The organism is Marinobacter sp. M1C, from assembly GCF_023314135.1.
Lineage (GTDB): Bacteria > Pseudomonadota > Gammaproteobacteria > Pseudomonadales > Oleiphilaceae > Marinobacter.
On record NZ_CP092289.1, the window covers coordinates 3,394,247 to 3,451,763 of the forward strand.

The following is a 57,517-nucleotide window of genomic DNA, read 5'->3' on the forward strand; positions in this document are numbered from 1 at the left end:
GAGGCACTAAGGCCTCCCAAGGACACACAATTATTTTCTATCAGGCAGAAGCAGTGGTGGTTGCCTTCTTGGCCGGGGTTTTAGTAGCAGTCGGCTTTCTGGTGTTAACCTTGTGCTTGGTAGACTGCGCTACGCTGGTCACATCATCAGCGGCGTCAGATACTGCGTCAGCGACCGTATCGGTGCCTTCAACCGCTTCTTTCTCAATTTTTGACAAGATATCGGCAGCAAAACTACCCATACGTAAATTCAGGCTGCGAAGCTGTTCAAACAGCTTTTCACTGTAACCGTAGTAGTGCTCGCGTAATGATTTAACAGTGTATTCGCGAGCGCCAGATTCCAATTTCTCGGCATAATCGAAAGGCTTGGCAGACAGCTTTTTCTGTTGCGCTTCTGCAGCATTAATACCTTTCTGGACAATTTCCTGAATCTGTTGCTGATATGTCTTGAGTTTACCCATTTTGAATCTCCTGATTGCTAATGATCGCTTTGATTGAAGAAGGGTTCACCAAGCGAGTTTGTCGACTAAAGTCCGTCGAACTTCGATCTCAAGATCTACAATACGGTGAAAAATTAGAGTGTTCATACTAGATCGCGAAAAAACCGGAAAAGAAAAACAGTTTATAAATCTGGATCGCGTTGAATCTAACACTACAGGCCGACTAAAAGCCCTGGCACGGAAAGGATCGGGAGCATACAAAGTGCGAAAGCAATCAAACGCCAATGAAGATTGCCATGCAGGGCCATGCCGCCCTTGAGGCCTATGGTCAGCATCAGCAAAAGGCTGAGAATATCGTAAACGGCTTTTGGGATCGTCAGGTCAGAGCGCAGGGCTCCCGCGATCAATCCAAGCAAGAAGAACATCACGATGGTGTCGGGCATGAATCAAACGTTCCGGTGAATCGGCATAGGGGAGATAGAATAACTGATCGATCCTGTGCCACACCAACCGGCAAACGCGGCCGCGCCCTGTTTGGAAACGGAGGTTTTATAGACACCGAAAATGCTGTCATCACTATTGCTGGCGGAATTTGTGTCGATAATTTTTACAGCCATTGAATTAACGAATTCGCAAGCTATTGGAAAACATATAGCAAGACATTATGGCGCCGTTATTGCTTAGGCTATTTGCGGGTCCAAATATGAATTGCGAGAGGTAAAAACAATGAACTATTTCGAACGAATCATTTCCGTTGCATCTATTTTTGCAATCACGTCGTTTGCCCATGGCGCGGCCATCACGACGCAACTGGAGGATTTTACTAACGGTGGCGGTTTTTTTGGTGAGGTAACGTTTGAGGACAACGGCACTGATACGGTCACGATTTCTGCGAACATTGCAGCCCCGATCAACGCAGGCCTCACCCAAGGCGATGTTCTGGCGCTCTGGTTCGACTTTGCGAACTTTGGTGCGCTTACAGGGTCGACAGCAACGTTCGGTGACGAAAACCCGTCTGGCATAGTGAATGGCTATTTTTTCAGCGAGAACGCAGTCAGTTCGAGCCTCGGGGGTAACGTAAACCTGAATGGGGGGTCGCCCACCCAGACCAATTGGGACTTTGCGGTACTAACTGGAACCAATGGTAGCGCGAATGGTTTTATACAGACTCTAAGCTTTGATCTGACGATTGTCGGTCTGGACCAGACCCAGTTCTCGAACCAGAGAGTGGGCATGCGCGTGCAAAGTATTGAAGGCGGAGCCTTTGATGGAGTGGGCTCATCAAAGCTGGTTGGCACAGGTACATCGGTGACAGTCCCTGAACCTGGAACGATTGCCTTGTTGGGCCTGGGTCTATTTGGGCTTGGAGTACAGCGGCGCAAGCATCAGATTTAAACCAGAGCGATTGATTCGCGTGCAAGGGAAAATGCGGCATGACCATTGCGCCAACATTTGGACAGCGCGACCGGTCGATTTCATGTTTCACAAACACGTTTGCGAACGCCTTGGTGGCTCAGGCACCTGGGTTTTCTAGGTGCCTGACTCTTTTGCTTTCTCGAAAGCCTCGGGATAACGCCGTTTTATTTTCGCCAGCCGGTATATGGTAATGAAGTTAACGACCAGTACCATAGCTTCCGCCAGCGTACCGCCCACCGAACCGATGGCAATATTGTTCAGCATCCAGGCAACCGCGGCGGCGGCCAGCATCAGCCGCATGGGAATACCCCTGAGCATGAACATGCCCAGGGTGCCGAAAATAGCCGCCGCAATGGCGAAAAAATCTACCGGGCTGCGCCAGGTCAGTAACGCAGCCACTAGATTTACAGCCAATACCACCAGCATCACCTGCCAGCTGCCCATATAGCGCCGCGCCAGCATAATGCGGCCGATCACCAGAAAGCTCAGGATCGCCGCCGTCCAACTACCAAACAGCGCAAACTGCAACGCAAAGGCCACATTCGCCGCAATCAACAGCATCATCAGCCGGTCATCGTGCTTGCTGGTAAAGCCAACAATGCAGAAGCCCAGCGCAATAAAGCTGACAATCTGGCCCGCCAGGGCTGTGTAACTCATTTCCTCGAACATCGTCAAAGTCTACGGCACAGGCACTATCGAGAAAAGCCAGCCAGATAGTCGACACAGATTTATTTTCCGGAGCACAGACTCAGTCCCGATTTCCCGTATTGCTGCACCGAATACCCATATACTAGTGTCACGTCTTTCAGTCCACCACTGCCAGCATGATTACTTATTTCAGAAAACATAATGACAGATAGAGCTGCACGCCCTCCCCCGGGGAACTGGCACGCATTAAAAGTTGGGCGATACGACTGATCTACTCCCGGCACGCTTTCTGGGGGCTGGGTATTGCGTCTTTTCTTGAATCCATTCTCATACCCATTCCGCTGGAGGTGGACGGATTCTGGTTCATTATAAGTGTCGGGGTTATTCCGATTCCGTTTCAAATTGCCATTCTCGCAGCTGGGGCCACGAGTTATTCCTTCTTCCTGTTTATGCTCGCGTCTGCTTTGTCCCGGGCAGTGAGATACTATGGTCTGGGAATGCTGGTTCTTATTGCCGGCAATCACGCGCAAGCCATCTTCGAGCGTCACAAAGTGTCTGCTGTCATAGTGGTTACAGCAGTGGTGCTTGTGATCTGGGCCGCCGTTTTATTGGGCGGGTGACAAAAATTCTGTCCCGGTTTTTCTGAGGAATACATGACACTGTTTGAAATCGTCGCCATCCTACTAAGCCTCTCCGCATTGTTCAGTTACATCAATGCTCGGTTTATCGGTTTACCAACGAGTATTGCCATAATGGCATTTTCGCTGGCGTTTTCGTTGGCTCTGGTCGGTATCAACCACCTGGGCGGCCAAGATCTGACCCACTGGGCAGAGCAGCTGATTGCGCAGGTTGACCTGGGTGAAACGTTGCTGAACGGCTTATTGAGTTTTTTGTTGTTTGCCGGTGCCCTGCACGTAAATCTTGACGATCTGGCCGACCAGAAATGGCTGGTGGCGCTGCTGGCGACTCTGGGTGTCGTGGTCACCACATTTTTAGTGGGATGTGCCATGTGGGTGGTGCTGGGTTGGCTCACTATTCCATTGCCGTTTATCTACTGTCTGCTCTTCGGCGCCGTGGTGGCGCCCACCGACCCTGTGGCGGTGTTGGCCATTCTTAAATCGGTGGACACACCGAAAGCCTTGTCCACCAAAATTGCGGGTGAGTCCCTATTCAATGATGGCGTTGCGGTGGTCATGTTTATCGCCATTCTAGGCATTGCACAGGGAGACAGAGAGGCTACATTTCAGGGCATTGGCCTGCTGTTTCTGGAGGAAGTGGTGGGTGGATTGGTGTTGGGCTTTATACTGGGATGGGCGGGGTATTACCTACTACGCCGGCTCGACAATTATCAGGTCGAAATTCTCGTAACCATTGCCCTGGTAGCAGGCGGCTACGCGCTCGCCAGCAGGTTGCATATGTCCGGCCCGTTAGCGGTGGTGGTCGCGGGACTGATGATCGGCAACCATGGTCGACGATATGCAATGTCCAAAAAAACCGAGCAGCAACTGGATACGTTCTGGGAATTGATCGATGAAGTGTTGAACGCGGTCCTGTTTTTGCTGATTGGTCTTGAAGTCCTGATTGTCACGTTTGAATTACCGGTGCTGTTGGCCGGACTTGCAGCGATTCCGCTGGTGCTTCTGGCGCGACTGGTGGCGGTGGGTGTTCCCGTGATGGCGTTAAAACCGTTCCAGGAACATACCTCCAGCTCCATTCTGGCGTTAACGTGGGGTGGCCTGAAGGGCGGCATCTCCGTTGCATTGGCATTGGCGCTACCCGCAGGGCCGGAGCGGGATCTGATTCTACCGATGGCCTACGTGGTGGTGGTGTTTTCCATTCTATTTCAAGGCTTGACGGTGAAGCGGTTTTTGGGGCGCGCGGTGGCTGAATAACCGGCCGTCCGTGCTGAAGTGACACTGTTGGTTTTTGACGGGCGATTGTCAGTTAATAGCGTAGTAAATCCTTAAATAAATCTGTTCCAATTTTTCTATTTTCCTGAAATCCTTACCAAGGACGCCAGAAAAGGCGAACAGCACTTCTGCCCCGGTTTTGTGGTCAGAGTGTTCGCTAGCGAACAGACCCCACACAGGTCACTTGCTCATCACACGAAGATAAAAATCGGGCGGATGTCGCGCCACCGACAGGAGAATGAAACGTGGTCAAATTTACGCTCAATAAACGATCGGTGGCGGTCGACGTTCCAGGCGATACCCCGCTGCTATGGGTTCTGCGCGACGAACTTGGCATGACTGGGACAAAGTTTGGCTGCGGCATTGCACAGTGTGGCGCTTGCACCGTTCACGTTTACGGCCAGGCTCGTCGATCCTGTGTTACACCGATTTCGTCGATTGAGGGTGCCGACGTCGTAACAATTGAAGGTTTGGCAGCCTCCGCCGGTATGGCCCAGGGCGAACTTCACCCGGTTCAGGCTGCCTGGATTGAAGCGCAGGCGCCCCAGTGTGGCTACTGTCAGTCTGGTCAGATCATGCAAGCGGCCGCGTTGCTTGCCGAAAGCCCGGAGCCGACAGACGAAGAAATCTCTGCAGGTATGGCGGGGAATCTGTGTCGCTGCATGGCGTACATCCGGATTCGCAAGGCGATCAAACTTGCCGCAGCACCCCAGAACGAAGGGAACACACAATGACCCAGCACTCGAATTTTTCAATGACGCGCCGCTGGTTCCTTGCCCTCGCAGGCGCCGGTGTTACCACCGGGGTTCTAAGCACTCTGGCCTTCGCACGCGCCCCGGTAGGGCAAGCCATGGGCGAAGGGTTCCAGCCGACGGTGTGGTATGCGATTGCAGCCGATGGCAAAATCACTATGCACATCCATATGGCGGAGATGGGTCAGCACGTTGGTACGGCGCTGTCCCGGATCATCGCTGAGGAACTTGAAGCAGACTGGGACGACGTCGAGTTTGTCCACGTGGATACGGACCCCAAGTGGGGTTACATGATCACGGGTGGCTCTTGGTCGGTGAACCACAACTTTTTTGCCTTCAGCCGCGCCGGCGCTGCCGGACGCATGGCCCTGATCGAAGCGGGAGCCCGTGAAATGGGCGTGCCTGCCGCGGAATGCATCGCACGCAAAAGTAAGGTAATCCACGGTAAACAATCGATCAGCTACGGTGAGCTTGTGGCCCGCGGCTCCGTCGACCGCCAGTTTAGCAAAGAAGAGCTAAAAGCGATCGAGCTGAAACCCGCGTATGAACGGCGACTTTTGAACCGCGACACCGTCGCACGTGACGTGCCGGCAAAGGTCGACGGCAGCGCGATCTACGGCATCGATCGCACCATCGACGGCATGGTGTATGCCCGTCCGGTGATGCCGCCCGTCCGCTTTGGTAGCAGGGTCACAAACTGGGACGACACCGCCGCGAAAGCCGTTCCGGGATACATTCAGACGGTTGAAATCAACGATCCTACCAACACCTGCCAAGGCTGGCTGGTCGTAGTAGCGGAAAGCTGGACCGCCGCTTCGAAGGCTGTCGATTTGCTCAACGTCACTTGGGAAGGCGGCTCGGGCAAAGACACGAACGAGGCAGACCTGCTGGCCGAAGGCGAACGATTGGTAAACGACAACACCGCCGGGTCACTCTTCGTGCTCGAGGGCGAGCCCGATGCCGTGCTCGACACTGCCGAGAAAGTGCACGAGGGGCTTTACCAGACCCATACCGTGCTTCACATGCAGCTCGAACCCGGCAACGCGCTTGTCTGGCAGGATGGTGACACGTGGCGCGTGCACGCAGGGAATCAATGGCAGTCACTGACATTACCCCTTGTCGCTAAAGCATTGGAGATCGACCCGGCGAACCTCGTATTCGAGACGTCTTACCTCGGAGGCGGGTTCGGGCGACGTCTTTTTTGTGACTTCGTGGTCCCCGCGGCGCTGACGGCAAAAGCCATCGGCCGTCCGGTCAAAATGGTCATGGCCCGTCCCGACGACGCACAGTTCGACTGCCCTCGCTCTCCAACTGTGCAAAAAATCAGATCAGTCACGGATGAAAGCGGAGCGATGCGGGCTTACGACCACGCTTGTGCTGCAGGTTGGTCCACTGCACCGATCGCGCCCGCCTTCCTGGCTGACGGCATAAACGGAGGCAAGGTCGACCCATTCTCAATCAGCGGTGCGGATCACTGGTATACGGCCGAGACCATACGTGTTCGCACAGTGAAGAACGAGAAAGTGCACGAAACCTTTCTGCCTGGCAACCTACGCTCGGTCGCCCCGGGTTATACGCTTTGGGCTGTTGAAACGCACATGGACGAGGTCGCCAACAAACTTGGACAGGACCCGGCGGCTTTCCGGCGTTCTTTGCTGAATGCCTCAGGCCGCAACGCCGGTGAAGCTCCGCACGCCGTTGGCGGTGCTGCGCGTCTGCGCGAAGTGCTCGATCGTGTGGTTGAAAAGTCGGGATGGGCCAAGCGGGAGGACCTTCCAGAGGGTACCGGCATGGGCATCGCTATTACCGCCGGCCAAGAACGTGCAATGCCCACCTGGATCGCCACCGTCGCGCAAGTTCGCGTTGACCGCGACACCGGCGAGGTAACGTTGCAGCATCTCTGGGCCAGTATTGATGCGGGCACGTTGGCGCATCCGGATGGAGCGCTTGCCCAGGCAGAGGGTGCACTTCTGTGGGGGGCTTCTATGGCAATTCACGAAGGCACTGAAATCGAAAACGGCCTGCCACGCGATCAAAATCTTGATACCTACACACCGATGCGCATGCATCAGGTTCCCGAACTCCATATCGACTTCGTGACGAACGACTACATGCCGGTCGGCCTTGGCGAGCCGGGCGTCATCGGCGTGGCGCCTGCCATTGGCAATGCAATATTTCATGCAACGGGAGCCCGCTTACGGTCTATCCCGATGCGTCCGCAAGACGTTCTCAAAGCGTTGGAGTCCTGACATGCGCGTGACAAGCCTGATAATCGCGGCCGTCGTTCTGGCCACACCGGTCGCGGCAGAGGAATTACGCGGTCCCGGTGAGTTCGAAAACATTGAAGACCCGTCTGAACGCTCGCAAGCTTTGTTCAATGAAATGGCGAAGGTCATCACCCACCCCCGCTGCATGAACTGCCATCCCGTCGGAAATCTTCCGATGCAGGGTGATGAGATGCGGCCTCACAACCCACCCGTTGTGCGTTGGAATGAGGCTGGCTTTGGCCCTCCAGGGCTGCACTGCTCATCCTGCCACGGTGCTGAGAACGTCGATTTTGTCGGCGGCGAAGGGAGCATTCCTGGCCATCAGCCGTGGCATCTGCCTCCTGTCAGCATGGGTTGGATTGGGCTCAGCGTCGGCGAGATCTGCACTCAGCTGAAGGATCCGGAACGCAACGGTAACCGGACGCTTGCAGAGATCCAGGAACACAATGCCTCCGACGGCCTTGTTGGTTGGGCGTGGAACCCGGGTAAAGGACGCACCCCAGCTCCCGGCACGCAGGAAATTTTTGGCGAATTGACAAAATTTTGGATCGCAACTGGAGCCGCCTGTCCGAAGTGAATGTCGGCGGCAACCTTGTTGTGTTCCAGTTATTCCTTGAAGTGATCCTTCAGGAAGTTTGCCGCCTCAGTTATTGCCGCCGTCGTCGCAGGCGTCTGCGCGTAGGCGTTGAGCATCACAAAATCATGCGTCGTGAAATTGTAACGCGTGCTCTGCGTCTTCACTCCGGCCAACGTCAACTTAGACGCAAAGGCCTCACCCTCATCGCGCAACACGTCGTTGGCGTCGGTGATGACAAGCGCTGGCGGCAGGCCTGCAAGTTCTTCCGCACCGTAGTTCAGCGGCGAAACCGAGGGATCGCCGATGTCAGTATCCTCTTCCAGGTAGGCCTCCCAGAACCACGCCATGCTGGCTTTGGTGAGCCAAGGCCCCTCTGCGAACAACTCGTACGAGTGACTAGTCAGGTCTGCGGTGGTGACCGGGTAGAACAGGACCATTGAGTCGAGCGCCAGACCATCGACTTTGGCGCGCACGGCGCTTACGGCTACCATCTGACCGCCGACCGAGTCGCCTGCGATGGCCAGTTGATTGGCATCAATGCCGAACTCGGCGGCGTTCTCTGAAACGTACTTCAACACGGCATAGACCTCATCCAGCTGAACGGGATGCTTCTGCTCGGGTGCGGGGCTGTATTCCACAAAAACCATCGCGGCATTCGCCTGTGCCGCCAGATCACGCATCAATCTTTCATGGGTGGCAAAGTTGCCGAGCACCCAACCGCCGCCGTGGAAATAAACAACGCCCGGCAGTGACTTGCCTTTATTGCCCGCAGGGCGGACGGTATAGACCTTCACCTCACCGGTGGGACCAACCTTGAGGATCATCTCCTTCACGTCCGCGTCGGGCATGGTGGTGTTGCCCTTGGCCTGGGTATCGATCAAGACCTGACGCGCCTTCTCATAGGGCAGCTGGTTAATTGGCGTCGACCCTTTCAGGCTATCGATGAACTGCTGTGTGGTCTGCTCCAGCACGACAGCAGGAAGATCGGCATTCGGTGCCGTAGTGCCCTGCGAGAAAGCGAAAGTTGGCATGGCAGCAATGACTACGCTGGTTGTGAGGGTGCGAAGGATGGTCATATAAGCCTCTTTTCAATATGAAGTTAACATTTAACGCTCGGGCCCATATCAGATTAATAGGGCGATGCGTCCAGCCAAACTTCGTGTGCTTGAGCAGATGTTATGCCCCTCGACAACAAAGCTGTTAAGGACAAAGGCAACTATGATCTGACCTACGTTTGTCTGTCTGTTCGTTAGCGCACGCACCGTGCCATCCTATGAGGTCGACTGCGAAACTCCATGCTGAAGGAAAAAGGGGATGATTGTTTGCCAGAGATGACTCCTACTCTTCGTAGACCATCTCGCGCACCATGCCGCCATCCACCACGATGTTTGGTCCGGTGATAAACCCCGCTTGGGGAGACATCAGATAATGCACCATTGCCGCGATGTCGTCGGGTTTACCGGCCCGGCCTTGGTGGCAGCACATCCAGTCGTTTCTGCCATTCCGCCAACGTCAGCCCCGCTTCAGCAGATACGCCACAGTGCCTCTGCCTATGCCATGGGTTCCACCGGTCATCAGGGCAACATTGCGATCATCAAACATCGACCAGACTCCTTCAGAAACATGAACGGAATGCAGTGGCAGGGAAAACAGCTGACAGGAAGCGTCGCAGGAGAATACGTGGGTACTGCGGGAGAGAAAGTCTAAATTACGCGTAATCGGGATAAAGCAGAAGTCTAGGAGTTAGATACCGTCTTGAAGCGCAGGTTGTTGCATCGGTATCCGAATGGCGTGCTGGAACAGACTACCCCGTAAATGAATGTCGTTATTTACCTTTTAAAAGCGGCCTTGAAGTTTCTGCTTCAAGGTGCCCGAGATTATCAAAGACCTTAAACGCCACGCCTTTGCTGTCCGTGATCGAAGCTAAACGACGTTCGTCATGATCTGCGTACCAACCAGAGGAGTTCTGGGCCCAAACTCCTTTTCCCCCGCACAATAGCAGGGTTCACAGCAACTCATAACGCTGCCAGTACAGGCCGGAACACGCAATGCGAAAGGCCAGCCCAGAAGCGGCGGTTATGCCTGGCCTGGTTATACTTTTAATCTCAGGAAATAAATCTGTCCCGGTTTTCCAGGTACTGGGCAAACGATTGACTGACTCTATCGATCCGATAATTTCTCAGCGTTGGCGTTTTCTTGACTCATTCAAGCCAATCGCCAATGATCATATTCGTGGCAAATAAAAAATTTCGACCGTCAACCAGGAACTACGGGCGCACGGGCGGCGCTTTACGTCTGCATGATGCGCCTTGCTTGTCTAAGCGACACACGTAGCTCCGGGGAAAGTACGACGGCTTGAGGCCGCTTACTGTGTGCGTGCTGGCGCGGTCAAGCGCGAGCAGCAACCGCAACTCGACGACGCTGGCATACGGTAGCAAGGCAGTCGTCAATTATAAAAGGAAGCTTAGTATGAGCGAAGAAATCAAAATCGGAGGCAAGTGCCCCTTCGCCGGTAATACGGTGGGCGGCGCTGCAGGTTCCGAGCCGACCCTGCCGAACTGGTGGCCCAACCGTCTGCAGGTTGAACTGCTTCACGAGAACCCGCGCGAAGCCAATCCCCAGGGCAAGGACTTCAACTACGCCGACGCCTTCAACAAGCTGGATCTGGCCGAGCTAAAGAAGGATATCAAAAAACTGTTGACGTCGTCGGTGGACTGGTGGCCGTCCGATTACGGCAACTATGGCCCGCAGATGATCCGCATGGCCTGGCATTCCGCCGGTACGTATCGCATCGCGGACGGCCGTGGCGGTGCCGGCGAAGCCATGCAGCGTTTCGCGCCGATCAACAGCTGGTGGGACAACGGCAACGTCGACAAGTCCCGTCGTCTGCTTTGGCCCATCAAGCAGACGTATGGTGAGTCCATCTCCTGGGCGGATCTGATCGTGCTCACGGGCAACTGCTCGCTGGAAATCATGGGGTTCCCGACTTTCGGCTTTGCCGGCGGTCGCATTGACGCATGGGAGCCGGACACCTTGACCTATTGGGGCCCGGAGGGTTGGTTCGGCAAGAAACCGGAGGATGCCCCGCACGGCCCGCTGGAAGGTCATCCGGACCAGATGGTCAACCGTGACCTGCGCTGGACCGGTGAAGCCGGCGACGAGGATTACGATCTGGAAGCGCCGCTGGCCGCTTCAAATCAGGCCCTGATCTACGTCGATCCAGAAGGATCGGCCAAGAAGGGTATTCCGGAAGATTCGGCAGTCGATATCCGCATCACGTTTGGCCGCATGGCCATGAATGACGAAGAAACCGTAGCCCTTATCGCCGGTGGCCATGCCTTCGGCAAATCGCACGGCATGACGCCGCCGGATCAGATCGGTGCCGCGCCGGAAGGGGCGCCCATGGAAGCGCAGGGCCTGGGTTGGCACAATCCGCGTGGCAAGGGCAAAGCCGAAGATACGATGACTAATGGTATCGAGGGCTCCTGGACCCCGAACCCAACGGTCTGGGATAACGATTATCTCGAATCGTTGTTCAAGTTCGAGTGGGAACAAACCCGCAGCCCGGCAGGCTCCTTGCAGTGGACGCCGGTGAACACTGACGCCCCGCGTACGCCCGACGCGCATCTGAAGGGCGTCGATCACCCGTTGATGATGATGACCTCCGACATCGCGCTGAAGGTCGACCCGTCTTATCGCAAGATTTGCGAGAAGTTCCTCGAGGACTTCGATTACTTCACTGACGCGTTCTCGCGTGCATGGTACAAGCTCACGCACCGTGACATGGGCCCGAAGTCGCGTTATCTCGGCCCGGAAGTACCCAAGGAAAATCTGATCTGGCAGGACCCGATCCCGGTTGTGGATTTCGATCTGGTCGACGACAACGATATTGCCTCATTGAAGGACAGGATTCTGGACACTGGCCTGAGCGTCTCCGAGCTGATCGGTGTGGCCTGGGGCGCCGCCTCAACATTCCGCACCTCCGACAAGCGCGGTGGTGCCGACGGCGCCCGCATCCGCCTTGCACCCCAGAAGGACTGGCCGGTTAACAACCCGGGGGAAGTGGATAAGGTCGTCAACACGCTGGAAGGCATCAAGCGCGACTTCGACGCTGCCCAGTCGGGCAACAAGAAGGTCGCGCTAGCCGATCTGATCGTGCTCGCCGGCTGCGCCGGTGTCGAGAAGTCGGCAAAGGACGCCGGTATCAACGTGACGGTGCCCTTCACACCGGGTCGTAACGACGCAACGGTTGAACAGACCGATGAGCAGACCTTTCGCTGGCTAGAGCCGGTCTCAGACGGTTTCCGTAATTTCCATCGACACGACGTCAACTACAACGTCTCGCCGGAGCGGATCTTCCTTGATCGTGCTGCCTTGCTGGGTCTGAGCGCGCCGGAGTGGGCGGCTCTCACCGGTGGTCTGCGCGTGCTGGACATCAACTCGGACGGTCATTACAAGCAACACGGCGTGTTCACGCACAAGCCGGGTGTGCTAACCAACGACTTCTTCGTGAACTTGACAAGCCCGGAGTTTGAGTGGAAAAAAGTCGACGAGGAAGGCATGGAATTCACGCTGGATGATCGCAAGAGCGGCGACACGAAATTCAAGGCCACACGCTGTGACCTGATCTTCGGTGCCAACGCGCAGTTGCGTCAGCTGGCCGAGTTCTACGCGCAGAAAGGCGGCCACGAGAAGCTGGTCAAAGACTTTGTTGCTGCCTGGAACAAAGTGATGATGCACGACCGCTTCGACGTCGCTGGCTGATAGACGGCAACCGGTCCGGAGGTCCCGTCGGGCTCCGGACCGGTTTGCTTCGCTTTTACAATAGGTATCTTGTTTACGTATAAAATCCGTATCACCTCGACGAATTTGGCACCGCCCGTCCGCTTGTTGCTGTTGATCGCAGATGAAATCATTCCGGAGACCCACCGCACGAAATACAAAACCGTTGCCACCTTTTCATTGCTCGGCGACTTTGTGGTGCTGCATGTGTCTGGTGCAATGTGCCACTGGAAAATAAAACGCGGTAGCGCTATAAAGCGTATGGGCCTGCCCGATTAAGACATAAAATCAGGGCAGATTTTCGGGAATAGTTTGAGCCCCGCGAGCAGAGCACTTTGAACGGCCTTGGCCGGAGTGTAGGATTTTGAAGCATTGGCTGGAGCCTGAGTTATGAGGGAAGCGAAGGAGAGCCCGAATCACTTTAGGGATGAAATCATTCCCTATTGTATTCAAAACACAGACCTCCATTCGCCTCTTAATTCTGCAAATTCACAAGAAGGTGTCAAGCCAGCGCGGCCCGCACTTTCTTGCCCAGATGGCCCATGTCTACCCGACCAAGTACCTGGGGGCGAAGCTCGTTCATCACCCGCCCCATGTCCTGCATTCCCTGAGCATCGGTTGAGCTGACGGCCGCACGGACCAAGCCGTCCAGGTCGTCCTCAGTCAGGGCGGCGGGCATGAATTCCTCAATAACCACCATTTCGTCCCGCTCGATGTCGCCCAGCTCCTTGCGGCCGGCATCGTCGTATTGACTGGCAGAATCGCGACGCTGCTTGAGCATTTTGTCCAGCACCTTCAGAACGTCCTCGTCATTCACCTCGCGGCGCTCATCAATCTCGATCTGTTTAACCGCAGCCTGAACCAACCGCAGGGTGCCAAGCCGAAACTTTTCCCTATTTCGCATCGCGTCTTTTACCGCATTGCTCAGTTGTTCTTTGAGTGATAATTCCGCCATTGTTGAACTCCTATTTCATAAATTAAGGGGGTTAGGTTCACATTAAACGAAGAAATAGGTGTGTTTGTCATCACCATATTAGAGGCTGCAAAGACGTCGACAAATCAAAACCCAACGGCCGTCGAAAGCCCTCAATACAAACGATCGATATAAGACTCGTGGGGCTTCGCCGTGCGGTTATCGTCGTGCGCCCATTCGCGCGGAGGCAGATCCGGAACTGGCGGCAAATCGCGACTATAATCGAATTGCTCCAGCAGGTTGCTGATGCAGTTCAGCCGTGCATGGCGCTTGACGTCGGCATCCACCATCCGCCACGGCGCGTAAGGTAAATCCGTATAGCGCAGCATCTCGTCTTTGGCATTTGAGTACTCGGCCCACAGCTCGCGCGACTTGAGATCCATCGGGGAGATCTTCCAGCGCTTGGTAGGGTCGGCGGCACGGGCCTGGAAGCGCTGTTCCTGAACTTCCTCGCTGACCGAGAACCAGTACTTCAGCAGGATAATGCCTTCCTCGACAAGCATGTGCTCGAATTCGGGGCAGGTGTGCATGAACAGCTCGACCTCCTCGGCCGAAGCGAACCCCATCACCCGTTCAACGCCGGCCCGGTTGTACCAGGAGCGGTCAAACAGCACCATCTCTCCCGACGCAGGCAGGTGAGACACGTATCGCTGAAAGTACCACTGACTGCGCTCGCGATCGGACGGTTTGCCAAGTGCGACCGTACGCACAATACGAGGATTCGTCTTCTCGGTAATGCGTTTGATGGTTCCGCCTTTGCCAGCGGCGTCGCGGCCCTCGAATAAAACCACAATGCGCAGGCCTTCGTCGGTAATGGTGCGCTGGAGCTTGGCCAGCTCCTCCTCTAATCGTGCCAGTTCCTTCTCGTAGATTTCCTTCCTCAATATACCGTGTTTATCGTAAGCATCGTCGCTGAAGCGGCGACTCGGCGACAATAGTTGCATTCGGCCTCTCCAGATTGACTGCCTGGCTTTATAAGCCGTGAATTTACTTACATTACAGAAGTGTTACAAGATAATAAACGTCATCGAAATCTTGCCAGATCGATGGTGAGGGCGTTCCAAAAAGGCCGAATTGGACTGCAGAAATTCTACCACCGCCTCTTCGGAAATAATGGTCTTCATGGCAATCCCTCAAAAACGTTACGTCATTTGTAGCATGCAAGTACCCGATTCGCACCCTGTGCCACATTACCAAATAAGAGGCTGAAAGGACGTCGACAAATCAAAACCCAACGGCTGCCCCCTCGATCACTGCCTACAATTTCTGGAATAAGAGATTAAACGCTTCAGCAGAGCAACTCCATGTCCCACCCGTTTTAAGACCTCAAACAGGACTTTCTGCTACTGGCTCAATTTATCCTCGTCTTCTCCCGTCTCGACTTAATAGCTCCGCCGCAGGCATACCGAAGTATTCCCCCTGCGAGAAATCAATGCCCAGCTCCACCACGCGTTCCTGCACCGCTTCGCTGTGCACGAATTCTGCCACTGTTTTGATCCCCATGCTTCGAGCAAATTGCACAATCCCCTTGGTCACAAGAAACGCCGTGTGGTCTTGGGCCAGATAGCGAATCAGGCTACCGTCTATCTTGATAAAATCCACGTTCATCTTGAGCAAATGGGAAAAATTGGAATAGCCGGTGCCGAAGTCGTCAATGGCGATTCGGCACCCAAAGGACTTTACTTTCTCGATAAAGCTCAAGACGTCGCCGTAATTGCGGATGCCATCAGATTCGAGAATCTCAAAGATCACCCGCTCACCAATATTGCTCGCCCGCAGATGCTCCAGAATCAGAGCGAGGGTTTCCGGGTCAGTAATATCCACGTAGGACAGGTTGATGGAAAACTCCTGAGGCTGCGTGGCAAAAGCGGCGAACGCCTTTTCTACCATGATTCGGGTGATGTGCCGGTTAAGCCGGAGTTTATTGGCCACTTCGATGAACTGCCCGGCGGCGATCACACCATGCTCGGAATCTTCCATCCTCACCAGGCACTCATACTTGGTGACTGTGCCCTGCTGGTTGTCGTGAATCGGCTGAAAATACGGCCGCAATGCGTTGGTTTCGATCGCCGTCTTGAGGCGCCGTGCCCAGTAAATGTTTTTCTCGTAGCTTTTTTCAACTTCCTGGCTCTGATCATAAAACAGGTACTTACGCATCTGCTCCCGCGCCTGCAAAACAGCAATAGTTGCCTGGTTAAGCAAACGGTCCGGTGCTGCATCGGCATTACCCTCTTTGTGGAAGGCAATGCCCGCGCTGGTATTCAGACATAACGCCTGCTGCTGCCAGATAACCCTCTGCGCACACAGAAATTCGGTCAGCTCACCGGCGAAAGTGCGCACCCGGGACTCAGCAACATCAGGACCGAGGAGTGCAAACTCATCACTGGACAGGCGATAAAGTTCGGGTGAAAGCCCAAAAGGGTGCGAGTGGGTCTGAATAAACGAGCGCACCTGCTTGCGCATGGCCAACAGCACAGCATCGCCACATTCATTGCCAAACAGGCTGTTAATTTCCTTGAAACGATCCAGGTTCAGGAGGATGAGGCAGCCACCTTGCCGGTCTTGCAGATCTCGCAACAGGCGCACACGATTGGGAAGGCCGGTCAGAACGTCTGTGTAGGAGGCCTGCAATTCACGCATGAGCTGCATAATCCGATACAGCAGGTAAAAGCTCAGAATCAGCAAAACCGAGCCCGTGATCAACAGTATCCGGTAATTGGTGTCGCGCATGGGCGCAAGCACCCGGTCAATTTCATCGTTTGGCACGCCAGCCCCATAAACCATACCCGCCGGTGTTGTGGCGTAATACAGCTCATAGAGTCGCCCGCCTACGTCCAGCTTACGTGTGCGCAGACGTTTCTGAGGGGTCTGGACATCACTTGATGCGGGTAACGCATCCGGATTATTTCCCGAAAGATTCGCTGCCAGAACGGCATCTATAATTTCCTGCTCCTGAACCGGATCTTCGTTTTGACTGAGACTGGACAGGTTTCGGTTGTTGCGGTCATTAAGAAAAGAAAAGCTGTTTTGCGTGACCTCCATACGGCTGACCAGATCTACAACCTGACCTGAAGCCCAGTCAATGGTCGCGACACCAATCCACTCACCCGCAGCATTGACCACCGGCTGGGCAAGGGTGAGAACAGCCCGCTCAGTTGCCATGTCAAAGTACACCGGTGACCAGTAAACGGTCGAGCCCGACGCGGGACCGCGGGGGCTGTCCGCCCCGAGGGTCAGATCATACCAGCGGGTTTGCCTGAAATCGGTTGATTGTGACTGCACTCTGAGGCCGCCACTTCCGGCTTTTACCAGATAAGGCGCGTAGCGTTCATCGGCTGGCGCTACAATCCCCGGCTGATACCACAGACCCGCACCAGAGACATCGGCCTCGCTCTGAAGAAGGCTCTGCAGCGTTTTTTCAAGCTGAACCTGCAGTTGGCGCTGAGCGTTTGGCGAATCCGCCTGTTCCCGCGATAAGTTATAGAATGTCTCGCCGATGGTCGCCAGAGTGGCCACCTGCCGTTCCAGCGCAATCTGGTGGGCGTCAATGCGGACCAGTCCCGTAAAGAATACATCGCGGATCTGATCCCGGCGCAACTCATACATCGCCTGCTGGGAGTAACTCAGGTTCAGGTGAGATAACAGGAACATACCAACAGCGAAAAGCGCGATCAGCAGAAGTAGCAGCCCCATGATAGAGTGCATGGCGTAACTGCTTCTCCAGAAGCCCAGATGTGACCGTGTACATCTGAACAAAACTGGCCGTAGCAGCTGTTTAAATGGCATTGGCTGACATCAGATTGCCGAGAGCAATTTTAGCCCCCGCGTGGCCCAGCTCAACCGCAGTTCTGAACCACTTCTTGGCCGCGTTTTTGTCCTGAGCAACGCCGAGCCCCTGAACGTAAATCTCGCCCAGCAGGTTAGCGGCCTGACCGGATTCAGGCGCGGCCTTCAGTGCCCAGCTAAAAGCTGACTCGTGATTACCCAGCGCGCTCTCAATCTGCGCCATGCTCGCCTGCGCACCCAAAACGCCATCGTCGGCCAGGCCGCGACAGGCTTTCAGGGCACTGCTGAAGTTACGAATTCGGGTGAGCAGGTAGCAATCGTTAAGCTGGGGGGAGACGGCAGCTTTGGGAGTTACCACAACTTTCCGAGCGTCGTCTGCGGCGTAGGTTCTCGTACTGTCGACATGCCGTTCCAGTTCAGCCCGTTCAGCATCGCGTACTTCCCGACCATCGTTCACGGGCTCACCAGCAGACTGCCGTGCAGGTTTTGGCGACTGCTGCATGGCTTCGAGCCGCGCTTCATAAGCCGCCACATCCTGCGAACAGGAAAAGTTATAACCACGACGATACAACGTCAGGCCGGTTTTGGTGATCTCATCCGAATTGTAACGCCGGGCGGTAACGGCACAGCGGAGTTCGCGCTCCTGTCTCACTTGCCCGAGCAGGGCCGTGCGGGCCGGATCATCCGCGTATTGCTGCAGATACTCCGTCAGCGGATCAATGTAGGGTTGATCAAAAAGCGGTTGGATTTCCTGGTCAAGACTGGCAGTGGAACTCCTTTGACCGATTTTGCTCAGCGCGTCACCGGTACGGCTCAGAAAGTCACTGTTCTTTAAACTGCTGCAACCTGCGGTTAGCACCGCACACATCATGATTAAAAAAAATCGATACATCGAGTTCACCAAAAAATCCAAAAAATTTCAGAAGACCAACCCACTCTCATTAACATTAATTCACCCGCTGCCCGATGTCCGCGATGAATTTGTAACGTAATGAAACCAGAACGCCAAACTAGCGAAAAATTCAAGCACCCGTCATCAACACGGCTGGAACCCTCCGGCGTAATGCAAAAAAACCCCTCAGCATCGTTCGATGCGGTGAACAATTCTGTCTGGTTGAATGAATTTCTCCTTTCAGATCCTGATACCGGGCACGCGTCTTGTGCCGTTTATTGTTTGGACATTACAACCGGGAAACTTGGACTTTAATTGTGCCCCCGACACCCTAATTTAAAATACTATGTCGATTATACATTCCCCAGGACACCCCAATGAACGCTATTCTCAAGAAGTTCCTATTCGTTTCAAGTATCTATCTGCTAGCACCGACCGCTGGCGCTTTCAGTCTGAATGACCCTTTGTCCAGCGGAGCACAAGCACTTTTCTCAGCAACGGAAGTCAGTGGTGAAGCCCAGCCATTGCTAGGGCAGCTCAAGGGTCAACTTGGCGTCACCGACGCTCAGGCAATGGGTGGTACCGGTGCATTGTTGCAGCTGGTGCAAAATCAGCTAGGCACCGGCGCTATGAGCTCTCTCAACAGCGAAGCTCCAGGCCTATCCAGCCTGTTGGGGGGAGGCAGCAGTCTGAGCAAAAGTCTGCTCTCCAATATTTCGTCCATGAGCGGAGTGCAGTCGACCTTCTCAGCGCTGGGCATGAACAGCGCCATGATCCAGCAATTTGTACCGATTGTGATGGGTTTCCTTGGCGAGCAGGGGGTTAGCTCATCATTGCTTGGCCAGTTACAAAACCTTTGGGCGCCTGCCGGCTGAGCAGACAGTATTAATTTCGATTTATTCGCGATTTTTTAAACAGCACAAAGCCATTTTAGTGACTAAACTACACTGGAATAAATGGTTATCAGGAGTTCCGTATGCAAGCACAGGGTTGCTATGCCTATCCGCACCGGCTACTCCACTGGTCAGTGGCTGGCGTGGTGTTGCTCTCTTTAGCCAGCGGCTTAACGATTGGCTTTCTGGATTTTGACGGCGCCGTCGATCTACTAGGCCAAACGCTAACCAATGTGCTCTACGGCGGCCATAAAACGCTGGGTGTGTTGATATTACTGCTGATGATACTGCGTGTTATTACCCGCCTGGCTTTTGCAGTGCCAGACCATGTACCGCCCTTGAATGCCTTAGATAGAGTCGTCAGTACAAGCGTCCAAAGCTTGCTCTATTTAGCACTGATTGCCATGCCGCTAATCGGCTGGGCAGGCACAGCCAGCGGCGATTTCCCGGTTGAATTTTTCCTCTGGCAGTTGCCCGGGTTTATTGGCAAGGACGAACAGCTCTCTGAACAGCTCTTTATGCTGCATGAATGGCTGAGCTGGATCATTTTAGCGTTGTTGGTGCTGCATGTATCTGGTGCGATGTTCCATTGGAAAATCAAACGCGATAACGTTATGAAGCGTATGAGTCTGTTTGATTAACGGACGGGTCTAGCGCAGCCACACATAAGGCGAGTGGTTTGGCCAGTTCCTGACGTGTTTGATGATGCGCTTTAAGCTTTTGCGCCCAGAGAATAAAGCTTTTACGCAGGTACTGGTTACGAAAATCACGGCTATTGGTGATAGCGGTGAAAGGTGTATAAGCCATTGTATTTCTCTTCGGAAAAATAGGTTAATTTGTGTCCGATATCTTAGATTTAGTTAGTTTACTCATCAATAAGTCACAGTACTTATCAGCGAGCTTTTCGGGACTATAATTATTAATTTTTGTAAATCATTCCGAGACAGAAAAGACGCACCCTCACGTATCCGAAGCCTCCCAGATCTCGTCGATGCGAATCATCACAGAAGCTCACGCTGAAGCGCTTGTTACTATGCCCATTGCCACATCGCCCGAGCACAACGTCTCCGAAGTTGAGATAGAGCAGGCAATCCGCTCAGGCATCGAGCGTTACTTTGACGACTGCCGGGCGCGGGTACCGGCGTTTATTGACCGGCATTTCCATTATCCCGGTGCCCTGGCAACCAACCGAATGGCGCTGGGATGGGACATGCTGCGGGCACCCATCAACCTACTCTGGGCGCCGGTGTACGCCTTGGTATGCCTAGTGAAGATTCTAGTTCCCAAACGAACAGGCCTGATGTGGCTGCACGGTTTGGCAAATCGTGTACCTGCCGGTTTTACCACCCGAGTACAACAGCACATCTCGCACCTTATTCTGGCGGACCTGTTGAACAATGGTCAGAAGGACTCACGTCTGGAGGGATATCTGATTGAGGCACTGGAGGCTGCCTATGAACGCCATAGCTGCAAGCCAATCGAGCACCAGCGATTTAGCACCCTGATTGAACCGCTGGTCGCGGACGCTCTCAGTCAGTACCGGATGACCCGGACGGCGTCTGCCGATATCACCAACAGTATTTCATGCACAGTGTTGGGCGCGTTCGCATTCCAGAAGTTTACCCCGGGCGGCATTGGGCTCGGAGTAGTGCTCGCATCCATGCTCGCAGAGACCCTGGCCGCCCAAGACTTTATCCTTGGTGGAACCCTCGGCAGTTGGTACTACAGCTGGTTTCCACCAGAGCCTTCGCTGGCGACGACGGCCAGCGTTATGATCGCTGTCATGGGCTCATTGGCGGCGTTTGCAGCTTTTTCCGGCGTTATATTCGACCCGGTTCAGGCGGCGGTCGGTTTGCATCGTCGGCGCTTGCACAAACTAATGGATCACCTGCAGCGGGACGTTACCATCAGCTCCCAAAGCAGCTTTCGCCCGAAAGACCAGTTTGTGGCGCGAATTCTGGACATGTTCGACATGATAAAATCTGGTTTACTTTAGTTAACGGAGTTTCTGCATCATGACCATGAAGGTGTGAACTGCAGAGGCATCTTTAAATTCTCGCGCTCCGCGCGCACAATTGAAAGGCAACTCACTTCCAGGCGAACACGCAAACGATGTCATTAAACGTAAAAACCCGGATTCTCTTCTACTCCAAGCGCCTGAGCGTTTACTTGGTGCGTTACCCAGAGGGCCACAAGGTGGTGCCCCACGTAGACATGCTATCCGAAGGCCAGCTGTACAAGCTCAATTGCGTACTGGTTAAGCCCAAAGCCGGCGGTGAGTTCATCTGCGAAAAAAACGTATTCAATCTGTTTGGGAGAGTCATACTCTTCCGGCCGGACCTTTACCAACACCGGGTTTCGAAGATTGAGCGCGGCAACCGCTGGCTACTCAGTTTTGCGTTGACCCAAAACTGAGCGAAAACGAGGAACGATGGAATTCACCTTCCTGGGCACGTCTGCCGGAACACCGACACGTTCACGAAACGTAACCGCCCTGGCCCTGTCGCATTCTGGCCACAAACCCTGGTACCTGGTGGACTGTGGCGAAGGCACTCAGCACCAACTGCTACGCGCTCACTACTCCGTGATGCAATTGCGGGCGATATTCATCACCCATATCCACGGTGACCACACCTTCGGCCTGCCGGGGCTGCTCACCAGTGCCTCCATGCCGGGCCGCACAGAACCTTTGGACATCGTCGCCCCCGTCCAAACTCAACGCTTCATCAACGCAACGCTCGAAAACAGCGACTCCAGTCTCGGCTATACCCTGAACTTCATCGATTCCGAAGCACCGGACTTCTGCTGGAAGGATCAAGACTTTGGGGTGACGAACGTGGCGTTGTCCCATCGAGTACCTTGCCGTGCCTACGTGTTCACTGAGCGAAACATTGAGCGACAACTGTTACAGGACAAGCTGAACGAGGACGGCATCGAATCCGGGCCCAGCTGGGGGGAGTTGCAGAAAGGCAATGACGTAACGCAGAAGGATGGCCGCCTGCTAAGGAGTGACGATTACACACAAGCTCCCCGCGTTGCCCGCCGCCTGATCGTCGCCGGCGACAATGACGACCCTAACCTGCTGACCGACGCCTGCAAGGGAACCCATGCGCTGATTCACGAAGCCACCTACACTCAGGACGTGGCCGACCGGGTTGGGCCCTGGCCACAGCACAGTTCCGCAGAACAGGTAGCCCGGTTTGCTCAACAGGCCCAGTTGCCCAGCCTGGTACTTACCCACTTCAGCTCACGCTACCAGTCCGCGCCGGGCGGCACGCCCAACATCAACCAATTGGCAGCCGAAGCCATGCAACACTACAAGGGCCAACTATTTCTGGCCCGGGATTTTGACACTTACCGGCTGGAGAAGGACTTGTCGCTGATGTGCCTGACCACATAAGGGCCTACTACTCTTCAATACGCCTTCCGATAGTTACCCTGATAATCAAAAATCCGTTCCTGCACCTGCCAGTAGTGCTTTTGTTTGCGGGCAATGACAAAATCCGGCGCAGGCAACAAGGCTTGCATCTCAAGCACCTGTTCAATCCTGCTGAACACTTGCGGGGCCTGGCTATTCGCGAAACGCCGTCCAAACAGTTTGTTAAACACGTTGCGCTGTGCCGATTTGCTGAAATCAAAAGACTCGCTGAGTTCTTCCCCTTCTTCACCGTGATAGGTGATTCTTAGTTTGCTCTCTTTTTTTCTGTCATTGACGCTTAATGTAATCCCAGCGCAACGAATCACCATGACATCTTTGAGTTTCAGGGCGTCTTTTAGCTGATCATCCGGGTCGATAATCGCTTTCTTACACTGCTGACAGTTGCGGGCCGCGATATCATTCTCGGCACCGCAGTGTGGGCACTCCTTGAAACGAAAACGGTAATCGCACTGTTCAGGGCGCCGGTTCCGCGCTGCAGGCTCATCCCCTTCAGCAAGCTCTAGCAGCCCCTGACAACGGCGACCGTAATGCTCGATAACATGGCCGTCACTATCTACTTTGCCCCAGAAAACATTGGCAAAACCACAGCCTGGGCAAAATACCTGCACCGGTTCACAATCGGGGTTCGGTTTCTTCTCCCCTACTTCCGGGTGGTACAGATTGACGCTGTTGCCCGCATAATCAATCACCAAGCAATCCTGTTTACCCTCGTCCAGACGAAGACCGCGACCCACGATTTGCTGATACAGGCTGACCGACTGGGTGGGGCGAAGAATGGCAATAAAGTCCACATGGGGCGCATCAAAGCCCGTGGTGAGTACGGATACATTCACCAGATACTTTAACTGCTGTTTTTTAAAGCGCTGAATCAGCGAATCCCGTTCGTTCAGATCGGTAGCGCCGGTAATCAAGGCGGTCTGGTGTTCCGGCAAATAGCCGGTGATCTCCCGCGCATGGTCCACGGTTGCCGCAAAAATCATCACCGCCTTGCGCTTAACGGCCAGTTCCATCACCTGTTCAATAATGGCACGGGTCACACGCTGATGTTTGCCCAGCAGCTGGTTAACGTCTTTTTCGGCGTATTCGCCAAAACGGTTCTGAGACAGCGTGGAGAAATCGTATTGCGCCACTGCCGCGTTAACCAACTCAGGCCTGGTGAGATACCCCCAACTAATCATATAGCTCAACGACAATTCATAAATACAATGCCCAAAGGGCTTAGTCTGTTCATCACTACCGCTACGGACGAAGCCCCGATAGTGATAGCGATAGATCCAACCCATGCCCAGGCGATAGGGTGTGGCGGTTAGCCCGAGTACTTTAAGGGAGTCATTCTGTTGCCGTAGCAACTCGATGATTGTTTGATACTGGCTGCTGTCATCTCCACTGACCCGATGGCACTCATCAATGATGATCAATGAGTATTCATCCTTGAACTGATCCAGATTTGCCGAAACAGACTGCACACTGGCGAAGGTTACCTGATGTCGGTTTTCCTTACGCTTTAACCCGGCGGAGAAGACCCCGCCCGTTAACCCATAGCTCTGGTATTTGGCGTGATTTTGCTCAACTAGCTCTTTTACGTGGGTCAGCACCAAAATTTTACGCCGGGCAAGACGGGCCAACTCGGCAATGACCAGACTTTTACCCGCACCGGTCGGCAGCACAATAACCGCAGAATCATCCGATTTGCGAAAGTGTTTCAACGTGGCATCAACGGCTTCCTGCTGGTAAGGCCTCAGTTTAAAAGGAGCATTCATTTCGCAGTGCTTAATCGTTATTAGGATGGGAAGGGGGTCATATTAACAAATACCGGTGCCGTTCGTTCGGGAAGCGAAGAAACTCTGACTGAAACATCGACAACGATGGAGATCAATATTCTCGCATTGTGAATAACAGCCACAAGACATGCAGCAAAAAAACATGAACATGAGCGGGGAAGAGTAACCTCAAAATGCTGAATTTCAACCCTCGAACCGGTTATCCGTCTTACCTGCCAACCCGCGCAGAAAGTGGTCCAGAGAGATGTTGCTGGGTTGTTCGCGAAGGGCTTTCAGCAGACGCTCCTGGTCACCAAATATAACCTGATCGTAACGAGGCTCCCGGTCAGAGCCTCGAATCACAGACTGGACGCCTGCCGGCCTCGAAGACTCGGGCGCGACCTGGCCTGCCAAATGTCGCAAATGAGTGGCGAAGTGGGTTCGTTGAGGAACGCTCAGAGCTGCCCAGTCAAGTGCTGCCAATCCGGTCTGGATAATCTCTACGGTGTCGTCGTCCATCGTGCGCCCAATCAGCGCAAAGCAGGCCGCCAATGCTTCATTACGAAGCATTGGCGGCAATGACGGATCAGAGACAAGATCATCGAATTCGACAACGGCCTGCCGAACCCGGGTCCCAAGGTCGGCTTTTGATGGCGTGGGTTCGTTAGCGGGCTTTGCTGTCGGTCTACCCTGCTCCGATCTACGAACGGCCTTGTACCAATAGGCTGCAATTCCGGATTTTCTGGGTGGCAGTTGTTCCAACCTTATCTTCACCCTGTCCGCCAGCGAGTGAAACTGCCGGCAGGACGGGTCTGACTGAGCCAGCAAAGCCACCGGGCGCTGGGTGATCACTGATTGGCGCAGTGTCTCGTCACGCCAGATGGCGCCCAGATAATGTGGCCGCACGCTCACGTGACGCTGCAATGCCGCTGCAAAGCGCTGGAATATCGATTGTGCCTGACTGGCACCGTGAGCCATGTTAACCAGCACACTCGGGGTACGCCGGTAGCCTTGCCGCTGCAACACCTTGATTAGCGAAAATGCATCGGTTAGAGAAGCAGGGTCGGGAGTTACCACGACACAGGCCATGGCAGCAGAGGCAATCATGTGAAGAACAACTGGCTGCAAGCCAGCGGCAGTATCAATGAGAACATAATCGTAACGGCGTTCCAGTGCAGCAAGGCTCTTAAGCAAATCAAGACTGCCCGCAACACCCATGTCCATGCAGCGCTGCACCCCCGATGCCCCTGGAATCACATGTAGCCCCAGAGGCGCCTCCATGATGATTTCATCAAGTGTGCATTCCCGGCGAAGTACGTGTTCCAGAGTGTGTTTCGGATACTGACCCAGCATGATGGCAACATTGGCAAGATCCAAGTCTCCGTCGAGCAGCAGCACTCTGTGGCCCTCGCGCGTAAGGGCCAGCGCAAGATTGATGGCAACAGAGGTTTTACCAACACCACCTTTACCGCCGGTGACGGCAATGACCCTGGGCTGGGCTGAAATACCCCTCGAATCCGTCATCGGCCTCTCTTTGATACTGACTTCAAAACCACGGTCATAGGAATAGAACAGACTAATCTACGAATTTAAGTCTACCGCGAACATGCAAGACAATATAGCCAGCGAGACGACACTTCGGGTACATTCGTTGTGTTTTTGACAATATTCTGCGTGGCAATATCAGGTAGATGACACGGAATAAGTCCTATTAACGGGTTTTCGTTTGCCACAATCTGAGACTCAAATCGGACTTTAATTCATTCAGAATTTAGTGAAATTTTCAACAGCCTGCATTTGTTTACTGGAATTGATTGTTAAAATCTTAACATTATGGTAATGATCGATGAATTGTAAGACATATATGACCGGTAATTCCATGCAGATATCGCCCAACACAGAGTTACCCAGCCTCCCCGAAGTCACACTCAGGGCGCTGGAAGCGTGTCGAAAGGAAGACAGCTACCGTCATATCAGCGATATCATCTCGGCCGACACGGCACTCACGGCGCAAGTACTGGCCATGGCTAATTCATCAGTCTACGGCCGGTCGGGAGAAATTCGCTCGGTTGAGCAAGCACTGCTCCGGCTTGGCACTGAACGTTTACGCACCCTGATTCTCACTGCATCACTCCGGCAGTTGATGTTCGATCTTGGTGCAGACCAGTGGCAGCAACTTCGTGATTTCTGGCGCCACTCTCTCACCACCGCACTGACCGCCAAAACCCTCGCCACGCTTACCCGCTACCCCTCGGCGGACGAAGCCTTTATGTTGGGAATGCTCCATAACATTGGCGAACTGATTGCTCTGAAAATGACTCCAGATGATATTCAACAGGAGTATCTCGCTCACCAGGCAGAGATCGCAGCGCAGCTTGCTCAGGCTTGGGGGTTGGGGCAGATGGCAGTAGATGCCATGCGTTATCAAAAGGCTCCGGCGTCGGAAATCCGTGACGCAGCCCATCTGGTCAAGCTGATCAATCTGTCAACACGGCTGGCTCAGTCCGATGCGGCCGGTATTGCTGCCGCAGGTACCATTTTCAGTTTTAGTGAAGATCTCACCCGGGAATTATCACTGCGCATCAATCATGAAGTGGCTGCCCTCGCGGAATCGTTGGGTGTTGTCCTTGAACATACCTATGACGGCCACAAGGCAAGCCAAACATTGCGCAATACCGTTATTCGCCAGACCATGACCGACCAGGCTCTCAGCCTGGCCAACGGTTCAAGCCCGGTACTCGTCAGCACAGTGATCAACCTCACTCTATTAACAGGTTGCCCCAGCCTGTTTTTCAGAGTCGACGATGACATTTTGATCCTGGCATCAGACAGTCAAGGTGAACCGCCCGACATGACGATTGTTGCCACTTCCACAGGCAGTGTGCTGACGCAAAGCTTCAGGGATCAAAAAGCTGTGCTGCTGGCTGACCGCTCGCCCAACGTGCTCGACAAACAATTAATGGCGCTACTCAATACATCCTCTCTGATGGCTGTTCCGGTGCTGTCCGAAGACGGCTGTCAGGGCGTTTTTGTGATTGGCACCGATGCCGTAAACATGGCGTCAACGCTGGAACTGGCTGAAATGTTCTGCGCGCGATTATCACATCTGCTTGCGAGCGGAGAGGCGAAAAATCAGGACGATGTGACAGGAGGGGATATTGACCAGGCCCTTGCCCGAGACAATATACGACGTCACATTCATGAGATCAGCAATCCCTTAACCATCATTCGGCAGTACATTTTTCAACTGCGAGGCCGGCTTGAAAATGAGCAGGTCCGGGAACAACTGGATATTATCCGGGAAGAGCTTGAGCGCGCTGGCAATCTGTTAGTGCAGATGGGTGAGAGCCAAGAGCCCAACCCGAACACCGACGAGCCGACAAACCTTAATCGCGAGTTGAGAGCCCTGCACAACCTGTTTCAGGATAGTCTGTTCGGGGACGGCGATATTGATTGCGATCTGATTTTGAGCGAAGAATCAACAGATCTGGCTGCTGGCCGGGCGCCGGTGCGCCAGGTGATTCTTAACCTGATCCGAAACGCGGTCGAGTGCATGCCGGATGGGGGGAAGCTCAGGCTTGAAAGCGCCTCGCCCGTCTGGCAACAAGGCCGGCAATGGATCGAAATGCTGATCGAAGACAACGGCCCGGGTTTACCGAAAGCCATTCAAAGTAGCCTGTTCAAGCCTGTACAATCCAGTAAGGGCGTGACCCACAGCGGACTCGGGCTGAGCATTGTCAAACAACTCATCGATGACATGGAGGGCATCATTGGGTATCGCACGGGGAGCTCTGGCACCAGTTTCAGGATTCTCCTGCCTGCGGCATCCGATTCCAGCAAAGGTCCGACATAAATCATGGGCAGCGCGCGATGACACGGCAATCGATCCACTCGCCAGTGACTGACACTACCGTGGCCAGGATACTCGTCGCCGATGACGACCCGAGGCTGCTGAGCAGTCTCTCCTCGCTGCTGGAACAACAGGGTTATCTTGTTACCTCGGCGCTGGGTGGAAGAGAAGCCTGCAGACAGCTGAACACGCGCACCTTTGATCTCGCCATGCTCGACCTGAGAATGCCTGAATTAGACGGCTTTGAGGTTATTGCCCATGCCGCAAAGGTTCAGCCCAAATGCGGCATTATCGTAGTGAGCGGAGAGAATTCATTCAGTTCTGTCAGTCGTGCGCTGCGCAGAGGAGCTCAAGGTTACATCAAGAAACCCTTTGACCCGGACGAAATGCTTACCACGCTGGAAGCTGCATTGGGCAAACAGTCGCTGGTCAGAGCTCATACCGATGTGCAACAGCGACTTGAAAAGTCCGAAGCATTGCACCGTTACATCGTCAACAACTCCCCAGACATTGTTTTCATGCTTGATGACAAGGGGCGCTTCTGTTTCATCAACAGCAAGATTAAATCGTTGTTGGGCTACAACAGTGAAGAGCTCAACGGAAAGCATTTCCGGCACCTACTTGACGAACAGGACATTGCTCGCGGCACCCATGCCTTTCGGGATCCAAGCATAACACCCGAAAACCCCCGCACCTTCGAAGTGAAACTCAAAACCCGGGGCAGCCAAAAGGCCAATCGGTATTTTGAAATCACTGCGTTTCCGATTGATCACGAAACCTTGCCTCTGGGGGCCAATTTCAATGCCAGCACCTCTGGTCCCAAGGCGCGGTTTTACGGCACCGCAAGAGACGTGACTGAACGCCAGGAAGCAGAAGCATTCATAAATTTCCAGGCCTACCATGATTTGCTCACCCGCTTGCCCAACCGGGCACTGTTTACCGACCGGCTGAGCCTTGCCATCACCCAGGCGAGTCGCAGCAAACAAAAACTCGCAGTCATGTTTCTGGACCTAGACCGGTTCAAGGTGATTAACGATACTTTGGGTCACGCCATGGGTGACGTTTTGTTGCAAATGGTCACCCAGCGTCTGGAGCATTGCCTCCGTAAAGGTGACACTCTCTCACGGTTTGGCGGTGACGAGTTCACACTGTTGCTGCCCGCCATTAACAACAGTAACGATGCCCGGCGTATTGCCAAGAAACTGATTGATGCGCTCAAAGCACCCTTCCAATTGGGCGAACACGAGGTATTTGTCGGAGTTAGTATCGGTATCTCCCTTTACCCGGAGGCCGGCACCTCGCTGGATCAGCTGATCCAGAACGCAGATATCGCCATGTATCACGTAAAGGCCAGGGGCAAGGATGGCTACCGTTTTTACAGCGAATCCATGAACATCGACACCGCCAACCGTCTTAGCCTGGAAAGGGATCTCAGACAGGCTCTCGAGAACAACGAACTGCGGGTTTACTACCAGCCGCAAGTTTGCGCCAAAAGCGGGCGCATTGTGGGACTGGAGGCGCTGGTTCGCTGGCAGCACCCGGATCGAGGATTGCTCTACCCCAAGGATTTTCTGCCATTAGCCGAAGAAACCAAACTGATTGTAGCGCTTAGCGAGCAGGTACTGGCCCAGGCCTGCCGGCAGGTCAAAGAGTGGATACTTGATGGCACCAGGGATCTGAGGTTGGCAGTAAACATGTCGCCGATTCAGGTAGAGCACCCGAAATTTGTCGAAAGCCTGATCAGGCAGCTCAAAAATGAAGAGTTTCCAGCCAACCATCTGGAAATCGAAATTACCGAAAATGTCATTATGAATGACCTTAAGCAGATCAGCCAGAAGCTCCGACAACTGGCCGATCATGGGGTCCGCATTGCGATCGATGATTTCGGTACCGGCTATTCTTCGCTGAACTACCTTCATCAGTTGCCTATCCACACGTTGAAAGTAGATCAGTCGTTTGTTCGCGGAATTGGAAATGGAGAAGACGACGCCTGCATCGTTAACGCTATCGTGGCCATGGCCCACGGCCTGAAGTTGGACATTATCGCGGAAGGCGTAGAAACAGATACGCAATTAGCTTACCTGAGAGGGCTTGGCTGCCAGCAGATACAGGGCTTCCTCTATGGTCCCGCTCAGCCCCCCGAAGCCATTTCAAGGATGTTGGATGATCAGCGAGTAAAAGCCGTCGTCTGACGAATGTCCCATGAACGTGGTAAAAAAAGCTGTCTCCTCCCCCGTCAGTGGCATCCACTCATCCGAGACCTTAGGCCACTTGAACCTCTCCTTCTTGCTATACAGATCCACGGAATTGAACTATAAATAATGATAGCTGCAGAAACTGTACATAAACTGCACAGCCCGTCAATGGGCTAAACCCATATTCGGTATGTCGCAGGGAGAACAACATGGCTCGGAAAATTTCACGAAGGGCATTGCTGCAGGGAACCGTGCTCGGTTCCGGTGCCATGGTGCTAGGCGCACCGGCTGCTTTTGCCCAAGCGGAGGAAAAAGTTATTCGTTGCGGTGTGGTGACTTCGCTTTCCGGGGACAACCGGTTTGGTGGCAATCTTACCCGCCGGGGATACGACTTGTGGGCGGAGGAAATCAACAAACTCGGTGGAATAGAGATAGCGGGTCAGCGCTATCCTATGAAACTGTTTTATGGTGATGCGCAATCACGTCCGGCCTCGGGTGCTGACGCTGCGGTGCGGTTGATTATTCAGGACAAGGTTGATGTGCTGTTTGGGCCCTACACGTCGGGCGTAACGCTGGCGGTTCAGCCAATCAGTGCGAAATACCAGGTGCCAATGATCTCAGGCTCGGCAGAGTCCCCCAATGTCTGGCTGTCGAAGCCGGCTTTCAACTTCGGCATGATACCGGCTGTGGACCTTACGTCTGGTGATTCGATCAAGGTACTTGCCGAGAGCCTGGGTTCACAGGCGAAATCAGCTGCAGTGATTGGTGTCGATGAGCCCTTTTCCAAAGAAACGGCCGAAGGCTTTCGCAACGGCGTGCAAGAAACGGGTCTGGAGCTGAAGCGTTTCGAGCTGTTCCCGGCCAATGCGGACCTTACGCCCGTTATCTCCAAGCTCAAGGCTGACAATCCTGACATTGTCGCCGTTGGCGGCCATGAAAGTGTCTTTATAAATTTCGTCAATGCGGCGGTGTCACTCGATTACAAGCCTAAAGCACTCATCATGCATTATGGCGTGACCTCAGCAGCCTTCATTAGTCAGTTGGGTGAAAAGGCCAACGGCGTGCTCGGAGTGTCCGTGTGGACGGCGGGGCTGCCTTACCGTGATGATTTGTTCGGCACCGCCAGCGACTATTCCGATCTTTCGTTTGCGCGGTGGGGTACCCGCCCTGACTATACCGAGGCAGGGTGCTCCGCCAGTGGTCTGGTGCTCCAGGACGCGGCCCGTCGGCTTGGCAAGGCACCGCCCTGGGATCAGAAAACCCGGGTGGAGTTGACGAAAGCCATTGAAGACACCGACATTGAAACCTTCTATGGCCCTGTCGCTTTTGCGAAAGAGGGGGACCACTTCCACAACAATATCAAGCCAGTACCCGTTGTCGTTCAGATCAAGGACGGCAAGGTTGTACCCGTTGCCCCAAGCGGTGCATCGGAGGGAGAGCTGCTATACCCCATGTCCGGTGCGACCTGACCGAACCGATATGTGGTAGTGCAAGACGGCACGCTCTCTGGATACGATAGGAGAGTGCCGTCTAAGGAAGCAGTAAACACCCTTCAGGAGCGGCGCCTTGGACCTATTTCTGCAAACCATCGTTAATGGGGTATTGATAGGCGGGATATTGATCTGCCTGACCATTGGCTTCCAGCTGACGTTCGGCGTGTTGCATGTCATCGACTTCGCGGTCGGTGGGTGGGTGATGTTGGGTGGCTATGCCGCGTACTGGTTAGTGGCGTTGGCCGGTATTGATCCGTTCATCAGCATTTTTTTTGTGTTCGTTTTGTTTGCCCTTATTGGCCGGGCTGTAGGGCCTTTAATTTATCACGTGCGAACCAGTCGTTACGCCCGCCCGGATCTGATGGCCCTCGCCTTTACCTTTGGCCTGTTCCTGTTGATGCGCGGTGGCGCGCTCTGGCTGTGGTCCTATAACAGCCGAAACGTCGAATCGATATTTTCCGGCGAATTTTTAACTCTCGGGCCTGTCACCATTCCCCTGTTGCGCCTGAGTGCCTTTTTAATGGCTATTGTCATCAGCCTCGGGGTTTTCCTGCTTCTCTACCGAACCCGTTTCGGCATGGCGGTCCGGGCGGTTGCTCAAAACCGGGACCATGCCGGGTTGATGGGTGTCAACGTAAAGCGGGTTTCGGCCTACGTTTATGGGCTCTATACCGGAATAACGGCCTCGGCGGGCGTACTGATCGCCACGATTTACTCTGTAAACCCCTCCGTCGGCGTGCGTTATACCTTGTTCGCCTTCTTTGTTGCGGTGCTGGCTGGGCTTGGGTCCGTGGGGGGCGTGCTGATTGCGGGGCTCGCCCTCGGGCTAATGGAATCTGTCGTGTCTACCTATATCGGCACCCGCTATTCATTGCTGGTTGTATTCGGAGTGCTGTTTCTGGTTCTACTGGTCGCGCCAAAGGGGGTTCTTGGACGTGGCATCTAATCCTGGCCAAGTTCGTGGTTATTTAATTCGATTTGCAGCCGTTGCGGTCGGTCTGCTGGCACTGGCGGTGGTTCCCGCCTTTATCGATCCATACAGCCTGCGCATTGTCACCGGGGCGTTGATGTGGGCCGGTTTGGCTTGCGCCTGGAATATTGTCGGCGGTTACGCCGGCTACATAAGCTTCGGCCATTCCGCCTTTTTTGGCATTGGTGCTTACACAACGGCAATACTCATGCAGCCTGGCATCGGGATGCCATTTCTGGCGACCCTACTGCCCAGCGTTGTTTTTGCAATGATTGTGGCCGCTATCATTGGTGGCCCCACGATGCGCTTGCGTGGTGCCTACTTTGCCATCGCGACCTGGGCCTTTGCGGAGATGTTGATTCAGCTGGCCACCGTACTGGATATAACCGGTGGTACTAGCGGCCTTTCGTTACCGGCCTATCTGAACGAATTTTTCTTTTACTACACGATGCTGGCGGCAGCTGCCGCCAGCTTTCTCGGTGTCTGGTATCTGATTGAGTACACCCGCTTCGGATTCCGTCTCAAGGCATTGCGTGACCATGAGCCTGCGGCTGAGGCTATGGGTATCCGTACCAACCTGGTGAAGGTGCAGGCGTTCGCCCTCTCGGCCGCGATCACCGCGCTGTTTGGCAGTGTGTTCGCCTATTGGACGACCTATATTGATCCACAGTCAGTGTTGGGGCCAGACATTACGGACCAAATGGTGGTCATGGTTTTGTTGGGTGGGCTGGGCACCATTTGGGGGCCTGCTTTGGGCGCGGTTGTGCTGTGGATGACCAACCGCTATATCTGGTCTACTTTCGGAGATACTGTGGTGTACCTTCCTATCCTCGGGTTGATCATTGCGATGGTGGTGCTCTTCCTGCCCAATGGATTGATTAGTCTCATTGTTGGGCGTCGGCGTGGGCGTGAACTGATTTCGCGTATTCTTCGCAAGTTCTAGGAGTGGAATTATGTCGTCCCCTGCAATTAAGACATCCGCCACGGATAAATCACCTCTGGTCCTGGAGTCAGTCGTCAAACGTTTCGGCGGCGTTACCGCGGTCAATGGCGTCAGTCTGGTGGCAGCACCGGGTGAGGTTGTTGGTGTAATCGGGCCCAATGGTAGCGGCAAGTCCACATTGTTCAGCTTGGCGGCAGGCGGGCAGCCAGCGGATGAAGGGCGCATTTGGCTTGATGGTGTTGATGTTACGGGTCAGCCTACCTGGCGTATCGCTCGCTCGGGCATAGGGCGGACATTTCAAATTCCCTCTCTGTTCGACAACATGAGCGTGCGTGAAAACTTGTTGGCCGCGGCTGTCGAGGGTGACTGGAAAGGCGCGCCAGGCAGGGCAAAGGAAGTAGCGGAGATGCTTCAAATCACGCCGGTTATCAATAATCTGGCCTCGGAGCTGTCTGGCGGGCAGCAGAAGCTTCTAGAGTTTGGCCGGGTATGCATGCGCGACCCGAAAGTGATTTTGCTTGATGAGGTCACCGCGGGTGTTCATCCAAATATCCGTCGCATTATTCTGGAAGCCATACGGCGTCTTCGCGAAACGGGCATAACCTTCCTGATTATCGAGCACGATATGGAAATGGTGAGTGAGATATGTGACCGACTCATTGTTATGAATATGGGTGAGGTCGTGGCCGAAGGCACCTTCGAAGAAATAGCGAGCAACGCCGAGGTTCAGCAGGCCTACTTGGGACGGCAGCCATGAGTGAGGCGCTGACAGTCACCGACCTGACCACCGGTTACGGTAAGCAGGAAATCGTTCATGGTATCTCCATAACGGCCCAGCCTGGCCATATCACCTGCGTGTTTGGCCCCAATGGCAGTGGAAAATCCACGGTGATAAAGGCAATCGCCGGCCTGTTACCGGCCTGGTCAGGAAAGATAACGCTGGGAGACATCGATCTTACTGGGCTTCCTGTCCATGAGGTGGTTCGCAAAGGCATCGTGATGATGCCTCAGGGTGGAGGTGTGTTTCCCCGGTTTTCAGTCATGGAAAATCTGCGGATGGGTGGCTATTCGCTGAAGGATACCCGAGACGTTGAGGATCGCATCGAAACATTGATCGCCGACTACCCGAACCTGCAACGACGCCGTAACGTTGCGGCGGGTTCGCTTTCCGGTGGTGAGCAAATGATGGTGGCAATCGCCCGGGCACTGGTGCCGAATCCAGCCTTCGTGATGCTGGATGAGCCTTCAGCGGGCCTTTCGCCTGCCTTGGTCAATGAGACCATGGACAGAGTGCAGGCTTTACGTGAACGCGGTGTTGGCGTGATCATGATAGAACAGAATATTCGAGAGGCGCTTCCGGTGGCGGACAGTGTTTATATTTTTGCGGGTGGAAAAAATAAGTTTTCTGGCACCAGAGACGATATACGAAGCGACGAGCACCTTATGTCGATTTACATGGGTGTTAGTGATTAGGTTTGCCGAAACACCTTGTCCTCGGGGTCAGGTCTTGCGTTTTGCCTCTCGAATAATCCGGCTTACGCAAGAATAATGCAGTCCAAAGAAATCGCCAATCTGCCTCATGCCGTGTCCGGCAGCGCTTACTGCAAGCGACAGTCACTGGCTTACCATCAATTTATTTACTGGCGCCGGAAGCTGGCTCCGACTGAAGACTGCCTGAAGCAGGTGCAAGATCAAGTGCCTGATTGAGCTGAATTTTTATGGCGTCCAGGCGACATTTAAAATCGCCCGGCCGGCGCTTTTAAATGTTGCTCTTTTTTTATGCTTCACATTTCCAATACGCTTTGCAAGGGAAAATCAGAATAGTCTTGGTATTTGTTTCATTTATACATTGTATAAAAAATTAAAAATTGTTTTATGCAATTCGTAGTGATACTTATAAAAAACGTTCAAGTATTAAAAAAATGACTGGTCCAGCAAGTCGCCGTTGTCGCAACTTTCACGACAGGCGCCCCAGGTCAGTACCCAACATTCAGATTAAGAATCTGATCAGTATCGCAGACCAGCAACGTTGATAAAAACGACAATAGGTGAGCCGAGTGAATAATTATCCAGGAGTTGCTTCACGGCAGCCGTTGTTCAATAGGCACTTCTGCCATCGCTCGGTGCACAAAATCAAAGAACACGCGCTCCGCTTGGGAAAAGCGCGAGTCCTGATGCCATATCAGGTGCAGGTCAATATTGGGAATGCCTTCGTAGGGCGGCAACGGCCACAGCAGGCCACTGTCAATGTCTTGCTGAACGGTGTGCTCCGGCAGGCAGCCAATGCCCCAGCCGCTGCGCACAAAACGCTGGATTTCCGTCAGACTGCTCGACGTGACGACCTTCTCTCCCACCAGTCCTGCATTGGCTCGAAACAGCGCGATGCCCGCCAGGGCGCCAGAAAGCTGAGCGCTGGTGAACGAGACGAACGGTTCGTGGCTGAGGGCCTGCAGCGACAGGTTCTGCTGGCCAAAAAAGCGATGCGCCCGACCACAAAAGAACCGATAGCGCTGATTCACCAGCAGTTGGCTGTTCAAGACCTCTACCGGATGCAGCTGCAGACTCACTCCCACCGTGCCCATTTTCTGCACCATCGACTGAACCACATCATGGCTCGACAGCACGTTAACCTCGCAGGTAATGCGGGGGTGTTGATGATGAAAGCGTTGCAGCACGTCATCAAGAAAGCTGCATTGAATACCGCTGACCAGAAACAGGGTGATCTGCCCGGCCACTTCGGGAGGAGCGTCGCGCACGTTGACGCTGAGCCGCGCCACATTGGCATAGATTTCCAGCGCTTCGCAATAGACCAGTTCGCCTGCTGCAGTCACTCGAAAGCGATGACTGCCACGCTCGATCAGGCTCTGCCCAAGATGCGATTCAAGCCGCTTCAACGCTAGGCTGACCGCCGGCTGCGAAAGGTTCAGGCGCTGCCCAGCACGACTGATACTTTTTTCCTGGACGATACTGACAAAGGTACGCAGCAAGTTCCAGTCAAGCGAGTCGTGTAGAGGCCTCATCCAAGCAAACTCCCGTGGGCGATAGAAACGTCACCTGTCAATTTTGAGAAAGATTACAGCAAGGCGGCGTAGCTGCCAATCACCAGCCACCAGGCTTATTGATCAGTAAAGGAGTACATCGCATGACGACTCACGCTACAAATGTGCCCACTACCCCGCAGATTGATGGCGAACGTCTTTGGTCATCGCTGATGGAGATGGCGCGTATCGGACCATCTCCCAACGGCGGTAGCCGTCGGCTGGCCCTGAGCGATGAGGACCTGGCCGGTCGCCAGCAGCTACTCGACTGGGCCGCATTGCTGGGCTGCGAATGGCAGATGGACCAAGCGGGCAATATGTTCATTTATCGCCTTGGGCGTGACAACGATCTTTCTCCTGTGGCGATTGGCAGCCATCTGGATTCACAGCCGCTGGGCGGGCGTTTTGATGGTGTGCTGGGCGTGCTCGCCGGATTGGAAATCTTTCGCACCCTGAACGACCAGGGCATTACCACCCTCCGGCCGCTGGTGCTGGTGAACTGGACCAACGAGGAAGGCAGCCGCTTTGCCCCGGCAATGGGCGGCAGTGGTGTTTACAGTGAACGGCTGTCGCTGGAGGATTTTCGCGCCGCCGAGGACCGTGATGGTGTCTCTTTGGGCAAAGCGCTCGACCAATCCGGCTATCAAGGCTCTTTGACTCGCCACGATTTGCCACTGGCAGCCTATCTGGAACTGCATATTGAACAGGGCCCGATACTCGAGAAAAAAAACCTGCCGGTGGGCATTGTCAGTGGCGTGCAAGGGTTACGTTGGTACGACATCACATTTACCGGTGATTCCGCTCACGCTGGCCCGACGCCCATGGAGTATCGCCATGACCCATTAATGGCCGCGACGGCCTTTGTGGAAGCCATGCGCAAGAGCGTACTCGACGATGCCGATGGCGCCTCGCGCCTGACCATCGGCGATTTTCGGGTCGCCGAGCCGTCGCGCAATGTGATCCCAGGGGCGGTCACCTTGCAGGTCGATGTGCGTCATACCAAGGAAGCCGCCCTGCAAACGCTTGATGACAGCCTCCGCGCCCATGTAAAGGCGGCCGCGGAACGCGAAGGCGTCAGCGCCAACATCAGTGTGGTGTGGCATATGCCGGTCACCCGCTTTGATGAGGCGCTGGTGAAGGATCTTTCCAGCGCGACGGAGGCGTTGGGCCACGTGCCGTTTTGCATGATGAGCGGCGCCGGTCACGACGCGGTGAATATCAGCTATGTAACGCCGACCGCGATGTTGTTCATACCTTGCCGAGACGGCATCAGCCATAACGAACGTGAATGTGCCGAGCCCGAGCACTGCGCTATCGGTGCACAAGTGTTATGCGATGCGCTATTGCGCACGGCGAATCGCGAGTAACAAAGCAGCTTAGACGAATTCAATGCCTTAATAACCCGGCTCTGCGGAGCCATACTTCCCATCAACCAACCATAAGTACGGGGAAAACAATGAAAAAAACCTTAACCCTTGTCATTACTATTGCATCTCTGGCGGCCACTTTCGCCTGGGCGGAAGAACCCCGCTCAGGCGGCGTTATCAACACGGTGATACAGCCTGAACCGCCCGGCATTATTGCCGGGGTTCACCAGAACGCACCGACCCAGATGATCTCCGGCAACATCTATGAAAGCCTGCTGCGTTACGATACCGACCTCAAACCCATGCCGCAGCTGGCCCGTGACTGGACAGTCAGCGAAGATGGCCTGACCTACACATTCTACCTGCATGAAAACGCCACCTGGCACGATGGCGAGCCTTTCACTTCCGCAGATGTGGTGTTCTCCACCGATGTTTACCTGCGTGAAATGAACCCTCGCACCCGGACGATTCTTTCCCACGTCAAGAGCATCGAAGCTCCTGACGATCACACCGTGGTATTCACGCTCAAAAACGCCTTTGGCCCTTTTATGCTGGCCTTTGAAGCGGGCACCATGCCGATGATGCCCAAGCATATCTATGAAAATACCGACTTCCGAACCAACGAGGCCAACAATCATCCGATTGGCACCGGCCCGTTCAAGTTCGAAAGCTGGGACCGTGGCCGCGTCATTAAGCTGGTGAAAAACGAAGACTATTACGAGGAAGGGCTGCCCTACCTGGACGGCATCAACTGGCACGTTATTCCGGATGCTTCGTCGCGTGCGGTGGCTTACGAAAACGGTACGATCGACGTGCTACCGGCCAACTCGGTCGAAAACTTTGATATCCCGCGTCTGAGCGAACTCGATAACACCTGTCGTACCGAACAGGGTCAGGAGTACTTCAGCCCCTTCGCCATGCTGTGGATGAACAACCGCGAAGGCCCGACGGCGGATAAACGCTTTCGTCAGGCAGTCATGTACGCCCTTGACCGCGAATTTGTCCGCGATGTGCTGTGGAACGGTTTGGGCAAGGTACCGCTTTCCTCCTTTGGCTCGAATGCCAGCTTCCAGAATGACAGCCTGCCACCTTATGAACACGACCCGGAACGCGCCCGTGAACTGTTGGATGAAATGGGCTACAAGGGTGAAGAAATACGCTTGTTGCCGATTCCCTACGGCGAAACCTGGGTACGCTGGGCCGAAGCGGTTCAGCAGAATCTGCAGGAAGTGGGCATCAACGTCACCACACAGTCCACTGATGTCGGTGGCTGGAACCAGCGCCTGGCCGAGTGGGACTACGATCTCGCCTTTACCTACCTCTTTCAATACGGCGACCCGGCCCTGGGTATCTCACGGACCTATATTTCCAGCAATATCGCGAAAGGCTCTCAATGGAACAACGTCGAAGGTTATAAGAACGAGCGCGTAGACGAGCTGTTCGACCTGGCGGCGACCGCCTACCCGGACGAAAAACGTAAAGAGTACTACCACGAGGTTCAGGAGATTCTTCACGACGAGGTCCCGGTCGGCTGGTTGCTTGAACTGGGTTTCCCGACCATCTACCGCTGTGATGTTAAAAACCTTGTCACCACAGGCATTGGCCTTAACGACGGCTTTAAAAACGCCTGGTTTGACCGGTAACACGACGTTGGGCGGCGTTTCGCCGCCCAACTCTCGCATCACGTCGCCACGGGAGTAATAGCATGCTCTATGCTAGGTTGATCATCATGCGGCTTTTGAAAGCCGTCATTGTTCTGTTTCTGATCGTTATCTTCAATTTTTTCCTGATTCATATGGCCCCCGGTGATCCAGCGGTTGTAATGGCCGGTGAAGCGGGTGCCACCGACGCGGAATTCCTGAATCAGCTGCGCGAGCAGTTTGGGCTTGATCAGCCGCTTTACGTCCAGCTGTGGAATTACGTATCAGGCATCGCCACACTGGATTTCGGTTATTCCTACCGTCAGCAGACGCCGGTGTTTGACCTGATTATGGACCGTTTGCCCGCAACCTTGCTGCTGACCGGCACGGCCTTCGTCATGTCACTGGGCCTGGGCATTCTGGCAGGATCTATGGCGGCGGCACGGGCTAAAAAACTTAGCGGTTCGCTGATCATGGCACTCGCGCTGGTATTTTACGCCACGCCGCTGTTTTGGGTGGCGCTGATGGCTGTGATGCTGTTTTCGGTGCAACTTGAATGGCTGCCCGCTTACGGTTACTACACCGTGGGCGCCGATCTCACCGGCTTTGCCCTGGCGCTGGATATCGGTCAGCACCTGATTCTTCCCGCCACCACCCTCGCGCTGTTTTCCATGGCCGTTTATACCCGTATGACGCGCACCTCCATGCTGGAGGCTAGTCAGCAGGATTACGTCAAGACAGCAAGGGCCAAAGGGCTGGCACCCGGGGTCATTCAGCGGCGGCATATTCTGCGCAATGCCCTGCTTCCAATTATCACCTTGGCAGGCTTGCAGGCTGGCCAGATGGTAGGGGGCGCAATTCTCACTGAAACGGTTTTCGCCTGGCCGGGTATCGGCCGCCTGATGTTCGAGGCACTGATGCAACGTGACTACAACCTGCTGCTAGGAATCTTTTTCTTCTCTGCTGCACTAGTCATTGTGTTCAACATCATTACCGACCTTGTTTATGGCCTGGTTGACCCGCGTATCAAGGAGTCATCATGAATTTCTTTGCCCGCTTCGCCCAGAACCGTGGAGCCCTGGTCGGGTTGATCATACTGACCATCATTATTCTGATGGCGATCACCGCCCCTTTGTTTTTCCCCGAGTCGCCGTGGCGGATGTTGCAGCGCCCCTTCCTGACACCCTTTGAAGTTGATGGTTTCCCGATGGGCACCGACACCATGGGCCGCAACGTCGCCGCTGGGCTGATGCACGGTGCCTGGGTGTCGCTGCTGATTGGCTTGGTATCCACCACTGTGGCGCTGCTGATTGGCTTGCCGCTGGGAGCCATTGCGGGTTACTACGGTGGTCTGCTCGATGATGCGCTGATGCGGTTCACCGAGTTCTTCCAGACCATTCCCAGCTTTGCTCTGGCTATTGTCCTGGTCGCCATCATGCAGCCCAGCGTGACCTCGATTGTACTGGCCATTGCGCTGGTCAGCTGGCCACCGGTGGCCCGTTTGGTGCGTGCGGAGTTCATGTCGTTGCGCAACCGTGAGTATGTCGAAGCGGCGCGTCTGGTCGGCCAGGGCAACACGACTATCATCCTGCGCCAGATCCTGCCTAACGCCATGTCGCCGATTATTGTCCTGGCGTCCTTGATGGTGGCTACCGCTATCCTGCTGGAGTCCTCTCTTTCCTTTCTGGGGCTGGGTGACCCGAACGTCATGTCATGGGGCTATATGATTGGCGCCGCTCGCACGGTTATTCGCCAGGCCTGGTGGCTAAGTTTCTTCCCTGGGCTGGCCATTCTACTCACCGTACTGGCCTTGAACCTGGTCGGAGAAGGCCTCGACGATGCGCTTAATCCGAAACTTAGCCGAGAACGCTCATGAATAAGGGAAACCATATAGCTTCAACAACCGATACTCCCTTGCTGAGCCTGCAGGATCTGACCATTGCGCTGCCCACGGGGGCGGACCGCGCCTATGCTGTGGAAAACCTCAGCTACGATGTACTGCGCGGCGAAATTCTATGCGTAGTGGGCGAATCCGGTTCCGGCAAGTCCATGGCCGCCAACGCCGTCATGGGTCTTTTGCCCAAGGGCGTTCGACCGGTGGGCGGCAAGGCAATGTTTGCCGGGCAAGACCTGTTGAGCATCACCGAAAAGCAGCATCGCGAACTGCGTGGCCTGCGCATTGGCATGATTTTCCAGGAGCCGATGACCGCCTTGAACCCCTTGATGCGAGTCGGTGCGCAGATCAACGAGGTCTTCGAAGCCCACAGCCAGCTGAACAGAGCCGAACGTGGCGCCAAAGCGCTGGAGCTATTAAAGGAAGTGGGTCTTCCCGACCCGGAAAAAGCCATTCGCGCTTACCCTTTTCAGCTTTCCGGCGGTCAGCGCCAGCGGGTCATGATTGCCATGGCCCTGGCATTAGAGCCAGAGCTATTGATTGCCGACGAGCCAACCACGGCATTGGATGTTACCACTCAGGCCCAGATTCTGGACCTGATTATTGATCTGCAAAAAAGACACGGAATGGCAGTGATGTTTATCACCCATGACTTCGGGGTGGTGGCTGAAATTGCCACTCGGGTTTGTGTGATGCGCCATGGCCAGATTATTGAGCTCGGCGAGGCCAAGGAGGTACTGGCCAACCCGCAACATGAATACACCCGTGCCTTGATCGAGGCGATCCCCAGCGATATCGTGCCGGACGCCCGCGGGGCAGAAACCGACACACTGTTGCTGGATGTCAAAGGTCTCAACAAGGTCTTCCGCTCCAGTGGCGGCCTGTTCAAGCCCGCCCGTGAAGTGCATGCCCTCGACAACGTGTCGTTTTCGCTGGCCAAGGGCGAAACCATCGGCATTGTTGGCGAATCCGGCTCGGGAAAATCCACCTTGGGGCGCTGCATTGTGCGTCTGGAGACCCCGGATAGCGGCACCATGAGCCTGTCCGGCATCGATTTCATGCAGCTCAACGGGGAGTCGCTGCGCCGCGAACGCAAACGCGTGCAGATGATTTTTCAGGACCCCTACGCATCCCTCAACCCGCGTACAAGGGTGGGCATGGCCATTGCTCAAGGCCCGATTGCCAATGGCGTGCCCAAGAAGAAAGCCCTGATACAGGCCGACGACCTGCTCGAACTGGTGGGCCTGGCCAACACCGCTAACCGCTTTCCGCATGAGTTTTCCGGTGGGCAACGCCAGCGGATCGGCATCGCCCGCGCACTGGCGCTGGAGCCGGAACTGATTGTTGCCGATGAAGCTGTCTCGGCACTGGATGTGTCGATTCAGGCCCAGATTCTGAAGCTGTTGGAAGACCTCAAGCAGAAACTCTCGTTATCGCTTCTGTTCATCACCCATGATTTGCGGGTGGCTGCCCAGATCTGCGATCACATTATCGTCATGCAGCATGGCCGTGTTGTGGAACAGGGCCCTGCCCGTGACGTCTTCCTGGCGCCACAGCAGGCGTATACCCGCCAGTTGCTAGAGGCAATTCCCGGCCGACCGGAGGCCACTGAAACCGCAGCACAACAACGAGGCTCTGAATGAATGCACTATTAGCCGAAATCATCGCCATCGTCGGCCCGTCGCATCTGCTGGAGGGTGATGATGTCAGCGCCCGTCGCGATGACTGGATGCACGGAACGCCCTGCCGGGCACGCGCCATTGTGCGCCCGGCAGATGCCGAACAGCTTTCTCAGGTGATGGCCGCATGCCATCGGACTCGCCAGCCAGTCGTTCCCCACGGCGGGCTGACGGGCCTGGTCGGCGGCAGCGTGGCCAGCTCTGACGAACTGGCAATTTCGCTGGAGCGGATGAACCAGATCGACGCCATTGATCCGATCAGCGGCACCTTGACCGTGCAGGCGGGCACGCCCCTTCAGCGGGTGCAGGAGGCTGCCGCCGAGGCGGGCATGCAATTCGCCCTCGATTTAGGTGCGCGTGGTTCCTGCACGGTGGGCGGCAATATCGCGACTAATGCCGGGGGCGTGCGGGTAATTCGTTACGGCATGATGCGTGAGCAGGTACTGGGCGAGCAGCTCGCGGCGTTTGAAGTCATGTGGCACAACCACTATGCGCTGCTTACCGAAGAAAGCGGTCGCCATAAGATACTGCCGGATGAGGTGCCTTGAACTTTTCCGGCGTTCGACGCCAGTTCGCGCAACGACGCGATAGCGGGCAGTTATCCACTATCGCGCTGATTGCGACCATCGGGTTGTTCTGGGGCGGCAACTGGCCAGCGGTACGTTTTATTCTGGCCGACATTCCCCCGTTCACACTGCGTTCCATTGGCTTCACCACTGGCGCGGTGCTGCTGCTCAGCTGGGCGTACTGGCGACGTTTACCGTTGAGGGTGTCGTCAAAAGAATGGCCGTGGCTGGCGGTAACGGGGCTGTTCACCATTCTAGGGTTCAACTTGGCGACGGCTTTCGGCCAGCTGCACATGCCGACCTCGCAAGCTGCTATTATCGCCTTCAGCATGCCCTGTTGGGCCTTGTTGCTGGGCTGGTGGCTGCTTGGTCAGCGCATCACCAAACGCCAGTGGCTGGGGCTTGCCTGCGGGCAGGCTGGGCTTTTGGTGCTGTTGGGGCCTTCGGCCTTGCAAGGTGGCAGCCAGGGGTTGGTTGGCCCCCTGATCATGCTCGGTGCCGCCCTGTCATGGGCGCTAGGCACGGTATTGATCAAGCGGCGCGGCGGCTGGGAAAGCCATGCGGTGGTGATTACCGGCTGGCAATTTTTGTTGTGTGCCATCCCCATGATTATCATGATGGTCGCCCTAGAGCCCATGCCCAAACCCGCCACCTGGCAGACGTCCACCTGGCTGGCGCTAGGCTACCATCTGCTGTTTTCGATCACCCTGGCGCAGATGCTGTGGTTCATGAACGTTAACCGTCTGACCATTGCCCAGGCAACCATTTCGACCTTGATCATTCCCACCGTGGGGGTATCCAGCGCGATCGTGCTGCTGGGAGAACCGCTCAGCCCCAAGGTGTTTATCGCCCTGCTGCTGACGCTGGCTGCGGTGGCTATCGTCATGTTCAAGCGTGCGGGCCCTGCCACTGGCACCCCCTAACCCCCAATTAACCTGCCCATGCGATATATCTTTAAAATAGTGACCTTAAAAGGCTGTTCGCCAATGTACAGCATGTTGAAAGAAGCACTGGCGTTCGGTATTCCGGCTGAAAACGTCCAGTTTGTTGAATGCTGCCGCAGTGCCGAGCACCAAATCTTCCACGAAGAGCTAACAGAGCTGGAAAAGACAGCCGGGCTGAATCTCAAGCGCGCATTTGAGTTTGGCGAAGGTGCGGACTGGGTTGGGTACTTATCCGCTGATATTCTCAATACATGGCTGACCGACAAAACGGCTCACGTTTACTTCTGTGGCCCTATGCCCTTTATGGCGTCCCTCAAGGGCATACTTAACAGCATAGGATTCACCGACGACCAGTTGCACTACGAAGTATTTGGGCCAACAACCGAATTGCCTACAGCCCACTGACGTTATAAAGCCATTGCCGGCGCGGCTCAGACTTCAATAGTTCTGTCTGCAACAAACAGTGGTGGCTCATATTCTTTCGGATAGGCACCCGGGTTGGCAAATACTCGGGTGCCATCAACCTGCAGATCCACCGGCTCGTGAACGTGGCCGTGAACCCACAGATTCATTTTCCCCATCAGTGCCCGCAAATCCGAAGCAAAAGCCGGCGACAACGAGTCACCCTGATATTTTGGCGGAATACACTCCGGTAATGGCGCATGGTGGCTAATCACCACTCGCGGGCCCGGGCAAGGTTCGCTTAACGCCGCCTTAAGCCAGGCCATGGCTTCTGCATGCAACCTCTGACTTTCTACAATGGAGAACACCTCGCCCACCGGTTGCTCGATAATGCGGAAATCAGGCATAAACGCGAGCGCACGTTGTTCAGTCTGCAACGGATCATAGTCAGGTTGGCCGGTATACAGACCAAAATCTGTCCATAGTGTGCTGCCATGAAAGCGCACGCCGTCAATGTTCACCGTGTCATTATCAAGCAGGTGAATTCCCAGGCGCTTGGCGTCGGCCCGCAATGCTCTGCGCACGTCGGGCATGCTTGTTCCATAAAACTCGTGATTGCCCGGAACGTAGATGATGTTCTGCCCGGTAAATCGTTCCGCCGCCCATACGAGGCCTTCCGTTATACGATGAATGTCACCAGCAAGGATAACCACATCTGCGGCCACATCAGGCAGGTCGCGACCTGCCTGAAAACATTCAATGTGCAAATCCGACAGTATTCGCAAGCGCACAATCTTATCTCCCTGGAAAACCTGAGTGGATTTTTTCTCAGGAGTTAGCCTACTCGGTTTGACGCGTCTGGGGCTATAATCCTCGGGGTCAGATCTTGCGTTTTGCCTCCCGAATAATTCGGATTACGCGAGAATAAGGCAGAATGAGACGATTACAGGGAAAGGGAGCGACAATCTCAACCCCCAGCGCTTGGAATTTGAAACCGCGTTGCTTATTTCCAGCAAGTGTTGCGCAGGGCTGCGTCGCCGACTGAAACGCCGCGCACGCCGATTGAGTTCAGGGTAAAGCTTCCACAGTCATCCGCAGCCATCGATCCGCCGGTAACGGGAGTCATTTTGAGCTCATAACTGACAGCATTCGCCTTTGGAACTGAAAGCTTATAGATTGCGTCGCCGTCTGCAGGCGACTGCTTCAGGTTGTCTGGGATTTGATCGAACACAGCGTTGCTGGGGCTGGCGCGATCTTCTCTAAAACTGTCATTGGCAGCATAAAAACGCTGCATGAACTGGGCAACCTGCAACAACTGGGTTCGGGCGTCCGCCCGCTTTGCGCGCGCTATATACTGGGTATAAGACGGCAGCGCTATGCTGGCTAAAATTGCGACAATTACCACCGCGATCATGAGCTCGATCAAGGTAAACCCGGAACTAAACCGCCACGGTGAGGGTTTGAGCGAGTGGAAATTAAATCGCATAAAACATACTCCTGATTGAATGTGGGGGGCATTTTCCCTGCTAACGCATAAAAATTTGACGCCACTGGCGCGATATTATTTGTGGTAGTGAAATGGGGGGGGGGCCAATTTCGCAACTTGTGCCAATTCTCTCGCCGACTGTTGCACCAGCCCCGATTGTTAGAGCGCCAGCGTTATGGACTTTGGCTCTACCCGTGACGTTAGCCAAAGCGCCAACAGTGATAGCGCCTGCTGTGGCGGTTTCAACATTGCCGCCAACGTTTGCGCTAGCCCCGATGGTGATAGCGCCGGAGTTGCCGGAGCAGACACTACGGCCAATATTTGCGCCAGTCCCAACGGTAATGGCTCCAGCGTTGGTGCTGACGTTGCCGTCAACTTTTGCGTCTTCCTCAACTGTAATTGCACCGGTGTTAGTGGTTACCGAGCCATTGACTTCGGCACCGCTTTTGATGGTAATAGCGCCGGCACCAGTCCCGCTGCCGATGGAGGTGGTAGCGACATCGCCCGTAACTTTTGCGTCAACTCCTATTGTGATGGCACCCTCCCCACTAGAGAGGATCGAACCTGTGATCGTGCTTATATCGCCGACGTTGATGGCACCAAATTTGGTGTTGAGATCACCGATTATGGTGCTGTCATCGCCGATGTTTATAACACCCGCCAGGCTAGAGCTGATCGAACCTGTGACCGTGATTCTATCGCCGACGTTGATAGCACCAGATTTGGTGGTGAGTTTGCCGATTATGGTGCTGTCAGCACCGATGTTGATGACGCCTGCTTCGGTTGTGGTCAGGTCACCTTCAACTTGGCTGTTAGCACCGATGGTGATGGTGCCAGTTATGGCGTTGTTGCCAATAATTCTTCCTTTAAAAATTGTGTTGGCGCCTAAATCGGTAATCCCGGTAACCGTAATCGTCAGGTCGGAGGGGTCTCCTGCTGCATTGATTTGTGTGGGGCTGACGGTTGTGAAGTCACCGATGACAGTGATCGCGATTGGACCTGTGATGGTGATCGTGTCTGAGGCGGCAAGCGTTAGTGGAGTGCAGGTGTAAACATCACTCACAGGCCCTGTGCAGGCTGCTGGAATATAGTCTGTTGGGATATTGTTAGTGAAGTTGTAATCTTCCGCTTGAGCCGGTAGCCAAACCAGTAACAATAATAGTGGGACCAGCCGCAATATCCATTGACGTGCGTCGAAACCGAATGACGGGCTGTAACAAAATAGTGCCATATACTGCTGTGACCACGGTCCCCGGTTATTGGACCTTCTGACGGTGGATAAAACAGTGCACGAAAGCTTAATCATGGATGATTTTATCCTGTGTTTTAATATGTGAATTTAATCATCATCAACTTCATAAAAACGTATTTTAATCTGAGATTGCAGCCAGACTTCACTGCCAACAGGACGGCCGGCACCCTTCTCCACTTCAGGACCAAATCCGCGGGCGGTGATCCGAAATGAGGAATCCGGATCTACATCAGAATCCGGGTCTATATCATACTTTGCTGGTACAGCTGGCACAGCTGGTACAGCCGGCACAGCCGATGGCTCACCCCCCGGTCCAGCCGGTACAGCCGGTACAGCCGGTACAGCCGGTACAGTCTTCGCTACAGTCGTCGCTACAATCATACGCTCGACCATGCACTCGGGTGCTCGCTTGTAGGTGGTGACCATGCCAGTTTGGTTGACCATGATCAGAGGAAGCGGGTAAACCTTATTAGATGAGGTGTCGTCCCACATTGTCGGCTTTTGCCAATTCGGCGGTGTAGCCTCAGATAAAATATTATCGTCACTAAATGTGGTTACATAGTCATCGGTGCCACCAGCGGCAACGGTTAATATCTGCAAAACAGAACGCTCGCAATGCTGTAAAGCAATCTCCGCGGCTTGGGTAGCCAGTTCAGTGGTGCGTACATTGCCGGACACACTGACTGTGGAGCTGGCATTGCGGATACTGGTTACGGCAAGCAGCGAGATTACGACTAATACAATCAGCGCAATGATCAGTACTACGCCATGCTGGGATTGCGCCAATCGAAAGTGCGGCGAGATTTTTCTCGGCGTTGGGCTGGGTGCAGATTGGACGGATATTTTCATGATTAGGTGGGGCCCGCAATTTCTAGCCAATTTCGCAACATGACTGTGGTGGAGTAAGTGCGCCGTAGCCGAAGGTCATCTGGGGGGGCGGTTTCCAGAGTGCCGGCACAGTTGAAGTAACGCGCTGAGGCCAGGTCTGACACCACGGCATTCTCGCTGCGCACCAGTAGGCAAATGCGAACCGTGACGACTTTTCTCCAGCGTTCCTGAGAGGTAAAAGCCGCCAAGACGTCGGGGTCGGGAGTCGCGAGGAGTTCATCGGCGCGCAAATAGCCGGCCACAGTTCGCGTTTGGCCGTCGGGGATCTCTACCCCATAGGTGATCTGCATGTCCTCAATGTTCTCGACTAAGGGTTGGGCTGTGCTGTCGATACCATTACCTTGGCAATACAGGCTGGGTGCGGCAGTAGCGGAGGATGAGTCAATATAAAACCGATTGTCTGCCACGAAATAGAACACATCTTTAAGCTCGGCAGAGAAAACGTCTGAACCGTAGCCAGCTGGAATTCCGGGGATTACGGCCTTAATCTTATCCAACGCATACCCAAGGCAGTCGGTCGGGAGCGGTGGGGTGGCGGTGGTGGGCACAGTATTGAAGTCATCTGCTTCGTAACTAAGCGCAATGGAGTCTGGTACAGCGATAACGGGATCAGGTACGGCGCAGACGAGGCCATCGAGACTGGTTGCCGCATTAATGTTGCTGAACGCTCCGTCGCAGCCACGAATGTTGTAATCGGAGAGCTCGAACGCTGGTGTAATTGATGAGTCGACAAACACAGGCAATATATCACCACCATATGTCAGACCAGAAGCTATCGGCTTCGTGTAGATAGGGTCTTTTACACTGGTGTCGAGCCGATTAGTCTGGTCGGGGTTGTTGCCCGCCATTCGTAACTGCTGGGTCAGAATCGTCAGTGCTGCCTGGCCATCTTCGTACATGCGCCCCTGGGCTTCGGCCATTTTTGCGGCCGATGCTGCGCCCGTGTACGCGGACAAAACCGCAACTAAAATGATCAATCCAAGAGCGAGGGAAATCATCAGTTCGATCAACGAGAAACCCTGAAGGTAGCGCGATTCCGGTGAGCGGAAGTGGCGTGTCATAGCTTAAATCTCACGTACAGACAACGCGGGTTGGGGGCAGTGCTCGCTACTCCAGTGGGGCAATTGTCGGAGGATGATGGATTGAGTGCGGCAAACGTGTCGGGCTCCTGCCACATAATCCACAGGTTGCCGATGCCGTTGCTGCAACCGCCGAGGTCGCACGATACGACAATACCGCCAGCAGGCAGTTCGCGACGTGCTGCGACTTGCATCTCATAGACGTCCCGAATGACCATGGTGTATGTATCGCATGTGGGGTAGTCGCAGAGCGAGAGCGGCGGCGCAGATATGTCCGATTGTGTACCGTCGTAACTACTGGGTTTCTCGCTGTAGGGGAAGAGGCGGTCAGGATTGGCCGGATTGGCAGGATTGGCCCGCATGCGTTCGACATAGTTAGATGCCAGGTTAACGGCGGTTGCACGGTAGCCCGCTAATTTTGGCATCTGTACGGAAAAAGTCATCATCGCAACAAGAGGCAGTACCCCAAGCGATAAAAGCAGCGTAGCGACCATGACCTCGATCAAAAAGGCGCCGCTTTGAGGATGACGATTCATAGCTGGTCTCTTCTTCTTAGTTATTGGGGCTAGCCACATGAGGTGGCCCCGTCGCCTGCAATTCGGGCGCGGCCGCTAAGGCCGATACACACCACGCGCTGCACTGTTTTGGCAAACATGCCATCACCGCCAAATGGCATTGTTGTCACCCCATTTAAGCTGCGCAGGCGTCCGGTCGCCGTAAAGCTGAATGTGGTGGAGGATGAGCTGTCGGGTAAGGTGCCCAGAATCGAATTTATCGCGATGATGGGTGCCTGCACGCGCAGCAGTGGGTCGCCTGTGCTTTTGGTCCCGCTATTGTTCAAGTCGTGAAAAATAATCCAGCCACTGACCCAGCCATTACCATCAAGGCCGAAGCCGCTGCCGCAAGCGGGAGTCGCCGCTTCCGGGGCGTCGCTACGACACAGCACAACACCTCCGCCGCGCCGAATGCCTTCACTGCGCGCATAGCGCATGTCGGACAGAAATGTATTCACGTTGCTGGATATCGTGACCTTCTGGACCATCCACTGGAACGATGGCACTGCCATCGTGATGAGGATGGCGACAATGACAACCACCAACATCAATTCGAGTAAGGTAAATCCGCTAGATTTATACATTGCACTCGGAATACATACAGTGAACCCCTCCGTTAAGACTGCCTTGTCCTGTTAGAAGAGGCTGTGACGTTGCCTCTTGCTCCAAGCAGATTGACTGTAAAGAAATGGGTGTTTCCTAGGCCCTAATGTAGACTCTTTCTCGCCCGGGGAACCGGGCTTCTACAAACTGCTCTCGTGGGTTTTAATACTTACTTCTACTACGCTCAGTCACAGAAATTGAATGCTTATACTCTAGATTGTCGTCAATCCCGGTACTGAAGGGATTCATCGGCTGTTATCCCTATTAGTCGGTGCGTCCCTGGCGTGTAGTTATCTACGATAGGTTATTTCAGCGCTTTTTGTGTGTTTTCATTACAAAAACACACAAATTTTGTGCCACAAAAAAAGCTGTGCAGTCATCCCGCACAACTTTCGGTTCCACCTCAACTTTTAAGCCAAGACGCTTACGTGGCAGCCAGCAAGGCGCTGATTGAGGCAATCACACCACCCAGTATACGACCAGCGCGCTTGTCAGTTTTCTGCATCAAAGCCTCATGGGCAAAGCCATAAAACACCATAAACGGCGCAATCCGTGAGCCACCCACGACCGTGGCCAGCCTGGCCAGTATGGCCAGCCTGGCCAGTATGGCAATCAGAATGCCAACCAGTATTACCGACAAGCTAATGCCGGTTCCCGTGCACGTATTCAGCGATGTCGATTTTGTCGACAATCAACAGGTCGGATTTGGTGATGCTGGGGCCGCCTTTGCGGGGATTTCGTCGCCGGCAGGTTCATAGAGGAGCCAGCAGACACAGGCACTCTACCCGTCACTTCACGCTGCGTAAGACGCGCATTCATGTGCGGCAAAAATCGTGCTACCGGGAGCTGTTAACAGCACCGGCTGGATTTCCTCATCAGAGGTTTTGAATGGTCGACATTCCACCGTCTACGCCCAATATCTGTCCCGTAATCCAGGATGCCTTTTCACTAAGCAAAAATGCAGCGGCCTCGGAGGTGTCCTCAGGCTTTCCATATCTTTTGAGCGGATGGCGTTGTTTACCGGCTTCTTTTTTCGAATCATTGCTGAGCAAGCGCTCCGCCATTGGCGTATCAGTCAACGAGAGCGCAATTCCGTTTACGCGAATATTGGGTGCAAACTCGGCACTCAACGCCCTTACCAGACCCTCTACTCCGCCTTTGGCTGCGGACACCGATGCGTGAAAGGTGAGCCCTCTCTGTACCGCGACGGTACTCAAAAGAACAACCGCTGCATTCCCGGCTTTTTTCATTCCCGGCAGGCAAGCCTGAATGGTATTTACGGCGCCCAACAGGTTGACGGTAAAGTCCTCAAGAAAATCTTTGTTGCTCAGTCGGTGAAAGAGTTTCAGATTAATGCTTTCGCCCAAATACGCCACTCTGGGAAGCTATCCCCGCCGTGGTGAACAATCACCTCTACGAGATTAAGTCACCCCTGATCCTTCAACCCGGGCCAGCTGCGCTGACGGATGGGCTAGACGCGTTGTGTGAGATCATTGACCAGGTGTGAGGACCTGGCCATTCCCTGGCCCCCGAGCAACTGCGCGCTCTTCGAACCGACGCTGAGCTACAACCTGCGGATATCAGAAGCGTTGCGGTGGTCGCCATTGGTAAAGAGTTTGATGTTGAAATCTGCGTGCGGCGATTCGGGTTTTTCCTCTAAAATCGGGACTAATTCAACTTGGAGGATCCTCAGAAAATAAATCTGTCCCGGTTTCTCGGTCCCGGTTTCTCGTGGGTTGCCTGGCGCCAAACCCACCCGAGATGTCATTTCAAAAAACATCTTCTTTACGCAATGAAACATATTTGCACTATCTAACCATGAATTCCCTGTAATAAAATAAACTCTTTAACGTAATGATGAACAAGCAAATTTTCGTCGTATCCCCAGACTGCCCCCCTCACATAAAATAGGTTTTCGATGTTAGAAAGCAGTTACAACGAAGTGTTAGTTGCCTGTTCCATAATAGTTGCCATTCTCGCATCCTATACGGCCCTAAACATGGCCAGCCGCGTAACCAGCGCCTCAGGAAGAACGGCTGTACTGTGGCTTGTTGGCGGTTCCTTCGCCATGGGATTTGGCATCTGGTCGATGCATTTTGTCGGCATGCTAGCCTTTAGCCTTCCCATTGATCTGGGCTACAACGTTCCCCTGACTCTGCTTTCGTTGCTCATTGCCATCGCTTCCTCTGCGCTCGCACTTTATCTGGTCTGTCATGACAAGTTGCCTTGGAGTCGCCTGCTGTCCGGCGGTACTCTGATGGGTCTGGGCATGGCTTCTATGCATTATATCGGCATGGAAGCCATGCTCATGAATCCTTACATTTTTTATGTGCCTTGGCTGGTGGGGCTATTCATCATTATCGCCATTATTGCCTCCGTGGGAGCCCTTTGGCTGGCTTTTCGCCTGCGCGAGGAAGCAAAGTGGGCCACTTTTAGCCGCATGGGTGCGGCTCTGGTTATGGGCTGCGCCATCATCGGAATGCACTACACGGGAATGGCCGCCTCCAGGTTTCCCCTCAATAGTTTCTGTGGTGCAGCTAACAGCGGTATCGATACAAAATGGTTGGCCGTGCTGGTCATCATTGTAAGCCTCGCGGTTTTCGCGATTGCTCTTATTGTGTCAATGCTCGATGTACGCACGAACCGCCTGTCCAATTCGCTCGATGACGCCAACAACGAACTGATCAAGCTGGCCCTGCATGACAACCTGACCGGCTTACCAAATCGTGTCCTGCTGGGCGATCGGCTGGAACAGGCGATACATCGAGCCGAGCGAAACGAAAGTGAGTTTGCCGTGCTATTTCTGGACCTGGACGGCTTTAAGGCTATCAACGACATGCACGGGCACCATGTGGGCGACCTTTTGCTAAAAGAAGTCGCGCACCGCCTTCTGGTGAACAAACGTGAAGGGGACACGGCTGCAAGGCTTGGCGGAGACGAATTCGTTCTGTTGCTGGAGCCCTGCACACCGGGAATTTCCGCCGCTTTTGCACAGCGATTGATTGATGCAATAGAACAGCCATATGAGGCCTCGAATAATCTCCTTCAAATATCAACCAGTATCGGTATCGCCATTTACCCCCAGGACGGTCAGACCGAACATGAAGTGATGGTCAACGCCGACGGCGCCATGTACCACGCAAAAAAACAGGGTCGCAACGGCTACTGTTTTTTTGAGCACGGCATGAACGCCGATGTGCACCTGCAAATGCAGATGCAACAGAACCTGCGACAGGCAGTCGATCGCAACGAGCTGGTTTTGCACTACCAACCCAAAGTGATCGCACCGAACGGCCCTATGGCCGGACTGGAAGCATTACTGCGGTGGCAAAGCCCTGATTACGGTTTTCTGTCGCCAGACCGCTTTTTGCCGTTGGCCGAGAGCTCAGGGCTGATCGTTTCCATTGGCAATTGGGTCATCAACGAGGCCTGCCAACAAATGAAAATCTGGTACGATCAGGGTCATCGGGACTGGAGTATCGCGGTAAATCTCTCCGCTGTTCAGCTGGAACACGACAGCTTGCTGGACGTCGTTCGTTTGGCGTTAACACAACACTCCTTGGCACCCTCACACCTGGTGCTTGAAGTCACCGAGTCGACTGCCATGCGCGATGCCGAGACCAGCCTCAAAGTGTTAAACGAACTGTCTGCTCTTGGTGTGTCTATTTCCATCGATGATTTTGGCACGGGTTACTCAAGCTTGCTCTATCTGAAACGCCTGCCAGCCAATGAGCTGAAAATCGACCGCGGCTTTATTACCGAGTTGGCCCAGGGCAACGATGATGAAGCGATCATAAAGGCAATCATTGCTCTGGGTAAGACGCTGGGAATGACGATTGTCGCAGAAGGTGTTGAAACATCAGACCAGCAGGAGCTGCTGACGCGGCTGGGCTGCGATACCTTGCAAGGCTACCTGTTAGCCAGGCCCGTCGCACCCGATAAATTACTCGAAACAATTACTCACCTGTCCAAACGCGCCGAGCCAACTCCCGTTACTACTTAACCCCGGTTGGCGGATTAACAACCCATTCCGGATCTTCAAACTCACCAAAGGGCCGGATTTCACAGAAAGGCGCCGCACTGCGGATAATCTCAACCACGTCGGAATTGTCTTGTGATTCCATCGCATCTCGGCTGGCTTTACTATCCCAGTGCGCAATGGCTATAAGTGTATCCCGATCACCAATTTTGCGGTGCAACTCCGTTCCCCGTGCGCCCGGGGCACGCTGAATCAACTCACTTGCGCGCACCCAGGCATCCGCATAATCCTCGGCGGTATAGCCCTCCCTGATCTGCACTTCGAAGATGTACTTCATGCATGCCTCCTCTATCGGTAGGGGTAATCCACAAGCGAAGCCATTTCAAAGACCTCGAGGCTGACGCTACTCCACGGTTTGACCTTTATCAAGCAACCCACCTTGACTAGGGCTCTCATCACCTTATAACATTTAACATTCATTTTAAATACTCGTTAAAAGGCGACCTCATGCTCTCGGAACATACCATTGCAATCGTTAAGTCGACGGTGCCTCTACTGGCCGAAAATGGCCAAGCCATTTCCCAGGATTTTTATAAAAGGCTGTTCGCCAATAACCCCGACCTGCAGCACATATTCAATATGGCCAATCAACGCAACGGCAGCGGTGGCCAATCATCCGCTTTGGCAGATGCCGTTTTTGCCTATGCCAACAACATTGACCAGATTGACGTGCTGGTACCCGCCGTAAAGCGGATCGCCAGCAAGCATGCCAGCATTGGCATTGAGCCCAAGCACTACCCGATTGTAGGGGAAAACCTGATCGCGGCTATTCAGGATGTGTTGCAGTTGCCAGACAATCACGAAGCACTCATCGCATGGGAAGAGGCTTACGGCGCGCTCGCACAGATTTTTACCGACACTGAAGAAAGCATGTATAGCGAAAAGGCCACTCAACCGGGTGGCTGGCGCGGATTTCGTCCCTTCACCATTGAGCGAATTGTTGCAGAAACACCAGACGTTAAATCGTTTTACTTCAAACCAACCGATGGCGGCGCTATTTGCTCGTATTCCGGCGGTCAGTATCTTGGCATCAAGCTGGCCGGAACCGGTGACAGCTATGACGAAATCCGCCAGTACTCACTGTCGTCGTGGGGTGCAGGGGATTACTACCGCATTTCGGTCAAAGCCGAAACTCACGGGGCGGCATCGCAACAACTCCACCAATGTGTTGTCGGTGATACGGTTGAACTGAGCGCGCCCAATGGGCAGTTCCTGCTGAACAATAACGCTCCGAAGCACGTCTTTATTTCCGGCGGCGTTGGCATCACGCCACTGTATAGCATGTTGAAAGAAGCGCTGGCATCCGGTATTCCGGCTGAAAACGTCCAGTTTGTTGAATGCTGCCGCAGTGCCGAGCACCAAATCTTCCACGAAGAGCTAACAGAGCTGGAAAAGACAGCCGGGCTGAATCTCAAGCGCGCATTTGAGTTTGGCGAAGGTGCGGACTGGGTTGGGTACTTATCCGCTGATATTCTCAATACATGGCTGACCGACAAAACGGCTCACGTTTACTTCTGTGGCCCTATGCCCTTTATGGCGTCCCTCAAGGGCATACTTAACAGCATAGGATTCACCGACGACCAGTTGCACTACGAAGTATTTGGGCCAACAACCGAATTGCCTACAGCCCACTGACGTTATAAAGCCATTGCCGGCGCGGCTCAGACTTCAATCATTCTGTCTGCAACGGATCATAGTCAGGTTGGCCGGTATACAGACCAAAATCTGTCCATAATGTGGTGCCATGAAAGCGCACGCCGTCAATGCGAGGCCTTCCGTTGTACGATGAATGTCCCCAGCAAGAATAACCACATCTGCGGCCACATCAGGCAGGTCGCGACCTTCCTGAAAACACTCAATGTGCAAATCCGACAGTATTCGCAAGCGCACAATCTTATCTCCCTGAAAAACCTGAGTGGATTTTTTTCTCAGGACTTAGCCTACTCGGTTTGACGCGTCCGGATCGATAGTCCTTTCTGATTCACTGGACCTATTCCTTCAAAATCTGATACCGGGCACACGCCTTGTCCCGCTCGCGCAAAAGACGCACATCCGGATTACCAATAACCGCAGCGATCAGTGAGTTGCAATCCTGCCTTGC

54 protein-coding genes and 2 pseudogenes (1 of these 56 only partly in view) are annotated in these 57,517 nt (G+C 54.3%); 32 read left to right on the plus strand and 24 right to left on the minus strand.

The window, feature by feature from the left end; genetic code table 11:
• Nucleotides 1-40 precede the first annotated feature (40 nt).
• On the minus strand, nt 41-460 hold the full coding sequence (locus MIH19_RS15925) for a hypothetical protein (RefSeq protein WP_249005799.1): 420 nt from the start codon (nt 458-460) through the stop codon (nt 41-43).
• A gap of 191 nt (nt 461-651) precedes the next feature.
• Nucleotides 652-882 carry a sodium-dependent bicarbonate transport family permease gene (locus tag MIH19_RS15930; protein WP_249005800.1) on the minus strand — a complete coding sequence of 77 codons (231 nt, stop codon included), beginning with the start codon at nt 880-882 and terminating at the stop codon, nt 652-654.
• A gap of 283 nt (nt 883-1,165) precedes the next feature.
• Between MIH19_RS15930 and MIH19_RS15935 the strand changes: the two genes are divergently transcribed.
• Complete coding sequence (locus tag MIH19_RS15935; RefSeq protein WP_249005801.1) at nt 1,166-1,834, plus strand: PEP-CTERM sorting domain-containing protein; 669 nt, start codon at nt 1,166-1,168, stop codon at nt 1,832-1,834.
• A 135-nt stretch (nt 1,835-1,969) separates the two neighbouring features.
• On the opposite strand, the gene MIH19_RS15940 is transcribed toward MIH19_RS15935, so the two are convergent.
• Nucleotides 1,970-2,524 (minus strand): YgjV family protein, encoded by a 555-nt coding sequence (locus MIH19_RS15940; protein WP_249005802.1) that lies wholly within the window; start codon nt 2,522-2,524, stop codon nt 1,970-1,972.
• 632 nt (nt 2,525-3,156) lie between these two features.
• On the opposite strand from MIH19_RS15940, the gene MIH19_RS15945 reads away from it, so the two are divergent.
• From MIH19_RS15945 to MIH19_RS15960, 4 genes are all read left to right on the plus strand, one after another.
• Nucleotides 3,157-4,395, plus strand: coding sequence for a sodium:proton antiporter (locus MIH19_RS15945; RefSeq protein WP_249005803.1), 1,239 nt, complete (start codon nt 3,157-3,159; stop codon nt 4,393-4,395).
• Between the two features lie 263 nt (nt 4,396-4,658).
• A complete protein-coding gene (locus MIH19_RS15950) occupies nt 4,659-5,147 on the plus strand; it encodes a (2Fe-2S)-binding protein (protein ID WP_249005804.1) in 489 nt (162 codons plus the stop codon).
• Nucleotides 5,144-7,414, plus strand: coding sequence for a molybdopterin cofactor-binding domain-containing protein (locus tag MIH19_RS15955; RefSeq protein ID WP_249005805.1), 2,271 nt, complete (start codon nt 5,144-5,146; stop codon nt 7,412-7,414). The genes MIH19_RS15950 and MIH19_RS15955 overlap by 4 nt, the downstream gene beginning before the upstream one ends.
• A 1-nt stretch (nt 7,415) precedes the next feature.
• Nucleotides 7,416-8,009 carry an Isoquinoline 1-oxidoreductase subunit gene (locus MIH19_RS15960; protein WP_249005806.1) on the plus strand — a complete coding sequence of 198 codons (594 nt, stop codon included), beginning with the start codon at nt 7,416-7,418 and terminating at the stop codon, nt 8,007-8,009.
• A 29-nt stretch (nt 8,010-8,038) separates the two neighbouring features.
• On the opposite strand, the gene MIH19_RS15965 is transcribed toward MIH19_RS15960, so the two are convergent.
• Complete coding sequence (locus MIH19_RS15965; RefSeq protein WP_249005807.1) at nt 8,039-9,085, minus strand: alpha/beta hydrolase; 1,047 nt, start codon at nt 9,083-9,085, stop codon at nt 8,039-8,041.
• 262 nt (nt 9,086-9,347) lie between these two features.
• Nucleotides 9,348-9,479 (minus strand): annotated as a pseudogene (locus MIH19_RS15970) (SDR family oxidoreductase); the annotation flags it as partial.
• Nucleotides 9,480-10,057: 578 nt separating this feature from the next.
• Here MIH19_RS15970 and MIH19_RS15975 point away from each other — a divergent pair.
• The 3 genes from MIH19_RS15975 (at nt 10,058) to MIH19_RS15985 (ending at nt 13,070) form a co-directional block, all read left to right on the plus strand.
• Nucleotides 10,058-10,252: a hypothetical protein gene (locus MIH19_RS15975; protein ID WP_249005808.1), complete on the plus strand. Its 195-nt coding sequence runs from the start codon at nt 10,058-10,060 to the stop codon at nt 10,250-10,252.
• A 226-nt stretch (nt 10,253-10,478) separates the two neighbouring features.
• Nucleotides 10,479-12,773 (plus strand): catalase/peroxidase HPI, encoded by a 2,295-nt coding sequence (katG, locus tag MIH19_RS15980; RefSeq protein ID WP_249005809.1) that lies wholly within the window; start codon nt 10,479-10,481, stop codon nt 12,771-12,773.
• A gap of 69 nt (nt 12,774-12,842) precedes the next feature.
• Nucleotides 12,843-13,070, plus strand: a complete 228-nt coding sequence (locus MIH19_RS15985) for a hypothetical protein (RefSeq protein ID WP_249005810.1) — start codon at nt 12,843-12,845, stop codon at nt 13,068-13,070.
• Nucleotides 13,071-13,293: 223 nt separating this feature from the next.
• Here the strand turns inward: MIH19_RS15985 and MIH19_RS15990 are convergent, their stop codons facing one another.
• From MIH19_RS15990 to MIH19_RS16005, 4 genes are all read right to left on the minus strand, one after another.
• A complete protein-coding gene (locus MIH19_RS15990; RefSeq protein WP_249005811.1) occupies nt 13,294-13,746 on the minus strand; it encodes a GatB/YqeY domain-containing protein in 453 nt (150 codons plus the stop codon).
• 131 nt (nt 13,747-13,877) lie between these two features.
• Nucleotides 13,878-14,708 (minus strand): polyphosphate kinase 2, encoded by an 831-nt coding sequence (gene ppk2, locus MIH19_RS15995; protein ID WP_249005812.1) that lies wholly within the window; start codon nt 14,706-14,708, stop codon nt 13,878-13,880.
• A 412-nt stretch (nt 14,709-15,120) separates the two neighbouring features.
• On the minus strand, nt 15,121-17,469 hold the full coding sequence (locus tag MIH19_RS16000) for an EAL domain-containing protein (protein WP_249005813.1): 2,349 nt from the start codon (nt 17,467-17,469) through the stop codon (nt 15,121-15,123).
• 70 nt (nt 17,470-17,539) lie between these two features.
• A complete protein-coding gene (locus MIH19_RS16005; protein WP_249005814.1) occupies nt 17,540-18,442 on the minus strand; it encodes a hypothetical protein in 903 nt (300 codons plus the stop codon).
• Nucleotides 18,443-18,819: 377 nt separating this feature from the next.
• Here MIH19_RS16005 and MIH19_RS16010 point away from each other — a divergent pair, with 377 nt between their 5' ends.
• The gene (locus MIH19_RS16010; protein ID WP_249005815.1) at nt 18,820-19,317 is read left to right on the plus strand and encodes a DUF2780 domain-containing protein; all 498 of its coding nucleotides are present in this window, start codon (nt 18,820-18,822) and stop codon (nt 19,315-19,317) included.
• A gap of 101 nt (nt 19,318-19,418) precedes the next feature.
• Nucleotides 19,419-19,976 carry a cytochrome b gene (locus MIH19_RS16015; RefSeq protein ID WP_249005816.1) on the plus strand — a complete coding sequence of 186 codons (558 nt, stop codon included), beginning with the start codon at nt 19,419-19,421 and terminating at the stop codon, nt 19,974-19,976.
• Here the strand turns inward: MIH19_RS16015 and MIH19_RS16020 are convergent.
• A complete protein-coding gene (locus tag MIH19_RS16020; protein WP_249005817.1) occupies nt 19,948-20,142 on the minus strand; it encodes a hypothetical protein in 195 nt (64 codons plus the stop codon). The two genes, MIH19_RS16015 and MIH19_RS16020, sit on opposite strands and share 29 nt — an antisense overlap.
• A 184-nt stretch (nt 20,143-20,326) precedes the next feature.
• Between MIH19_RS16020 and MIH19_RS16025 the strand changes: the two genes are divergently transcribed.
• The 3 genes from MIH19_RS16025 to MIH19_RS16035 all read left to right on the plus strand — a co-directional run bounded on the left by MIH19_RS16025 (nt 20,327) and on the right by MIH19_RS16035 (nt 22,735).
• Entirely contained in the window at nt 20,327-21,331 is a 1,005-nt protein-coding gene (locus MIH19_RS16025; RefSeq protein WP_249005818.1) for a DUF6635 family protein, read from the plus strand.
• 116 nt (nt 21,332-21,447) lie between these two features.
• Complete coding sequence (locus tag MIH19_RS16030) at nt 21,448-21,750, plus strand: 2OG-Fe(II) oxygenase (RefSeq protein WP_249005819.1); 303 nt, start codon at nt 21,448-21,450, stop codon at nt 21,748-21,750.
• 16 nt (nt 21,751-21,766) lie between these two features.
• Nucleotides 21,767-22,735, plus strand: coding sequence for a ribonuclease Z (locus MIH19_RS16035; protein ID WP_249005820.1), 969 nt, complete (start codon nt 21,767-21,769; stop codon nt 22,733-22,735).
• 14 nt (nt 22,736-22,749) lie between these two features.
• On the opposite strand, the gene MIH19_RS16040 is transcribed toward MIH19_RS16035, so the two are convergent.
• A complete protein-coding gene (locus MIH19_RS16040; protein WP_249005821.1) occupies nt 22,750-24,534 on the minus strand; it encodes a DEAD/DEAH box helicase in 1,785 nt (594 codons plus the stop codon).
• Between the two features lie 204 nt (nt 24,535-24,738).
• Nucleotides 24,739-26,058, minus strand: coding sequence for an AAA family ATPase (locus MIH19_RS16045; RefSeq protein ID WP_249005822.1), 1,320 nt, complete (start codon nt 26,056-26,058; stop codon nt 24,739-24,741).
• Nucleotides 26,059-26,380: 322 nt separating this feature from the next.
• Between MIH19_RS16045 and MIH19_RS16050 the strand changes: the two genes are divergently transcribed.
• The 8 genes from MIH19_RS16050 (at nt 26,381) to MIH19_RS16085 (ending at nt 35,692) form a co-directional block, all read left to right on the plus strand.
• Nucleotides 26,381-28,387 (plus strand): HDOD domain-containing protein, encoded by a 2,007-nt coding sequence (locus tag MIH19_RS16050; protein ID WP_249005823.1) that lies wholly within the window; start codon nt 26,381-26,383, stop codon nt 28,385-28,387.
• A gap of 17 nt (nt 28,388-28,404) precedes the next feature.
• Nucleotides 28,405-30,576 (plus strand): EAL domain-containing protein, encoded by a 2,172-nt coding sequence (locus MIH19_RS16055; protein ID WP_249005824.1) that lies wholly within the window; start codon nt 28,405-28,407, stop codon nt 30,574-30,576.
• Between the two features lie 212 nt (nt 30,577-30,788).
• Nucleotides 30,789-32,048: an amino acid ABC transporter substrate-binding protein gene (locus MIH19_RS16060; RefSeq protein ID WP_249005825.1), complete on the plus strand. Its 1,260-nt coding sequence runs from the start codon at nt 30,789-30,791 to the stop codon at nt 32,046-32,048.
• 97 nt (nt 32,049-32,145) lie between these two features.
• Nucleotides 32,146-33,018: a branched-chain amino acid ABC transporter permease gene (locus MIH19_RS16065; RefSeq protein WP_249005826.1), complete on the plus strand. Its 873-nt coding sequence runs from the start codon at nt 32,146-32,148 to the stop codon at nt 33,016-33,018.
• Nucleotides 33,008-33,985: a branched-chain amino acid ABC transporter permease gene (locus MIH19_RS16070; protein WP_249005827.1), complete on the plus strand. Its 978-nt coding sequence runs from the start codon at nt 33,008-33,010 to the stop codon at nt 33,983-33,985. Before MIH19_RS16065 ends, MIH19_RS16070 begins: the two co-directional genes overlap by 11 nt.
• Nucleotides 33,986-33,995: 10 nt before the next feature.
• On the plus strand, nt 33,996-34,742 hold the full coding sequence (locus MIH19_RS16075) for an ABC transporter ATP-binding protein (protein WP_249005828.1): 747 nt from the start codon (nt 33,996-33,998) through the stop codon (nt 34,740-34,742).
• Nucleotides 34,739-35,458 (plus strand): ABC transporter ATP-binding protein, encoded by a 720-nt coding sequence (locus tag MIH19_RS16080; RefSeq protein ID WP_249005829.1) that lies wholly within the window; start codon nt 34,739-34,741, stop codon nt 35,456-35,458. Before MIH19_RS16075 ends, MIH19_RS16080 begins: the two co-directional genes overlap by 4 nt.
• Nucleotides 35,459-35,533: 75 nt before the next feature.
• Entirely contained in the window at nt 35,534-35,692 is a 159-nt protein-coding gene (locus MIH19_RS16085) for a hypothetical protein (RefSeq protein WP_249005830.1), read from the plus strand.
• A gap of 374 nt (nt 35,693-36,066) precedes the next feature.
• Here the strand turns inward: MIH19_RS16085 and MIH19_RS16090 are convergent, their stop codons facing one another.
• Nucleotides 36,067-37,005 (minus strand): LysR family transcriptional regulator, encoded by a 939-nt coding sequence (locus MIH19_RS16090; protein ID WP_249005831.1) that lies wholly within the window; start codon nt 37,003-37,005, stop codon nt 36,067-36,069.
• A gap of 122 nt (nt 37,006-37,127) precedes the next feature.
• On the opposite strand from MIH19_RS16090, the gene MIH19_RS16095 reads away from it, so the two are divergent.
• The 8 genes from MIH19_RS16095 to MIH19_RS16130 all read left to right on the plus strand — a co-directional run bounded on the left by MIH19_RS16095 (nt 37,128) and on the right by MIH19_RS16130 (nt 45,518).
• Nucleotides 37,128-38,390, plus strand: coding sequence for a Zn-dependent hydrolase (locus tag MIH19_RS16095; protein WP_249005832.1), 1,263 nt, complete (start codon nt 37,128-37,130; stop codon nt 38,388-38,390).
• Between the two features lie 89 nt (nt 38,391-38,479).
• Complete coding sequence (locus MIH19_RS16100) at nt 38,480-40,033, plus strand: ABC transporter substrate-binding protein (protein WP_249005833.1); 1,554 nt, start codon at nt 38,480-38,482, stop codon at nt 40,031-40,033.
• 62 nt (nt 40,034-40,095) lie between these two features.
• Nucleotides 40,096-41,073 (plus strand): ABC transporter permease, encoded by a 978-nt coding sequence (locus MIH19_RS16105; protein WP_249005834.1) that lies wholly within the window; start codon nt 40,096-40,098, stop codon nt 41,071-41,073.
• Complete coding sequence (locus tag MIH19_RS16110; protein WP_249005835.1) at nt 41,070-41,906, plus strand: ABC transporter permease; 837 nt, start codon at nt 41,070-41,072, stop codon at nt 41,904-41,906. The genes MIH19_RS16105 and MIH19_RS16110 overlap by 4 nt, the downstream gene beginning before the upstream one ends.
• Nucleotides 41,903-43,567, plus strand: coding sequence for an ABC transporter ATP-binding protein (locus tag MIH19_RS16115; RefSeq protein WP_249005836.1), 1,665 nt, complete (start codon nt 41,903-41,905; stop codon nt 43,565-43,567). The genes MIH19_RS16110 and MIH19_RS16115 overlap by 4 nt, the downstream gene beginning before the upstream one ends.
• On the plus strand, nt 43,564-44,151 hold the full coding sequence (locus MIH19_RS16120; protein WP_249005837.1) for an FAD-binding oxidoreductase: 588 nt from the start codon (nt 43,564-43,566) through the stop codon (nt 44,149-44,151). Before MIH19_RS16115 ends, MIH19_RS16120 begins: the two co-directional genes overlap by 4 nt.
• The gene (locus tag MIH19_RS16125) at nt 44,148-45,092 is read left to right on the plus strand and encodes an EamA family transporter (protein WP_249005838.1); all 945 of its coding nucleotides are present in this window, start codon (nt 44,148-44,150) and stop codon (nt 45,090-45,092) included. The genes MIH19_RS16120 and MIH19_RS16125 overlap by 4 nt, the downstream gene beginning before the upstream one ends.
• A 63-nt stretch (nt 45,093-45,155) precedes the next feature.
• Nucleotides 45,156-45,518 (plus strand): hypothetical protein, encoded by a 363-nt coding sequence (locus MIH19_RS16130; protein WP_249005839.1) that lies wholly within the window; start codon nt 45,156-45,158, stop codon nt 45,516-45,518.
• Nucleotides 45,519-45,544: 26 nt separating this feature from the next.
• On the opposite strand, the gene MIH19_RS16135 is transcribed toward MIH19_RS16130, so the two are convergent.
• The 9 genes from MIH19_RS16135 to MIH19_RS16175 form a co-directional block, all read right to left on the minus strand.
• Entirely contained in the window at nt 45,545-46,306 is a 762-nt protein-coding gene (locus MIH19_RS16135) for a metallophosphoesterase (protein ID WP_249005840.1), read from the minus strand.
• A gap of 212 nt (nt 46,307-46,518) precedes the next feature.
• Nucleotides 46,519-47,001: a type IV pilin protein gene (locus MIH19_RS16140; protein WP_249005841.1), complete on the minus strand. Its 483-nt coding sequence runs from the start codon at nt 46,999-47,001 to the stop codon at nt 46,519-46,521.
• A 40-nt stretch (nt 47,002-47,041) separates the two neighbouring features.
• Nucleotides 47,042-48,307, minus strand: coding sequence for a type II secretory pathway protein (locus MIH19_RS16145; RefSeq protein WP_249005842.1), 1,266 nt, complete (start codon nt 48,305-48,307; stop codon nt 47,042-47,044).
• A gap of 33 nt (nt 48,308-48,340) precedes the next feature.
• The gene (locus MIH19_RS16150; protein WP_249005843.1) at nt 48,341-49,102 is read right to left on the minus strand and encodes a PilX N-terminal domain-containing pilus assembly protein; all 762 of its coding nucleotides are present in this window, start codon (nt 49,100-49,102) and stop codon (nt 48,341-48,343) included.
• 2 nt (nt 49,103-49,104) lie between these two features.
• Nucleotides 49,105-50,202 carry a PilW family protein gene (locus MIH19_RS16155; RefSeq protein WP_249005844.1) on the minus strand — a complete coding sequence of 366 codons (1,098 nt, stop codon included), beginning with the start codon at nt 50,200-50,202 and terminating at the stop codon, nt 49,105-49,107.
• Nucleotides 50,199-50,756, minus strand: a complete 558-nt coding sequence (pilV, locus tag MIH19_RS16160) for a type IV pilus modification protein PilV (protein ID WP_249005845.1) — start codon at nt 50,754-50,756, stop codon at nt 50,199-50,201. The genes MIH19_RS16155 and pilV overlap by 4 nt, the downstream gene beginning before the upstream one ends.
• A gap of 29 nt (nt 50,757-50,785) precedes the next feature.
• Nucleotides 50,786-51,358 (minus strand): GspH/FimT family pseudopilin, encoded by a 573-nt coding sequence (locus MIH19_RS16165; protein ID WP_249005846.1) that lies wholly within the window; start codon nt 51,356-51,358, stop codon nt 50,786-50,788.
• A 443-nt stretch (nt 51,359-51,801) separates the two neighbouring features.
• The gene (locus MIH19_RS16170; protein WP_249005847.1) at nt 51,802-52,017 is read right to left on the minus strand and encodes a hypothetical protein; all 216 of its coding nucleotides are present in this window, start codon (nt 52,015-52,017) and stop codon (nt 51,802-51,804) included.
• A gap of 235 nt (nt 52,018-52,252) precedes the next feature.
• Nucleotides 52,253-52,744 (minus strand): SDR family oxidoreductase, encoded by a 492-nt coding sequence (locus tag MIH19_RS16175; RefSeq protein ID WP_249005848.1) that lies wholly within the window; start codon nt 52,742-52,744, stop codon nt 52,253-52,255.
• A gap of 5 nt (nt 52,745-52,749) precedes the next feature.
• Here MIH19_RS16175 and MIH19_RS22545 point away from each other — a divergent pair.
• Both MIH19_RS22545 and MIH19_RS16180 read left to right on the plus strand, forming a co-directional pair.
• Nucleotides 52,750-52,884 (plus strand): annotated as a pseudogene (locus MIH19_RS22545) (cobalamin-binding protein); the annotation flags it as partial.
• Between the two features lie 411 nt (nt 52,885-53,295).
• Nucleotides 53,296-55,380: a bifunctional diguanylate cyclase/phosphodiesterase gene (locus tag MIH19_RS16180; protein WP_249005849.1), complete on the plus strand. Its 2,085-nt coding sequence runs from the start codon at nt 53,296-53,298 to the stop codon at nt 55,378-55,380.
• On the opposite strand, the gene MIH19_RS16185 is transcribed toward MIH19_RS16180, so the two are convergent.
• The gene (locus tag MIH19_RS16185; RefSeq protein WP_249005850.1) at nt 55,373-55,693 is read right to left on the minus strand and encodes an antibiotic biosynthesis monooxygenase; all 321 of its coding nucleotides are present in this window, start codon (nt 55,691-55,693) and stop codon (nt 55,373-55,375) included. The two genes, MIH19_RS16180 and MIH19_RS16185, sit on opposite strands and share 8 nt — an antisense overlap.
• 170 nt (nt 55,694-55,863) lie before the next feature.
• Here MIH19_RS16185 and hmpA point away from each other — a divergent pair, with 170 nt between their 5' ends.
• On the plus strand, nt 55,864-57,051 hold the full coding sequence (gene hmpA, locus MIH19_RS16190) for an NO-inducible flavohemoprotein (RefSeq protein WP_249005851.1): 1,188 nt from the start codon (nt 55,864-55,866) through the stop codon (nt 57,049-57,051).
• Nucleotides 57,052-57,406: 355 nt separating this feature from the next.
• On the opposite strand, the gene MIH19_RS16195 is transcribed toward hmpA, so the two are convergent.
• On the minus strand, nt 57,407-57,517 hold the final stretch of the coding sequence (locus MIH19_RS16195) for a nuclease-related domain-containing protein (protein WP_249005852.1). It continues 939 nt past the right edge of the window; only the last 111 of its 1,050 coding nucleotides appear in the window; its start codon lies off the right edge, out of view — the gene reads right to left on this strand; it ends in the stop codon at nt 57,407-57,409.

What these genes read in the sequence shown, in the direction of transcription:
- MIH19_RS16075 (WP_249005828.1), top strand. Translation starts at nt 33,996, where the DNA reads ATGTCGTCCCCTGCAATTAAGACATCCGCCACGGATAAATCACCTCTG.
- MIH19_RS16025 (WP_249005818.1), top strand. Translation starts at nt 20,327, where the DNA reads ATGCGAATCATCACAGAAGCTCACGCTGAAGCGCTTGTTACTATGCCC.
- MIH19_RS15975 (WP_249005808.1), top strand. Translation starts at nt 10,058, where the DNA reads ATGCGAAAGGCCAGCCCAGAAGCGGCGGTTATGCCTGGCCTGGTTATA.
- MIH19_RS16085 (WP_249005830.1), top strand. Translation starts at nt 35,534, where the DNA reads ATGCAGTCCAAAGAAATCGCCAATCTGCCTCATGCCGTGTCCGGCAGC.
- pilV (WP_249005845.1), bottom strand. Translation starts at nt 50,756, where the DNA reads ATGAATCGTCATCCTCAAAGCGGCGCCTTTTTGATCGAGGTCATGGTC.
- MIH19_RS16010 (WP_249005815.1), top strand. Translation starts at nt 18,820, where the DNA reads ATGAACGCTATTCTCAAGAAGTTCCTATTCGTTTCAAGTATCTATCTG.
- MIH19_RS15990 (WP_249005811.1), bottom strand. Translation starts at nt 13,746, where the DNA reads ATGGCGGAATTATCACTCAAAGAACAACTGAGCAATGCGGTAAAAGAC.
- ppk2 (WP_249005812.1), bottom strand. Translation starts at nt 14,708, where the DNA reads ATGCAACTATTGTCGCCGAGTCGCCGCTTCAGCGACGATGCTTACGAT.
- MIH19_RS16080 (WP_249005829.1), top strand. Translation starts at nt 34,739, where the DNA reads ATGAGTGAGGCGCTGACAGTCACCGACCTGACCACCGGTTACGGTAAG.
- MIH19_RS16165 (WP_249005846.1), bottom strand. Translation starts at nt 51,358, where the DNA reads ATGTATAAATCTAGCGGATTTACCTTACTCGAATTGATGTTGGTGGTT.
- MIH19_RS16050 (WP_249005823.1), top strand. Translation starts at nt 26,381, where the DNA reads ATGAATTGTAAGACATATATGACCGGTAATTCCATGCAGATATCGCCC.
- katG (WP_249005809.1), top strand. Translation starts at nt 10,479, where the DNA reads ATGAGCGAAGAAATCAAAATCGGAGGCAAGTGCCCCTTCGCCGGTAAT.
- MIH19_RS16090 (WP_249005831.1), bottom strand. Translation starts at nt 37,005, where the DNA reads ATGAGGCCTCTACACGACTCGCTTGACTGGAACTTGCTGCGTACCTTT.
- MIH19_RS16115 (WP_249005836.1), top strand. Translation starts at nt 41,903, where the DNA reads ATGAATAAGGGAAACCATATAGCTTCAACAACCGATACTCCCTTGCTG.
- MIH19_RS16030 (WP_249005819.1), top strand. Translation starts at nt 21,448, where the DNA reads ATGTCATTAAACGTAAAAACCCGGATTCTCTTCTACTCCAAGCGCCTG.
- MIH19_RS15960 (WP_249005806.1), top strand. Translation starts at nt 7,416, where the DNA reads ATGCGCGTGACAAGCCTGATAATCGCGGCCGTCGTTCTGGCCACACCG.
- MIH19_RS16185 (WP_249005850.1), bottom strand. Translation starts at nt 55,693, where the DNA reads ATGAAGTACATCTTCGAAGTGCAGATCAGGGAGGGCTATACCGCCGAG.
- MIH19_RS16035 (WP_249005820.1), top strand. Translation starts at nt 21,767, where the DNA reads ATGGAATTCACCTTCCTGGGCACGTCTGCCGGAACACCGACACGTTCA.
- MIH19_RS16060 (WP_249005825.1), top strand. Translation starts at nt 30,789, where the DNA reads ATGGCTCGGAAAATTTCACGAAGGGCATTGCTGCAGGGAACCGTGCTC.
- MIH19_RS16130 (WP_249005839.1), top strand. Translation starts at nt 45,156, where the DNA reads ATGTACAGCATGTTGAAAGAAGCACTGGCGTTCGGTATTCCGGCTGAA.
- MIH19_RS15930 (WP_249005800.1), bottom strand. Translation starts at nt 882, where the DNA reads ATGCCCGACACCATCGTGATGTTCTTCTTGCTTGGATTGATCGCGGGA.
- MIH19_RS15925 (WP_249005799.1), bottom strand. Translation starts at nt 460, where the DNA reads ATGGGTAAACTCAAGACATATCAGCAACAGATTCAGGAAATTGTCCAG.
- MIH19_RS16005 (WP_249005814.1), bottom strand. Translation starts at nt 18,442, where the DNA reads ATGTATCGATTTTTTTTAATCATGATGTGTGCGGTGCTAACCGCAGGT.
- MIH19_RS16110 (WP_249005835.1), top strand. Translation starts at nt 41,070, where the DNA reads ATGAATTTCTTTGCCCGCTTCGCCCAGAACCGTGGAGCCCTGGTCGGG.
- MIH19_RS15935 (WP_249005801.1), top strand. Translation starts at nt 1,166, where the DNA reads ATGAACTATTTCGAACGAATCATTTCCGTTGCATCTATTTTTGCAATC.
- MIH19_RS16020 (WP_249005817.1), bottom strand. Translation starts at nt 20,142, where the DNA reads ATGGCTTATACACCTTTCACCGCTATCACCAATAGCCGTGATTTTCGT.
- MIH19_RS16045 (WP_249005822.1), bottom strand. Translation starts at nt 26,058, where the DNA reads ATGACGGATTCGAGGGGTATTTCAGCCCAGCCCAGGGTCATTGCCGTC.
- MIH19_RS16105 (WP_249005834.1), top strand. Translation starts at nt 40,096, where the DNA reads ATGCTCTATGCTAGGTTGATCATCATGCGGCTTTTGAAAGCCGTCATT.
- MIH19_RS15955 (WP_249005805.1), top strand. Translation starts at nt 5,144, where the DNA reads ATGACCCAGCACTCGAATTTTTCAATGACGCGCCGCTGGTTCCTTGCC.
- MIH19_RS16155 (WP_249005844.1), bottom strand. Translation starts at nt 50,202, where the DNA reads ATGACACGCCACTTCCGCTCACCGGAATCGCGCTACCTTCAGGGTTTC.
- MIH19_RS15940 (WP_249005802.1), bottom strand. Translation starts at nt 2,524, where the DNA reads ATGTTCGAGGAAATGAGTTACACAGCCCTGGCGGGCCAGATTGTCAGC.
- MIH19_RS16150 (WP_249005843.1), bottom strand. Translation starts at nt 49,102, where the DNA reads ATGAAAATATCCGTCCAATCTGCACCCAGCCCAACGCCGAGAAAAATC.
- MIH19_RS16040 (WP_249005821.1), bottom strand. Translation starts at nt 24,534, where the DNA reads ATGAATGCTCCTTTTAAACTGAGGCCTTACCAGCAGGAAGCCGTTGAT.
- MIH19_RS16120 (WP_249005837.1), top strand. Translation starts at nt 43,564, where the DNA reads ATGAATGCACTATTAGCCGAAATCATCGCCATCGTCGGCCCGTCGCAT.
- MIH19_RS15945 (WP_249005803.1), top strand. Translation starts at nt 3,157, where the DNA reads ATGACACTGTTTGAAATCGTCGCCATCCTACTAAGCCTCTCCGCATTG.
- MIH19_RS16180 (WP_249005849.1), top strand. Translation starts at nt 53,296, where the DNA reads ATGTTAGAAAGCAGTTACAACGAAGTGTTAGTTGCCTGTTCCATAATA.
- MIH19_RS16095 (WP_249005832.1), top strand. Translation starts at nt 37,128, where the DNA reads ATGACGACTCACGCTACAAATGTGCCCACTACCCCGCAGATTGATGGC.
- MIH19_RS16000 (WP_249005813.1), bottom strand. Translation starts at nt 17,469, where the DNA reads ATGCACTCTATCATGGGGCTGCTACTTCTGCTGATCGCGCTTTTCGCT.
- MIH19_RS16055 (WP_249005824.1), top strand. Translation starts at nt 28,405, where the DNA reads ATGACACGGCAATCGATCCACTCGCCAGTGACTGACACTACCGTGGCC.
- MIH19_RS16100 (WP_249005833.1), top strand. Translation starts at nt 38,480, where the DNA reads ATGAAAAAAACCTTAACCCTTGTCATTACTATTGCATCTCTGGCGGCC.
- MIH19_RS16015 (WP_249005816.1), top strand. Translation starts at nt 19,419, where the DNA reads ATGCAAGCACAGGGTTGCTATGCCTATCCGCACCGGCTACTCCACTGG.
- MIH19_RS16145 (WP_249005842.1), bottom strand. Translation starts at nt 48,307, where the DNA reads ATGATTAAGCTTTCGTGCACTGTTTTATCCACCGTCAGAAGGTCCAAT.
- MIH19_RS16140 (WP_249005841.1), bottom strand. Translation starts at nt 47,001, where the DNA reads ATGCGATTTAATTTCCACTCGCTCAAACCCTCACCGTGGCGGTTTAGT.
- MIH19_RS15965 (WP_249005807.1), bottom strand. Translation starts at nt 9,085, where the DNA reads ATGACCATCCTTCGCACCCTCACAACCAGCGTAGTCATTGCTGCCATG.
- hmpA (WP_249005851.1), top strand. Translation starts at nt 55,864, where the DNA reads ATGCTCTCGGAACATACCATTGCAATCGTTAAGTCGACGGTGCCTCTA.